This is a genomic window from Acuticoccus sp. MNP-M23 (assembly GCF_031195445.1).
GTDB lineage: Bacteria > Pseudomonadota > Alphaproteobacteria > Rhizobiales > Amorphaceae > Acuticoccus.
Genome location: NZ_CP133480.1, coordinates 2,162,501 through 2,220,171, shown reverse-complemented (window position 1 = coordinate 2,220,171; position 57,671 = coordinate 2,162,501). Strand labels below are relative to the sequence as shown.

Genomic DNA, 57,671 nt, shown 5'->3' with positions numbered 1-57,671 from the left:
CGGAAAACCGGTAGCGGGTGCGCGCCCGCATCGCCTCGGTCTTGGCAGACAGGGTCTGGATCTTGTCCAGAATGGCCTGATCGTGCCCGGTCCCCTCCGTCAGCGCGGTGGTGATCTCGGCAAGCTCGCCCTCCAGCATCGACAGTTCGGCCGAAATCCGGCGCGCCATCGGCAGGCCGATCAGCGCCATCGTGCGGTAGGTTTCGGCCTCCAGCACGCGCTGCACCCGCCGGCCGAGCTGCGCCCTGCCCACATCGCCCACGGCAAACTGGACGTCGATGTAACCGTCGCCATTGGGGCGGAAGCTGGACGACACCTCAATTTCGCCGCGCAGGCAGCCGCCAATGTCCAGCGGGGAATAGGGCGGCGCCGGCTTTTCGACCACAAAGGCGCGCAGCGCGACCAGAAGGGTAAGCCCCTCGGGCCGCATGGCCCGGAGCCGCCGCAACGGCGCCTCGCCCGCATCGGCCCCCTCGCCGGAAAGCACGGTGAGCGCCACAAACTCGGTATGGCGTTCGAACTTGATGGTGAGCGGACCGACGACGCGCATCACATGGCGCGCAAACCCGTCCTGTGCCTCGCCGAACGCGGCAACGTGGATTGCATCGACGGCGGTTTCGTCTGCCGTGCCGAATGCCAGCGAATAGACCACCGACGGCGTGTCGATGGGCATGGACGGGCGGGCGTGGGCTTCGCTGATGGCGGCCGCCCGGTCCGGATGGGGGCGAAAGGCGGACAGCACGGGCGGCGAGGCGCTGTTGATCTCTTCGGCGGGCCAGTCGGCATCACCGGCAGGGGCGTGGACCATTCTCGCGCTCCTGTGCCAGCCGGCCGTTGGGTTCTGGCGCGGCGGCGGCTTTCATCGGGCAGGCTGCGGTCTCTTATAGCGCGTCTGGCGAAAACCGACACCCGGTCTTGTGCAAATGCGCCAGCGTCAGAGCCGAAGGAGGAGAAGGCTTTCGCGCGCCCCGGCTTCGATGGGCTGGCGGCCCGCCCAGCTTGCGCCGAACGCCCCCGCCATGGCGTTCACCACATAGGCGCTTGCAAACACCAGCGCGGCTCCGGTGAGAAGCGGCGCCACCGCATTTTGCTCGTTGTATGCGGTGAAGGGCCAGGCCGCGGGGTAGGGCGACGGCAGGAAGATGTCGTGAAAGCCGACGATCACCCCCGCCGGCAGCGCCGGGATCACCTGGTTGAGGATGATGTCGACGTCGGTTCCGGGCATCAGAACGTGGCTGGAATCCACAAACAGAAGGTCGCCCGCGTCCAGTGCCGCAAACGGCTCCAGCCCCGTGTCCTGAAGGGTGGCGCGGTGAAGGGTCAGCGGCAGATCGCCAATATCGGCCCGTGGTTGGGGGTCGATTGCGGTGATTTCGGTCTCGAGGCCACCGTCGCGCACCGCGCGCAGGAGAAAGCGCGTGGAGTGGCCGGACCCCACCTCGATGATCCGCCGCGGCGCCAGCGTCCGCACGGCGGTATAAAGCGCGGCAGCATCGAGCCGGGGAAACCAGGTCTGGTTGAAGCGAGGCTCCGGCGGGGGACCCTTGATGGCGGCAAGATCGTCCGCAAACCCGTCGATCGCGTCGAGATGCGCCAGGAAGGCGGGTTCCGCCGCACGAAATTTCGCGGCAAGCGCCGTGAATGGACGGTCCGCCCACCCCGCTGCGGACGCGGCGCCGCGCATGGGGATGAAAAAACCCTTCTGGCGCAAACCCAGAACCGTTTGAAGGCCGAACGAAACCGTCCTGCGCTGCGCACGCGAAAACATCGCCACTCCTTTTGGGGCTTCAGGCCGAACAAGCCGCATCATCTTAGGCAAGGTCGGGCCTGAATGAAACGCCGTGTCCAAACGAACACGCCGCCCGATGGGCGGCGTGTGATCGTTCATGCGGCGCTGCTGGCGATCAGGCCGGTGCGGCGAGCGCCTCGGCCGGCCGCTCCAGATCGCGCGATGCCTTGACCACCGCCTTTTGCACCTTCTCGAAGGCGCGCACCTCAATCTGGCGCACGCGCTCGCGGCTGACGCTGAATTCTTCCGACAGCGCTTCCAGCGTCATCGGATCTTCGGCGAGGCGGCGCATCTCGAAGATGCGCTTTTCGCGGTCGTTCAGGACGTCCATCGCCTCGCGCAGCAGCAGGCGGCGGTTGTCCAGCTCCTCGTTTTCGGCAAGGACCTCTTCCTGGTTGGTGCTCTCGTCCACCAGCCAGTCCTGCCATTCACCCGAATCGGCCTCCTGGCGGATCGGCGAGTTGAGCGACGAATCGCCCGACAGCCGCCGGTTCATGGAGATCACGTCCGATTCCGGAACGCTGAGCTTCTGCGCGATGGTTGCGACCTGATCGGGCCGCAGATCGCCCTCTTCCAGCGCCTGGATCGAGCTTTTCACCTTGCGCAGGTTGAAGAACAGCCGCTTCTGGTTGGCCGTGGTGCCAAGCTTCACGAGGCTCCAGGAGCGCAGGATATACTCCTGGATCGCCGCCTTGATCCACCACATGGCGTAGGTGGCAAGGCGGAAACCCTTTTCCGGGTCGAACCGCTTCACCGCCTGCATCAGGCCGACATTGCCTTCCGAGATCACCTCGGCAATGGGCAGCCCGTAGCCGCGATAGCCCATGGCAATCTTCGCGACGAGGCGCAGGTGGCTGGTGACAAGCCGATGGGCCGAACTGGAATCGTCATGCTCAAGGTACGCCTTGGCGAGCATGTACTCTTCCTGCGGCTGCAGCATGGGAAACTTGCGAATTTCATCGAGATAGCGGGACAGCCCCGCTTCACCCGATGCAATTGCCGGCAAGGATTGGGCCATTGAACCCTCCTTTCATCAAACGCGCCCCTCACAACGAGGCGGCACGAAACGCGGTCCGAAGCACCGCTGACCGCTCAATGTGGTGATCGCTTTACGGATCGCAACCTAAAGCGCCGCGGCTGACCGGCAAATGAACGCCGCGCCTATCAGACATGACAAACGGGTAAGGCGACGCGCGACCATAGGGAACAGGAGATCCCGCAAGGCTCTATTGCGCGCGAAGGGCTGCGACCAGTGCGGCAAGGTCGGCCGGGAGGGGCGCGTCGAACTTCATCACCTCGCCGGTGACGGGGTGCGCAAAGCCCAGGTGGCTGGCGTGGAGCGCCTGCCTTGCCAGCGCCACCACCGCGGCGCGGGCCGCCTCCGGCAAGCGGTTGGCCTTGGTGGCAAAGCCCATCGCGTAGAGTTGGTCGGCCACCAGCGGCGCGCCGATGGCCGCCATGTGCACGCGGATCTGGTGCGTGCGCCCGGTCTCCAGGTTGCACTCCACCAGACTGGCCTCGGGCAAAGCCTCGCGGGTGCGGTAGTGGGTGATGGCCTCCTTGCCGTCCGGGCGCACGGCAAAGCGCTGACGGTCCGACGGGTGGCGCCCCAGCGGTTTGTTGACGGTCCCGTCCAGCGGGTGGGGCGCGCCCCACACCACCGCGGTGTACCGGCGGGTGAGCGGCCCGGTCCGGCCATGGTCGGCAAACTGGGCCGACAAGCCCTTGTGGGCCGCATCGCTCTTCGCAACCACCAGAACGCCGGACGTGTCCTTGTCGAGCCGGTGGACAATGCCGGGCCGCATGACCCCGCCAATGCCGGACAGGGTGTCGCCGCAGTGAAAGAGGAGCGCGTTGACGAGGGTGCCATCGTGGTGGCCCGCCGCCGGATGCACCACCAGCCCCGCCGGCTTGTTGAGCACGATCAGCGCGTCATCCTCGAACAGGATATCGAGGGGAATGTCCTGCGGGGTGGGCTCGGCGGGCTCGGGCGGCGGCTCCACAACGTCGAACCGATCGCCGATCGCGACCTTTTGGGAGGGATCCGTGAGCGGTGCGCCGTTGAGTTCCACGGCGCCAGCCCGTATCAGCGCCTGAATGCGCGTGCGCGACAGCGCTTCCACCTGACTGGCAAGCGCGGCGTCCGCGCGCCCTGATTTTTCGGCGATAACCTGCATGGAGCCACTGTGAGCGAGAACGAGGACGAAGGCGAGCTGGATCCGGCCATGGAGCGCGTGCGCCGCAAGCTCGTGCGGCTGCTCATCGTCTCCTCCAGCATCATGATCCTGGGTTTCGCCGCTGTGGTGGCGGGGATCTTCTACCGCGTGTCGGAGATGGACAGCGGACCGGCTGCGGCGGTTGCGCTCGAATTCGGCACGGCGGACCTCATCGCGGTCAGCGCAGGGGACGACCAGATCGTCCTCACCATCGGCGGCGCCAACCCGCGGATCGAAGTCCGCAGCGTGCCCGAGGGCACGGTGCTGGGGCTGTTCACCCTCCGCCCCGACGCGGCCGGCCGCGCGGGGCAGTAGGGCAAGGCGGGTCGGTTAGACCGTCACGCCGTTCTGGCTGACGACAACGCGCGCCCGGCTCGGCACGCGCTCGTAAAGGTCGATCACGTCGGTGTTGAGCATGCGGATGCAGCCGGACGACATGGCCTGTCCGATGGACGCCGGGTTGTTGGTGCCATGCAGGCGGTACAGCGTATCGCGGCCACCGCGGTAAAGGTAGAGTGCGCGCGCGCCGAGCGGATTGGACGGGCCGCCTTCCATGCCGCCGGCCCACTCGCGCAGCTCGGGCTCGCGCCGGATCATGCTGGCCGGGGGGGTCCAGGTCGGCCATCTTGCCTTGCGGCCGATATAGGCCTCGCCGCCCCAGGCAAAGCCCGCGCGCCCCACACCGATGCCGTAGCGGATCGCAACGTCATCGTCCTGAATGAGGTAGAGGTGCTTGTTGGCAACGTCCACCACCAGGGTGCCGGGCTTGTAGCGGCCGGTGTGGTTGACGTACTGGCGGTGCAGATTTGTCGGGATCTTCTTCATGTTGACGCGCGGAACCTGGAAAGGCTCCTTCTCCGGCGTCCCCAGCTGCGGTACAGGCTTGTAGCCGAGCGTAGCCTGCTGAAACGAGCCCTCGGGCGCGCAACCCGCGACGGCGGCAGCGGCCGCTCCGGCACCGAGGACGCAGAACGCCCGCCGGCTCATACGATGGTCAAATCGCGACATTGTGTTGTTGATCCCTCGAAACGCGGCACGCACGGCGACCGCGTGCCGGATGCACTGTGAATATTTTCGACATAACACCCGAATCGGACAACAGTGGCAGCCGGATCAAGGGTTCGTGAACGGTCCCATGCATTGTCATCTGCCCCGTGTGCCCTGAATATCACGGCAACCTGCCCCGGACTGCGTTCCCGCGCCGTATTGCTTCAATGCTGAGCGATGAAGTCGACATTTTGCGCATGCGCGTGCGAGCGCCACCCGCCAGCGCAGGGACCGACTAGAGCAGGGTCCCCTGCGCGTCGTCCACCTTGCGCGAGCGGCGCACCGGCTTGGGCGCGGACTTGGCCAGCTGCGGCCGGCCGCCTGCCTCGACCACGTTGACCCGGCCGTCGGCAAATTCCAGCTCCAGCGCCTCGCCGGTGGCCACATCGGCCGCCGCCCGCACCGGCGCATTGTCGCCGCGGCGCACCAGCGCAAAGCCGCGTTTCAGCACCGCTGCGTAGGAGACCGCTGACAGAAGCTTCTGCGCGGCGTTCCAGCGCCCTCTGGCGGCGGCGACGCCGGTTTCCATCGCCCGGTCCCGCCGGACCAGAAGACGCGAAAGAGCGGCCTGCTCGTCCCGCACGCGACGCGCCACAAGAGCCGGCGCATGGCGGCCGGCAAGGCGCACCGCATCCCCCCGCGCGGCCGTGAGCTGCGCACCAACGGCGCGGGACAGCCGCCCGCTGGTGGCGGCAAGTCGCTCGCCCGCACGCGCAACGGGGTAGCGCGCCGTCTGCGGCGAAAGACGTGCGGCAGTGGCCGTGTAACGCTGCCGGGCGATGGCGGCGGAGCGCACGAGGGCGCCTGCCAGCCGGTCGGACACCATGTCGAGGCGCTGGCGGGGGGCCTCCAGCACCGCGCCGCCGGCCGGCAGCGCCCGTGCCATCAGCCTCAGCGCACTGCGGCGGCGCTCCACCAGGCCAGCCAGCGCAATGTCGAGCCGCCGCGCCCGGTCGCCAAGGGTGGCCAGGCACTCGGCGCGCACCGGCACGGCGCGCTCGGCAGCGCCCGTGGGGGTCGGCGCCCGGTGGTCGGCCACATGGTCGATCAGTGTCCAGTCAGTCTCGTGGCCCACCGCGGAAATCACGGGTATTGGCGAGGCGGCCACGGCGCGCACCAGCACCTCGTCGTTGAAGCCCCAGAGATCCTCGATGCTGCCGCCGCCGCGCGCGACGATGATCACGTCCGGCCGCGGCCCGCCATAGGTGGCAAAGCCTTCGACGGCAGCCGCAACCTCGGCACCGGAGGTCTCGCCCTGCACACGGACGGGCCAGACGACCACGCGGCTGGGGAAACGATCCGCCACCCGGTGCAGAATATCGCGGATCACGGCGCCGGTGGGTGAGGTGACGACGCCGATCACGGGGGGCAGCGAGGGCAGCGGGCGCTTGCGTGCTTCGTCGAACAGGCCTTCGGCGGCCAGCTTCTGGCGCCGCTCCTCCAGGAGCTTCATCAGCGCGCCGAGGCCTGCGGGCTCCAGCTGCTCCACGACGATCTGGTAGTTGGATTTTTTCGGGAATGTGGTCATCCGCCCCGAAGCGATGACCTCCATGCCCTCTTCCGGCTTCACGCCGAGCTTGGACCACGCGCCGCGCCAGACCACCGCGTCGATGCTGGCGTCGGCATCCTTCAGCGAAAAATACGCATGGCCGGACGAGTGTCGGCCGCGAAAGCTGCCGATCTCGCCGCGCACCCGCACATAGCCGAAATTGTCCTCCACCGTGCGGCGAACCGAACGGGCGAGTTCCGACACGGAAAATTCGGGCGCGTTGCTGCCCCGCGCCGAGGCGCCGTCGTCGTTGTCCAGAAGCGGGGTGTCAGGCTGGCTCATGCTGCATCATGATAGGGCGTCCCGCCGCGAACCGAAACCGCCCTCGTGCGGCCCCGCCCCTTTGGCCACGGCTTTCGCAATGCCTTGCGTATCACTTGCGGCCATCACGCAGAACGTGCCGGTAGAGCCTCGTCAGCGCACGCGAGGTGGTCGCGCCGGGGTATCCCCGCGCCCTCGGTCCTCTCCGGCGCGTTTGCCCTCTTTACGTTGCCTGCATGCTGGACCATCTCGCCTCAGCTGCTATGTGTCCAATCCCCGCCAACGAATGAACCGCGCCGACCATGCGTGAGCCCACTGAAATTCGACTGTTCGTCGACGCCGAGTTGCCCGGCCGTATCGGGCTGACCGGCAAGCAGGTCAATTATCTGCGCAATGTGCTCAGGCTGGGCGTTGGCGCGCGCTTTTCCGTGTTCAACGGCAGGCAGGGCGCTTGGCTCGCCGAAATCATCGAAATGACCAAGAATGGCGGCGTCGCGGGCACCACCGCGCTGGTTCGGGCACAGACCCCCGCGCCGCAGCTGGTCTACGCGTTCGCACCGCTCAAGCAGGCGCGGCTCGACTATATGGTGGAAAAGGCGGCGGAGGCTGGCGCCGGGCACCTCCAGCCGGTGCTGACGCAGCACTGCCAGGTCCGCAAGATCAACCGCGAGCGGTTGCGCGCCAACATTATAGAGGCGTGCGAGCAGTGCGGCATCCTCACGGTGCCGACCATTGCCGATCCCGTGCCACTCACAAGCTTTCTGGGCAATGTGGGCGACCATACGCTGGTGGTGGCCGATGAGGCGCTGGCGGGCGAGCCCATCGACCCCGTTGCGGCAATTCGCGCCGCCGCGCCGCCGCTTGCCGTGCTGATCGGCCCCGAGGGCGGGTTCTCCGAGCAGGAGCGGGCGCTGCTGGCGCCGCGTGCGGTTCGTGTCTCGCTCGGGCCCCGCGTTCTGCGCGCCGATACCGCCGCCGTGGCGCTTCTGGCGCTGGTGGAAGCGGCTCACCCATCCGTGTCATGACACATATCGTTGCATGCCATTAAAGTCCCGCATAAGGTCCGCCACCGCGAAAGCAGGATAGGTTTATGGCGCGCGATACCCTTGACGATACGCCGATCGAAGATCGCGCACAGCTGACCGATTATCTGGCCGCTGGCAGCAAGCCGGCGGACGCATTTCGCATCGGCACCGAGCACGAGAAGATCCCGTTCCACCTCGCGGACCACTCCCCCGTGGCCTACGAGGGCGAGAATGGCATCGGGGCCGTCCTGTCCGATCTCAAGGCCCTGTCGGGTTGGGAGGCGATCGAGGAGCGCGGCAAGATCATCGGTCTTGCGGGGCAGGAGGGCGGCGCCATCAGCGTCGAGCCCGGTGGCCAGTTCGAGCTGTCCGGCGCCCCGGTGCTGACGCTGCACGAGACCTGCGTGGAGGCCAATGGCCACCTGGCGCAGATGCGCGAGATTGCGGACCGGCGCGGGCTCGGCTTTCTCGGCCTCGGCATGGCGCCGACGTGGTCGCGCGAAGCCGTCAGCATGATGCCAAAGCAGCGCTACGGCATCATGACCCGCCACATGCCCAAGGTCGGCACCCGCGGGCTGGACATGATGTACCGGACCGCAACCATCCAGGTGAACCTCGACTTTGCGGACGAGGCGGACATGGTGAAGAAGATGCGCGTCGGCCTTGCGCTGCAACCCATCGCCACGGCCCTTTTCGCCAACTCCCCGTTCATCGACGGCGCGCCCAATGGCCTGCGCTCCAACCGCGCTGCCGTGTGGCACGATGTGGACCTTGCACGCTCCGGGCCGATCCCCTTCGCCTTCGATGAAGGCTTCGGCTTCGAGGCCTATGCTGAGTGGGCGCTGGACGTGCCGATGTATTTCATCAAGCGCGGCGACAAATATCTGGAGGCGACCAGCGCCACCTTCCGCGATTTTCTGGACGGCCGCTTCAAGCCCGAAAACGGTGCGGTGCCCACCATGGGCGACTGGGTGAACCACCTGTCCACCGTGTTCCCCGAGGTTCGCCTCAAGCGCTTCCTCGAAATGCGCGGGGCGGACGGCGGGCCGTGGCGCCGGATCTGCGCCCTGCCCGCGCTGTGGGTCGGCCTGATGTACGACGATGGCGTGCTGGATCAGGCGATGGCGCTGGCTGGCGAACTCTCCGCCGAAGACCGCGCGGATCTGTGGCGCAATGTCCCGCGCGACGGGCTGACCGGGACGGTGAACGGCCGGTCCGTGGCGGCCATCGCCCGCGACGTGGTGGCACTTTCGGCAGAAGGATTGCGGCGCCGGGCCCATGCGCACGGCGAGGCTGCGGACGAGCGGCATTTCCTGGCACCCTTGGAAGACGCCGCGCACAGCGCCCGCAGCCCGGCCGACGAGCTGCTGGACGCCTACAATGGCCCGTGGAACGGCAACATCGACAAGGTGTTCGCGGCCAACGCGTTCTGAAGGAGCGCCCCGCCACGAAGGCGGGGCAGAAGCCTACTTTCCGGCAGAGCCCGGCTTCTTCAACTCGGCGATCCGCAGCGGACGGCGCGTCCTGGCGTCCCGCGCCGCCTTGAAGGCCCGGATCTTCTCCGCAAGCGACATTTCTTCCGGCTCCACATCGAGGATGCCTTCGGCGTTGCGCACGAAGCGGTCGGCCAGATTGCGGATGGTGGATTTCAGCGCGGCGATCTCGTCGGGATCGATGGTGCTGACAGGGGGCGCCGCGCGAAGCCGCGAAACCTCGGCCTTCAGCTCGTCGATCTCCACCTTTGCGCCGGCCAGCGCCTTTTGCGCGCGTGGATCGCCCTGCGCGCCGACCTGCTCACGCAGCACTTCCATCTCATGCACCAGCGCCTTGCGGGCCGTCTGCGCATCGGCCAGCTCGGCGGCCAGCGCCTCCGCCCGGCGCTCGGCGGCGGTGTCGACAATCACCGCCGGAGCGTCGCCGTCCATGGCGCCACCGGACGCGACAATTTCCTCTGCGGCTTCCGCGCGGCGCATGGCGGCGTGGATCTGGCCGTGCTGATCGCGCAGGCGGCGCTCCAGCTCGTTGATCTTCTGGAGGCGCAATTCCATCAGCGCTTCGCGCTTTTCCACCTCGGCGCGGGCCTCGCGCTCCTGCCGTTCGGCGGCCGTGAGGCGGTTCTGCAAACCGTCTCGATCGTAGGCGAGACGGGACAGGGCTTCGTTGGCGCTCTGCTCGCGCTCCTGCGCGATGCGCAGCGCAGAGGCCTGCTCCTGGCTTGCAGCTCCAGTCGAAGTGCCCGCTTCGAGCCGGGAGACCGCATTGCGCAGCTCGTGGATCGTTTCTTCCCGCGCGCGGACGGTGCGTGACAGGCTTTCAGCGCGGGTGCGCAGCGCCTCCAGCTCGCTGGACAGCGACTGGACGTTGGCGTGCGCGCCGTTCTCTTCCTGCAAGCGCGTGCCAAGGGTCTTCACGTCGCGCCGAAGATCCTGGTTGATTTCCACCTGGCGCTGGAGATCCTGAATGCCTTCCTCGCGCTCCCGCGTCAGCCGGTTGACGAGGTCGCCGGTGTTTTCGCGTTCCGCGGTGGCCTTGGAGAGCTTGTTAACCGTTTCCTGCAACTCGGCCCGCAGCTCGCTGATCGTGTCGGACTGACGCCGCACCTCCTCGCGCGCCTGATCGCGTTCATGCACCACCTTCGGCACCTGCCCGGCCTCTCCGCGCTGGGTTTCGAGGTCTTCGCCAATGGCTTGCAAGCGTTCGCGGGCGGCGGCGAGGTCGCGGTTGAGGCTCTCCCGTTCTGCGGCCAGAACGCCGTTGGCGCGCTCGGCCTCCTTCAGCTTCAGCGCGGCTCCCAATTCGCCCTGGGCGCGCTTCTGCGCCTCGTCGAGCCGGGCTTCCAGCGTGGCGATGTCGACCGCATGGTTGGCGCGCAGCACATCGCGCTCGGCCTGAACGGCGGCAATCAGCTGGGCGGACTGGCGCGGATTGCTGCGCGACCGGCCGCTGCCGAGCAACCAGAGCAGAAGGATGATTCCGATCCCACCGAGGAGGATCAGGGCCGGCAGGTTCACGTCGTCAGGCAAGGTCATGGGCGGCGCTGACTCTCAAGGCTGTGGCGGACGCCGACACCGGCGCCTCTCGTGGTCCGTCTTAGCCAACCACGGCGCGGTCTGTCACCGGGGGATGATGGCCAAAGGCTCAGAATGGGTTCCAGGTGGGTTCTGACGTGAATTTGAGATAGCCGAGGCTGACCCCGAGGCGAGCGCCCACGCCGGTGCGCACCGGCACCACGAATGCGTCGTCTGCCGCCATCACCGTCATCGAGACGCCGCCCACCAGATAGGCCGAACCGTCGACTCCGGTATAACGCTGCATCAGCTCGCGGGCGGACCGCATGTTGTAGACAAGCATCATCACCCGGCTTGCCGATCCGCCAAAATCCCATCCGAACGATGGGCCCTGCCAGAACACCGGCGCAGGCGCCTGCCCGTAGAGCTGGAGCGCCCCCTCCCCGTAGCGCAGGCCGCCAACAATGGCGCCGGAGCCCTCCTCACCCAGAATGTAGCCATCGGGCGGGCCGAACCGGGCCAGCATGTGCGACAGTCCCACCGCCAGCCCCGAGGTGGCCTCGCCGAAGAAGTCGTGCCCGGCGTCGAGGAGGTCCTCGGAACTGAAGCCGCCCTCCGCGCCCGGCTGGGGCGTGCCGTCGAAGGCGCGCACCGGCACGAGCGACGCGGTGAACAGGAAAGAAACTGTGAGTAGCGCAACCAATGCGGAACGCATGATAGGCAAGCTCCCGTTGTCGCCTTTTAAAGAAGTGGGGCGCATGTCAGGCTCCGCGGCGACAGCAAGACGGAAAACCGATGCAAAGCGATCTTGAACTGGCGAGCCTTCTGGCCTCGCGTCTTTGTCACGATGTGGTCGGCCCGGTTGGTGCGATCCAGAACGGGCTCGAATTGATCGCCGAAGATGAGTCGATGACCGAGATGGCCATGGACCTCATCAAAAAGAGTGCCGCCCAGGCGACGGCGAAGCTGCAATATGCCCGGATGGCCTACGGCGCGGCCGGCGGAGCGGAAATGCTCGACCCGGCGGAAGCCGGCCGGCTGACCGCGGCGATGTTCGAAGGCGAGCGGGCCAACATCGACTGGCGTTGGTCTGGCGCTGCGCAGCCGCGCCTTCAGGTGAAGCTGGCGATGCTGCTGGCCACCTTCGCGCTGGGCGCCGTTCCGCGGGGCGGGACGGTAACGCTGGTGCATTCCGATGAAACCGGGCTTGCCATCACCGCAGAGGGTGCGGCCATTCGCACGCCGCCCTTCGTCGAGCTGGTCACCGATGGCGGTGACACGCAGGACCCGCGCGCGGTGCAGGCGCTGCTGATCGAGCGGTTTGCGGCGGAAATCGGCTGGACGGTGAAGGCCGACGCCGGCGAAACCGCCATGCGCTTCACCACCGTGCCGCGCGGCTGACGCGGCGGCATCGGGCGCAGCCCCCCTCAAACGCATTGCGCGGCCCGCAGGCCGCGCAAGGTCAGGCGAGTTCGCGGCGCTGTTCGGGTTCGGGCTCACGCAACACATAGCCTCGGCCCCAGACCGTTTCGATGTAGGTTCGCCCGCCGGTTGCCGAGGACAATTTCTTGCGCAGCTTGCAGATGAAGACGTCGATGATCTTCAGCTCAGGCTCGTCCATCCCGCCATAAAGGTGGTTGAGGAACATTTCCTTGGTGAGCGTCGTGCCTTTGCGCAGCGAGAGGAGTTCCAGCATCTGGTACTCCTTGCCGGTCAGGTGAACGCGCTGCCCGTCGACATCGACAGTCTTGGTATCGAGGTTGACCGAAAGCTCGCCGGTGCGAATGACGCTTTCCGCGTGCCCCTTGGACCGGCGGACAATGGCGTTGATGCGTGCGACCAGCTCGTCCTTGTGGAACGGCTTGGTCAGATAGTCGTCGGCGCCGAAGCCGAGACCGCGCACCTTGTCCTCGATATTGCCGAGACCGGAAAGGATTAAGATCGGCGTGTCGATCTTTGCCACGCGCAGCGCGCGGAGCACCTCGTAGCCCGACATGTCGGGGAGGTTTATGTCGAGAAGGATGATGTCGTAATCATACAACTTGCCAAGGTCGATGCCTTCTTCGCCGAGGTTCGTCGTATAAACATTGAACCGCTCCGAGTTCAGCATGAGCTCGATGCTCTGCGCTGTGGCGCTGTCATCCTCGATCAATAGAACGCGCATGCGGTTCCTCTCATGCGTTCCGCCGATTAAGCGGTTCGAGTCCAAATGAAACTCGGGCGGGGGCCCGATGACCTGCGAATCAGCACAAATACATTGTTACCAAATCGACAGGCGCCCCAACCCGCACCGAGAGGATTGTCCTCACGTTTGTGGCTTTTGGCGCATCGAAACGATGAGCGAGCCCGGTAAACGTTCCCTTAACGGACGAAGAGTTCTCTTCATATCATTGGAAAGGGTTGGGGAAGCCGGGCCTTTCGATGTGTTAACAGGCCCGCGAATTTTCGCTGGACGGGGCCAACGAAATTGCAACGCCTCATCCTTATGCTCGTGAATGTCGTTAATCGGGAGAGTGTGTGATGAAGCCGCGTGAGAGCACCATTCAAGCGAAAGAGTTCCAGGCTGCTGCCTTGCGCCGTCAGCTCGCCCAGTTCGAGCGCATGATCGGCGACCTCGAAGTGATCCGGATCGAGCTTGGCAAACAGATCGATATGGAAGAGCGGCGGACCGGCGTCGCCGACACCGCCAATTATGCCTACTCGACGGTGGCCCGTGCTGCCCGCGAGCGCCGAGCCAACCTCACCAACACCATCGACGATCTGGCCGCCCGCAAGGATGCCGCCCTTGCGTCGCTCGATGACATCGACGGTTTCTTCACAGCGCTTGCCAATGCCAGCGAAGTGAGCCCCGCCCTGCTGGGCGGCCACCGCAAGCTCCAGTCCGCCGCCGCCTGATGGCGGCGCGGTCCGCACGCGGGCCGCAACCGATTGACGCACGGCGCGACCAACGCTGCGCCTGCGCCTCAGCCTGACCTTTCGCGCCCGTGCGCACCGCCTTGCGGCGGCAGCCCGTCAGCGCACCCGCCAGCGCCGCACATCCTGGAGCGCAGGGTCCATCCCGCTCACACCGCGGCCGCGCGCGCCATTCGGTCCGCGGCCTGTTGCGCCGCAGGCTGCCAGCACGGCATCCGCGAAGGCGGGCGGCAACTCGGCATCAATATCGAGAATGACGGCGCGGGTGGTGAGCTTGCGACCAACAGGACCGCCAGCGCGAAGCCGCACGGCATCCTTGGCCGTGGTGGCAAGGGTCAGACCGCGTGCGATCGCTTCCCCGATCAGGCGGCTGGCCAGATCTTCATCATAAAGGGCGTGGTCGGCGAATGCGTAGCGCACCCGCACATCCGCGCCGAGCCCTTCCAGACTGCGAAAGAATTTTTCCGGCCGCCCGATCCCGGCAAAGGCGAGGACGTCCACCCCCGCAAGATTGCGCGGGGCTTTGGGGCGCAGCACCACCGTATGACACGGCACGTTGAGCGCAGGGAGGGTGCAGCGGGTCGCGTCATCGCCTGCAACATGGGTCAGAAGCACAGCGTCGGCGTGCGGGATCTGCGCATCGAACGGTGCGCGCATGGGGCCGGCCGGCGTGACGCAACCGTTCCCGAGACCCACCGCGGCGTCGATGACGAGAACGCTGAAATTCTTCGCAAGACCGGGGTTCTGGAACCCGTCGTCCATCACCACCACATTGCCGAGCGTTGCCGCCAGCGCGCCGCCGGCGGCCCGGTCCTGCGCAACGACGGTCGGAAAATACCGGGCCAGCAACAGCGGCTCGTCCCCCACATCGCTGGCGCAGTGGGTGCTCTTCACTTCCACCGGCCCAGCGAGACGGCCCCGGTAGCCCCGCGTCAGAAACACCGGGCGCTGGCCGTTGCGTGCCAGAAGATGGGCGACGGCAATGGCGACGGGGGTTTTGCCCGCACCACCTACGGTGGGGTTGCCGATGCACACCACCGGAATATTCAACCGCCGGCGTGCCGGCGCACCGATCCGGCGCCCGGCAATCGCGCCGACCACCGCGCCCACAGGCGTCATCAGCACGGAACCCGGCGACGCGCCCTGTCGCCACCAGAAGCGGGGCGCCCTCATGTCAGCGCCCTTGCCGCGGCGAGCGTGCCGGAGAGTTCGGCCATCACGCGGTCTGTCGCGCCGCGCTCCCGGCCAAGCACTGCGCGGGCCTTTGCCCCCTGTGCTGCCATGGCGGCGGGGTCGCCGAGGCCGGCGGCAACCTTATCGGCCAGCGCTGCGGCATCGCCCGCAACATCGGCCGCCCCTGCATCCAGAAAAGGCTCGAACATCGAGCCATGGGCGGGCCCGGTGAGGAGTGCCGCGCCGAATGACGCCGGCTCCGCCGGGTTGTGCCCGCCCAGCGGCACCAGCGATCCCCCCAGAAACACAAGCGGCACCACGGAGAAAAACACGCCGAGCTCGCCCAGCGTGTCCACGAGATAAAGACCGGGTTCGGGCGGATCCCCCGCACTGCGGCTGCCCGCAATCGGGACATTTGCAGCGGCGGCGGCACGGCGCACCAAGGCTGCGGTTTCCATGTGCCGGGGCGCCACGAACGTGGTCAGCCCGTGAATGTTTGCGGCAAGCTGCTGGTGGGCCGCCACGACGGCCGCCTCTTCGCCGGGATGGATGCTGGCGGCAAGCCAGCTCGGCCGTCCGCCAAGCCCTGCCTTCAGCGTCGCGACCGCCTCCGCCGCCGGTTCCGGCACGACAGCATCGAACTTGAGATTGCCGGTGGTGGCGGTGTGCGGCACGCCGAGCGCTGCAAAGCGGGCGGCATCCGCTTCGCTTTGCGCCAGCGCCAGCGGAATGGAGCCGAACAACGGCCGCGACAGTGCCGGAAGCTGCGCCCAGCGGCGGTGAGAGCGTTCCGAAAGGTGAGCGTTCACATGGGCACGGGGCACCTTGCGACGGGCAAGCGCGGCAAGGGTGGTCGGCCAGATTTCGGATTCGACGAAGAGCGCGGCAGCAGGGCGCCAGTGGTCGAGGAAGCGCGCCACGAAAGGCGGCGCATCCAGCGGCGCATACTGGTGCGTCACCGAGGCCCCGGCGGCGCGTGCCGCAGCGGTCGGCGTGCCGGTGGTAAGCAAGATGTCGAAGCCCTCGTTGCGGATGCGCTCGGCCAGGGTGAGCGCCGCCACAGTCTCGCCAAGGCTGACGGCATGCAGCCAGACCGGGCGCGTTTCAAGCGCGGCAGAGGCAATGCCACGCTTTTCCGCGCTGCGGGCCGCATCCTCCTTGCCCCGCCCCGCGCGGCGGGCAAGGTGCGCGGCCGCGAGCGGTGAGGCCAGCGTGCCGGCAGCACCGTAAGCGGCCCAGACCGCCGTCCCGAAACTCACTGGGTTGTGTTCGTTTCCGGGTCGAGCAGGCGGTGCAGGTGGACGATGAAATAGCGCATGTGCGCGTTGTCCACGGTCTGCTGTGCCTTGGATTGCCAGGCGCCGTGCGCAGCCTGATAGTTGGGGTAGACACCCACAACGTCGACCTTGTCGAGATCGCGGAAGGTGACGCCATCGAGATCGGCGAGCTCTCCGCCGATGACCAGATGAAGAAGTTGCTTTTCAGCCATAGGGTTGGGCTCCCGGTGGTGGCTCAAACGGACGTGGTGGCGTGCGCCGCGGCAACCCGCGCGCGCAAGACATCCACAAAATCCCGCGGTGCGGCGACCACGGGCGGGTGGCTGGTTGTCGCGCTGTCATAGCGCGGGACGCCGCCGGACAGGTTGAGGATCCGGCCGCCCGCCTCCTGCACGATGAGGTCGGCTGCGGCAAGGTCCCAGTGGTGCGGCCCGGTCTTGGTCACGCACCCATCAAACCGGCCTTCGGCGACGCGCACCAGACGCAGCGCGAGCGACGGCAAGACTGGTGCACGCTTCGCGCCAGCCTGCGCAAAGTCTCCATCGCGAAACATGGGGGCGGGCATCGCCACCTCGGCATCGTTAAAGCCGCCGCAGTCGGACACAAAAATGGGCTTGCCGTTGCGCAGCGCACCGCGCCCGCGCACCGCTGTATATAGAGTGCCGCGCACCGGCTCGGCGATGGCAGCGGCCACCGGCAGCCCGTTCTCGATGATCGCGACCACGACCGACCACACTTTCTCGCCGCGCAGGAAACCGCGTGTGCCGTCGATGGGGTCCACCACAAAGGTGCGCGCAATGCCGTTGGCGGCGGCCGCCTTCTCCCGCTCCTCGGAGACCATGCCGTAGCCGGGGCGGGCCGCGCACAGGCGCGCGTTGATGAACGCATCCACCGCAAGGTCGGCGTCGGACACCGGCGAGCCGTCGTCCTTGGTCCACTGCCGCACATCACCGCGGAAATGCTGCAACGCCAGTGCGCCGGCCGCGGTCGCACAGTCGGCAATGAGTGCCGCGTCCTCTTCCAGTGTCGCTGCGTCAACGACCACCAATGGTCATTCCCTCAAGAAGAACGGTGGGTGCATCGACGCTGTAGAGGCCCGGCGCATCGTCGCCGAACACAGCGCGGCGGAACATGGCGCCAAGCTCTCCGGCAATGGTGATCTCGGTGACCGGCTTCACGATCTCTCCGTTCTCGAACCAGAAGCCCGCCGCACCACGGCTGTAGTTGCCGTTGATGATGTTGGCGCCCATGCCGATGAGGTCGGTCACCAGAAGCCCGGTGCCGGCGCTTTCCATCAGCGCGGCGAGATCGCCTGCGCCGCCGTGGACCGAAATGTTGGTGGGCGACGGCGACGGAGACCCCGTGCCGCGCGCTGCGCGCCCGTTGCCGGCAAGGCCCAGCTTGCGGGCGGCCTGAAGGTCCAGAATGTAGTCGGTCAGGATGCCGTCCTGCACGAAATCGATGGGGGCGGTCGCCAGCCCCTCACCGTCGAACGGGCGGGAGGACATTCCGCGGCGGACCGTTGGATCGTCGCGCACGGTGATCCCGGCGGGGTAGACCAGCTCCCCCGTCCTGCCAGCAAGGAAGGACGCGCGCCGGGCCACCGCAGAGCCCGAAATGGCGCTGAGGAGATGGCGCACGAATCCTGACGCCGTGCGCGGCTCGAAGATGATTGTGGCGGTGCGGGTGGAGAGCGGCTCGGCGCCCAGCCGGCGCACGGTGCGCTCGGCAGCAAGGCGGCCAACGTCCTCCACTGGCAAAAGGTCCGCAAGGTGGCGACGGACGGAGGACCAGTGGTCACGCTCCATCTTGGTGCCGTCACCGGCAATTGCGGTGGCAGAATGGCCGTGGGTGCTGGTGCTGTAGGCGCCGGCAAATCCGTTGGTGGTCGCCATGGCGCGGCCGGCATGGGACGAAGAGGCCGACACGCCGCCCGAATTGGTGACCCCCGCCACGTCCAGCATGGCCGCTTCCAGCGCATTCGAGCGCGCAATCAGCTCTTCCATGGTGGGGGCGGTGGGATCGTTAATGTCGAGGTCGGCAGGCGCGTCGCGCAGCAGAAGGTCGGCCGGGGCGATGGCCTGGCTGTCATCCTCCGGTGCCGCGCGGGCCATGGCGACGGCACGGTCCGCAGCCTCGGCCAGATTTGCCGCGGGACCGACGGAGACCGAGGCCGAGCGAGCGCCCACGAACACCCGCAGACCGACGTCGGTTCCCTCGGACTGCTCGGCTTCTTCAATGGCGCCGTTGCGCACGGTGGCCGAAAGGCTGCGGCCGGACAGGACCACCGCATCGGCGGAATCCGCGCCAGCCTTCACCGCAGCGTCGAGCGCGCGGGTGGCCAGTGTTGAGAGACGGGTAAGATCCAGAGGATCGGAATCGGATGTGGTCATGCGGTTATGCTTTAGGAACCCTTAACGCCCGAGGCAAGGCAATCACCCGATCGCCAGCAGTTCCGCGGGGTCCGGTCAGTTTCGGTAAAAAATAGGTTAATACGCCCGCTCCGATTGGCTTGCCCGATTTAGCGGGGGCGCAAACGGGGCGGGGTAATGTCTGGTCATGAACCGAGACGCCCTTCGCCGGAGCCCATCCATGAACGCAGTTTCCAATGCCGCCATCGCCATGCCCCACAATGCTACGCATCCGGTGATGACCTCTCCGGCTGCACTGTTCCTTCCGGCCAATGACGCCATCCCCCGCCGGCAGACGGCGGCCCCCGTGGCCGCGCCCCGCCGCCGCGAGATCGATGTGGATGTGCCCGCCACGCAAGAGCCTGTCACCATTGCCTCGCCTGACGCTGCCGCCGCAACCATGCCGCTCGACACCTACCGCGGCATTGCAGTCACGGTGGAGCGGTGCGACGGCGAGCCGATGTTCCAGCTCACGCTCCAGCACAGCGACGATGCGCACTCGGTTCCGCTGGCGTGCGGGATGGACGTGGCGGTGATCGCCCGCGAATGGCAGGCCTGGGCGAAGGCGCTGTCGCTGCCGCTGATCGCCATAGATGCGGACGGCAGCGTTCATGCCGAGCTCAACGCGCTGGGCGTGCTTCTTGCCGAAAACCCCTCGCCGCGCCGCCGCGGTTCGCCGCTGGTGGGCCGCCGGTCGCGCTTCGGGCGTGCCCGCCGCGCAGCGCCCCTGCCCTTCGCCATGGCCAACGCACCGCGCATTGAAGAGCATCGCGAGATCATCGCCCGCACCTGATAGCGCGCCTCAGATGAACGCAGCCGCAACGAGCCCGGCAAACAGCAGCCAGCCCGCCCAGCGGTTGGACTTGAATGCGGCAAGGCACGAGGCGGGATCCTCCGTCGACACTCTGGCGATCTGCCAGGCAAGATGCGCGCCGAACGCGGCAAGCCCGATATAGGCGGCAAGCCCTGCATCCGCAGCGTACAGTGCCGCGGCAAATAGCGCGATGGTGAGCGCGTAACACCCCCCCACCGCGCGCTTGGTGTGTTCACCGAAGAGCCGCGCCGTGGATCGCACACCGATGATTGCATCGTCCCGCTTGTCCTGATGCGCGTAGATGGTGTCATAGCCGACAGTCCACAGGATGTTGCCGGCGTAGAGCAGGAACGGCGCGACGGCGAGCGCCCCTGTCACCGACGTCCACCCCACCAGCGCGCCCCACGAAAACGCCAGCCCCAGCACCACCTGCGGATAGTCCGTCACCCGCTTGGCCAGCGGATAGAGCGCGACGATGCCGAGCGAGCAGAACGCCACGATGATGGTGGTGGTGTTGAACGTCAGCAGGATCGCCAGCGCCGTGAACGCCTGCGCCAGCATGAACAGCATGGCCGCCTCTACGCTCACCTGCCCGCTGGGGAGCGGACGCGAGCGGGTCCGCTCCACATGCGCGTCGATCTTGCGGTCGAGAATGTCGTTGTAGGTGCACCCCGCCCCGCGCATCAGCACCGCGCCTGCAAAGAACAGCGCCAGCGAGACGATGCTGGGCGGAGCGCCTGCCGCCGCGGAGGCGAGGGCTGCCGACCACCAGCACGGCCACATCAGGAGCCAGAAACCGATGGGCCTGTCCCACCTTGCCAGCCGCGCGAACGGACGCAGACGCGCCGGCAGCCAGGTATCGACCCAGTTTCCGGCGGGGGCATCGGCGACGCGGGCGTCAAGCGTTTCGGTCTTCATCGGACAATCCTGGTGAACTTTTTGCAGCGCGGGGCGTGCAGGAGGCGGTTCATGCTGTAGAGACCTAGCCGATTATGACCGCCACTGCGAAGGGACCACGATGTCGCCAACCGGAAATGCCGCCGTCCTGATCGTGGGCTCTGGCGGTCGCGAGCATGCGCTGTGCGCAGCGCTCGCCCGCTCGCCCAAGGTGGCCCGCGTGGTATTTGCCGGCGGCGAGAATGCCGGAATGGCGGCCATCGCCGAGCGGATGGAGCCAGACGCGGTGCTGGCGCGGGCGAGCGAGTTCGACCTTGTGGTGGTCGGCCCAGAGGCGCCGCTGGTGGACGGCCTGGCCGACGAACTGCGCGCACTCGGCGTGCCCGTATTCGGCCCCGGCAAGGCGGGCGCGGCGCTTGAAGCCTCCAAGGCGTTCACGAAGGCGATTGCCGCCGAAGCGAACATTCCCACTGCCGCTGCCCGCGTCGCCGACACCCGCGACGATGCGCACGCCGCACTTGCCGCCATGGGCGCGCCGGTGGTGGTGAAGGCGGACGGGCTTGCCGCCGGCAAGGGCGTCGTGATGGCCACCACCATGGCCGAGGCTGAGGCCGCGGTGGACGCCTGCTTCGAGGGCGCTTTCGGCGCTGCCGGCGCCCGCGTGGTGATCGAGGAGATGATGACGGGCCCGGAAGTCAGCCTGTTCGCCCTTTCCGACGGCACGACGGTGCGCCCTTTCACCACCGCACGCGATTTCAAGCGCGCCTACGATGGCGACCTTGGCCCCAACACCGGCGGCATGGGCGCTGTCTCCCCGGCCCCCGGCGTGCCGGACGCTGTGATCGACGAGGCGATGGCGCGGATCGTGAAGCCCACCGTCGACGCGCTGGCCGCCCGCGGCATCCCCTACGTGGGGATCCTCTACGCCGGGCTGATGCTGACCAGCGAGGGACCGAAGCTGATCGAGTTCAACGTCCGCTTCGGCGACCCGGAATGCCAGGCGATGCTGCCGCGTCTCACCAGCGATTTCTACGCGCTGCTCCTCGCCACCGCGACCGGCACGCTTGCCGATGCGCCGATAGAATTTTCGCGCGAGAGCGCCGTTGCCGTGGTGGTGGCGGCCGCTGGCTACCCGGGGCCGCTCGAAAAGGGCGAGGTGATCGGCGGGCTGGATGCGGTCGCAGCCGGCGGCGCCGAGGTCTACCACGCCGGCACGCGGGACGCGGACGGCAAGGTGCTCTCTAACGGCGGCCGCGTGCTGGCCGCGGTCGCGCTGGGCGCCGACCCGGAGGCGGCCCGCGCCAGGGTTTACGGCGCGCTCGAAACACTGGACTGGCCGGGCGGGCGGATGCGGACCGACATCGCCGCCGCCTGAGTTCAGGTGCCGGGCGGTCGCGCTTCCACCGCGCGGCGGAGAGCGGCGACCTCGTCCCGCAGCTCGCGCAGGCCGACCGAGAGGGCGGCGCCCTCCTCGGCCAGTTGCTGGCGGCTGTCGGCGGCTTCGGTCTCGACCGTTTCCTGCATGGCCGAGACCACCACACCGATGAAGAGGTTGAGGACCACGAACGCCGTCATCAGGATGAACGGAACGAAGAACGCCCAGGCGTAGGGGTAGGCCTCCATCACCGGCCGGGCGATGCCCATGGACCAGCTCTCGAGCGTCATGATCTGGAACAGGGTGTAGGCGGAAAGGCCGATGGTGCCGAACCATTCGGGGAAGGCCGCGCCGAACAGCTCCGTCGCCATCACCGAGCCGACGTAGAACACGATCGACAAGAGCGCCACGATGGACGCCATGCCCGGCAGCGCGTTGACGAGCCCGTTCACCACCCGCCGCAGCGACGGCACCACCGAGATGAGCCGCAGAACCCGCAGGATACGCAGCGAGCGCAGGACCGAGAACGGCCCGCTCGCCGGCATCAGCGCGATGCCGACAATGACGAAATCGAACAGCCCCCAGGGGTCGCTGAAGAAGCGGAGGCGATGGACGTAAAGCCGGGCCGCAATTTCGGCGACGAAGATGCCAAGCACCACCTTGTCGATGGCATGAAGGACCGGGCCGTAGGCGGCCATCAGCCGCTCGCTGGTTTCAAGACCCAGCGTGACGGCGTTGAACAGGATGATGGCGGTGATCGCCATCTCCCACTGCCGCGACGTCACGATGGCGCGCAAACGCTCCCGCATAAAAGCTCCGACTGGGCCAAACCGGTGCCCGCCGGAACGGCGCAGCACCGCGCGTCACCTATGTGACGGCGCAGCGCAGCGAAAGGGGGCTGCCTAAACTTCCACCACCACGCGGCCCCGAACCTTGCCTTTCAGAATGTCCTCCGCCAGCTCTGGCACATCGTCCAGCGTCGCCGGGACGATCATGGCTTCCAGCTTTTCCATGGGCAGGTCGCGGGCAACGCGCGTCCACGCCTCCAGCCGGTTTTCGCGCGGCTGCATCACCGAGTCGATGCCGAGAAGGTTTATGCCGCGCAGGAGAAACGGCACCACGGTGGCGCCGTCCATCTTCGCACCGCCCGCAAGACCCACCGCCGCTGCGCTGCCGCCATATTCCAGCAATGTGAGGGCGTGGGAGAGCATCGCGCCGCCCACCGCGTCGATGCAGCCGGCATACGTCTCGCGGCCGAGGGGACGCGATGGCGCCTCCGCGAGATCGGCGCGCGGCACGATGGACGTGGCGCCAAGGTCGCTCAGGTAGTCGGCCTGTTCCGGCCGGCCGGTGACTGCGGCAACGTCGTGGCCGAGGCGGGAGAGGATCGCCACCGCAACCGAACCGACACCGCCGGACGCGCCAGTGACCAGCACGGGCCGTCCGCCGGTCTTGAGGCCGTGGCGTTCCAGCGCCATCACCGCCAGCATTGCGGTAAAGCCCGCAGTGCCCACGGCCATGGCCTGCCGCGCCGTGAGGCCGTCCGGCAACGGCACAAGCCAGTCGCCCTTCACGCGGGCCTTCTCCGCGTAGCCGCCCCACCACGCCTCGCCCACGCGCCAGCCGGTCAGCACCACTGCATCGCCCGGCTTGTAGCGGGGGTCGTCCGAGGTCTCCACGGTGCCGGCAAAGTCGATCCCCGGCACATGCGGAAAGTTGCGCACCAGCCCGCCGGTGCCGGTGACGCACAGCCCGTCCTTGTAGTTGACCGTGGTGTGGGAAATTTTGACCGTGACCATCTGGTCGCCGGGTTCGCCGGCCGGCAGGCGGCTCTCGTCAATGGTCTGGATTGTTGCGGAAACAGCGTCGTCCTGTTTCTCGACGATCAGTGCTCTCATGGCGTTTCTCCCCACATGCAGCGTCAGCGGATCGAACGGCTTGGGCGCAATGTCAATGAGTGGGGGCCATCAGAGCGTGCCGCGGCCCGAAGGCCGCGGCGTGAGGCGGCTACTTGTAGCCGACTTCGTTGTAGATCTCCTGCGCACGGGCGACGTTGTTGGCGACCGCTGCCAGTGCCACCTGGTCCCGCTTGAAGTCGCCGAGTTTCTGAACCCCTTCCGACGGCTCGATACCCGCCACCACAGGGAATTCGTCGTTACCGTCGGCCAGCAGCTTCTGCGCATCCGGCGTCAGCAGATATTCGATGAAGGTGCGTGCGTTGTCCGCGTTGGGCGAGTATTTCGCGATCCCCACGCCGGAGATGTTGATGTGCGCGCCGGTGGTTTCCTGGTTGGGGAACACCCAGCCGATCTGCTCGATCCCGTCGGTCAGCCCCTCCACTTCCTGGCGGAAGGCACGGGCGTAATAATAGTGGTTGGACAGGACGATGTCGCATTCGCCCGAGATCAACCCGCGCAGCTGGTCGGTGTCGCCGCCCACCGGATCGCGTGCGAAATTGTTCTTCACGCCTTCCGCCCATGCCTTGGCCGCTTCTTCGCCATCATGCTCGATGATCGAGGCGAGCAGCGACAGCATGTAGACGTTGGAGGACGAGCGCGTGCAGATCATCCCCTTGTATCGGGGGTCGGCCAGCGCCTCGTAAGTCTGCGGCGGCTCCGTCACGTCGTTCTTGTCGTAGAAGATCAGGCGGGCGCGGGTGGTGACGCCGACCCACAGGTCCGCATCGTCGTGGAGTTCGGCGGGGACCTTTGCATCGGCTGCTTCGGACTGAAGCTTCTGCAGGACGCCGGCGTCTTCCGCGCGAATGATGCGCCCGACGTCAACGGTGACCAGAATGTCCGCCGGGCTCAGCTCCCCTTCGGACTTCAGCCGCTCGATCAGGACATCCGCATCGTCTTCGATCCGGTTCACGGCAATGCCGGTTGCGGCGGTAAAGTTCTCGTACAGCGCGTCGTCGGTGTCGTAATGGCGTGAGGAATAGATGTTCACCTCGTTCGCCATGGCAGGGGTGGCAATGGCAAGTGCGACCAAAGCGCAAGCGAGCTTCCGCATTGTTGATTCCTCCTGAAGTCAGATATTCCCGGAGGGTGTATCTGCCTAAAAACGAGGTCGTCAACCGATGCCGACAAATAACGCGTAGATTTTACCTATTCTAAACCAGCTCAATACTGAAATAAGAACTGTTAGAATGTAGTACAACAACCCCAGGCTGCTTGATGCAGCCAAGGGTGATTACCCATCAATACTCACGTTCGAAGTAGATGCCGAGGGTGCTTTCGTCCGTCATCGCTTCGCCGCGGAACTTGAGGTTCTTGGTGATATCGATGTTGACCGTGATGCCCGAGCTCTCGCCGGCCCGCACGCCGAGGTAGATGTTGTCGGCAATGTAGCGGCCCGCCTGGGCGGCGGTGTTGCCCTGCTCGTCGGTCACGATCTCGAGGTTGTCGAGGCCGGAGAAGACGCGGAGCTGCTCCAGGATGCCGGGGCCGCCGCCGGAGCCTGCAAGCTCGGCCACGGCCGCCGCAAGCTGCGCGATCTGGAATGCCGACAGATCGCCGATGCTGCGACCGAAGAGGAGCTGTGCGAGCACCTCGTCCTGCGGCAGCTCGGGCGTGCTTTCGAAGCTGACGTCCGGGCTGCTTGCATCACCGGACACGATCACGCGCACGGTCACGCCATTGCCTTGCGTTTCGGCGACCAGACGGATCGACGGATTGAGATCGCCGACCAGCGAGACCGAACCTTCGGTGAACGTGATGCGCTGGCCCAGAATGTTGAGCCGGCCGCGGATCAGGTCGAACTGGCCCACCGGAACCACGTCGGAGATGGGACCCGTTACACGCAGATTGCCGCCGAGCTCGGCGTCGATGCCGCGGCCGCGGATGAAGATGCGGCGGGGTGCGTTGACCGTTACGTCGAGGTTGAGGCCGGTGGCATCCGTCCCGCCTTCGTTGGTTGAGGCGTAGGGCCCGAACTGCGCGCGCCGCAGCGTCTCCAGCACGGCGCGGGATGGATCCACGTGGCGCACGTCGATCAGCGTGCCCGAACCGCCGAGCTGCTCCGGCACCGTGATTTCCGCGCGGTCCACATCGATCACGCCGGCAACGGTCGGCGCGCCGGTGAGGTTGCCGGTCACCGTGAGGTCTCCGCCGAGGGTGACTGCGAACAGCTTGCCATCTGCGTAGCGGGCATTGCGCAGGGCGATGGCAAGGTCGGCGGGGAAGCCGTTGTTGAGGCCGACGCTGCCCGTGACCGTGACGGTGCCGTCACCAAGCCCGGCGCGCAACGTGCGGATATTGACCCGGTCGCCAGACATGCCGGCATCCAGCGTGATGTCGTTGACGACGAGGTTGGACAGCGGGTCACGGAACGTGGCGCCGGAGGTGCGCACGTCGCCATTGATCTGCGGGTCCGACAGGGAGCCCCCGACGCGCACGTTGGCAACCACGGTGCCGGTGGCGCGGGCACCGCGGCTTGCCAGCGCGGCGTCTGCCAGCGATAGCGGCGCCTCGGCATTGACGGTCAGGTTGAGCCCGCCGCCGGAGAGCGGCACGGTGCCGCTTGCCGAAACATCGAGGCCGCTGCCCGTGGCACGCGCCTGGGTCAGGCGCACCGTGTTGTTGGCGAACTGGCCGCTGGCCCGCACGTCCACGCCCGAAACGCCGGCGCTTGCAAGCGGCGCTGCGGAAAGGCCGCTGACGTTGAGGTCGAAGTTTGCGGCGGGTCTCGTCAGCGAGCCGTTGGCCGACACCGTGCCGGCAAGCCGGCCGCCAATGTCGAGACCGGGCTGGACGCCGTTGGCCAGCGACAGCGGCAGGGAGGTGATGGTCGCCCGCACGTCGAGCCGGTCACCGACCCGGCCGGACGCGCGCACTTCGCCCCCGCCGATGCGCACCAGCGCCCGGTCGATTGCGGCGGTGCCGTTGGCGTATGTGCCGGCCGCTGAAATTTCGCCCGCCGGCAGGCCCGCCTGGCGGGTGGCCGCGGTGCTGAGACGCGGGCTCGACATATTGAAGGTGACGCGCGGGTTGGCGGCGCGCCCCGTGATGGTGGCGCGGCCCGAGAGGGCGCCATCGACGCCGACGTCCGGCGCTGCAAAGTTGGCGAGCGCCAGCGGCAGGGAATCGACGTTGACGGTAAGGTCGAGGGACTGGCCCACGGTGCCGGTGGCGTTGATCTGCCCGCGGCCCACCGTCACGTTGGCCCGAGACAAGGTGACGGTCTCGTCATTGAGCCTGCCGGCAATGGTGCCCTGGAGCGGGCCGGTTGCGGCAGCGCGCAGCGGCGCGGCCAGAACGTCCCGCACCGACACGGTGAAGTCTGCCATCGGCGATGCGGCGGTGCCGGTCACCGTGGCGTCGCCCGAAAGAGTGCCCGAGACGTTCATGTCGGGCACATAGGCGTTGGCAATTGCCAGCGGCAGGTCGGCGAGCCGAACCTTGAGATCGAGATTCTCGCCCACGTCGCCGGTTGCGCTGATCCGCCCGTTTCCGAGGCGCACCACGGCGTTGGTGAGGCTGACCGTCTCTCCCATCAGGCTGCCGGCAACATCGGCAGTCACCGGGCCGGTGCGCGCATCGCGAAGCGGCTTGGCGAGCGCGTCGCGCAGCTGCACCGCGAACGTCGCCTGCGGCTCATCCATCGTGCCTTCGACCTTGGCCGTGCCGGACAATGTGCCGGCCAGCGCAAGATCGGGCACGAAGGCATTGGCGAGCGCCAGCGGCAGCGCGGTGACGGAGGCATCGAGGTCGAACCGCTCGCCGGCGGTGCCGCTCGCTTCGATGGTGCCGCCGGCCACATCCGCCTCGAGCTTGCGGATTGTGGCCGTGCCGTCCTGATAGCTGGCGTCCGCCGTCAGCGTGATCGGATCGATGCCGCGCTCGCGGAGCATGGCAGCGGTGACACGGTCGGCATCCAGCATGGCGGTGAACACGGGCTCCGCCTTGGTGCCCGTCAGGTCCAGCGTGCCGGAGATTTCGCCATCGACGCCGAGGTCCGGCTTGATGAGGTTGGCGATGGACAGCGGCAGCGAACGAATGGTCGCCTCGAAGTCCAGAGTGTCGCCCAGCGCGCCGCCGACGTTGATCTCGCCGCCGCCCACGTCGAGGGCCGCCGGCTCGATGGTGATCGCATTGGCGTTGGTCACCGTCACGCGGGTCGGTGCCTTGAGGACGGCAGTCACGCTGTCGCTGGCAAGGCGGAATTCGCTGAGGGCGGCGGCAAACCCCTCCTCCAGCCGGGAAAGGGCGCCCGCGGCCTCCAGCGTGCCGCGGCCAAGGTCGGCCGAAAGGGAAAGGTTGGTGGTCTCGCCATCGCGCCGTGCCGTGAGGCCCGCCGTGCGAACGGTGTAGCCGGCAGCCTGAAGCGCTCGAATGTCTGCGGTGCCGTCGGCGGCGGGAATGCCGGTCACGTCATCCAGCGTGAGATCGATGGCGGCAAAGCCGAGGCTGACGCCGGCCACGCGAATTTCGCGGGCGGTGCCCTTTACGGCGGCGTCCTGGGTTTCGCCGCTGTTGCTGAGCGTCACGTCGGCATTGAGACTGCCGGAGGCGTCGGTCAGGGCCAGCGGGGCAAGGCGGGACAGTTCGGGAACGTTGAGCTGGAGCCTGCCGGCCACCAGGCCGTCCTTCAAGGTGATGTTGCCGTTTGCCGTCGCGTCCACCACCTGCGCTGCGAGATCACGCAGGGAACGCGCGCCATCGTCCGACGACAGGGTTGCCGAAAGGCGCACCGGCTCGCCGGAAAGGCTGGCGGCCAGCGCGAGCCTGCCATCCAGATCGAACGGAGTTTCGCTTTCGCGGGTGAGCGTGCCGTCGAAGGTGAGGTCGAGGCCGGTGAGGGTCTGGTCGCGCAGGTCGATCCGGTCGCTGGTGGCGCTCAGCGCAATGACCGGGCTGGCGGGTGCGCCGGTGACACCGAGCCGCGCCGAGATTGCGCCCTGAAGCTCAGGCGCAACCGCATTGAGGTTCGCAAGGTCGAGGGTTGCCAGGAGGTTTGCCTCCGCCGGCGACACCGTGCCGTTGGCGTTGAGCGAAAGCTGCGAGTTGCGGACCGCGAAATTGTCGAACGCGATGCTGTCTTCGGTGCGCGAGGCGCTTCCGGTCAGCCGCGTGGTGCCGCTCAGAAGGCCATCGGCGGCATCGACGCCGACCACGAGGTCCTGCGTTGTGCCATCGACGGTGATGTCGAACGTGCCATCGAAGCCGACCTTGCCGCTGGCATTGAGGTCGACGCTGCCCCCCAGCGGACGCCCGGCAATCTCGGACAGGACGGAGAGCTGGTCCGCCTTCAGCGTGTAGCGGCCGTCGACGGCGTCGAGCACGGTGCCGGCAAAGCCCACGTCCACCGCGTCGGCGTCGAGGGTTGCGGCGCTGATGGTCAGCGGCTGGCCGCCGCGCCAGGAGCCGGCCACGTCGAGCGCCAGGCTGTCGCCGAGGGCTTCGGAGACGCCGGGACGGTCAGAAGCCAGCTCGTCGGCACGCCCGGTCACGGTGAAATCCACCGCACGGGCAGCCGGATCGGCCATGTTCGTTGCCGTGCCGGACGCCCGGATTGACGCGGTCGGCGCCGACAGGACGGGCGAGTCCAGTTCCGTCAGGATGATTGCGGCCGTGAACGCGCCGTCTGCCTCCTGTCCGAGGCTGACGTCGATGGTCGCCTCGCGGATGGTCGAATCGCCGCCACCGCCGGGCAGCGCGATCGGCGCGCCATCGTCGCGCTTCAGGTCGCCATCCACATCGAGCCGGACCGGAATGCCGTCGGCGGAGAAGGCGCCCTTGAAGGAGAGCGCGGCAACGCCGGTTTTCAGCGTGCCGGCATCGACCGTGATGCGCCCGTCATCGTTGCGCGTCGCGTCGATCTGGATCGCCGAACCGCCCTCCACCAGCGGGGCGTAGAGGCTGGCCACCAGCGGAGTGAGGTTGCCGTTGATGTCGGCGGTAAAGCGCATGCCGCCGGACACGCCGGCAATTCCGAGCGTGCCGCCAAGCAGTTCATCGCCATCGGCCTTGAGGCTGACGGCGGCGGAATAGTCCGTCAGCGGCCCGTCGCCCTTGACGGAGAAGACGATGGGCGGGCGCCCCTCGATCTGCAGCGTGTTGGCCAGAACGCCGTCTTCCGGCTCCGACAACGTGAGGTCCACCGAGAGGTTGCGCGAGGAATCAAACACCGCCGCAAGGTCGAGCGTGCCCGGCCGGTCGAGGCGATCAACGTCGAGGTTGACGTCCAGCTCGCCATCGGCAAGGCGGGCGCGCCCGTTGAGCTTGATGGCAGCGGCGGGGCCGACCACACCTTCGGCAAGTTCCACCCGCGCCACGGCGAGTTCCTTGACGTTGACCGACACCGGCAGGCTCGGCAGCTCGAACTCGGCGTCCGGGTCGATGGGCTCGTCGGTTTCGGCCGGCAGCGGCGTGCGGGTCACGGTGATCGCGTCGGCCTTCAGGCTGTCGATCGCCAGCCGACCGCGCAGCAGCGCGAGGCGCGACCAGACAAGCTCCGCCCCGTCGATGGTGAGCCAGACGCCATCACGGTCGGCGATGGTGATGGAGCTGATCTTGACGTTCGACGACAGCGCGCCGTTGATCTGGCCTAGGCGGATCTGCCGGTCCGGCGTGGAGATCTGCCGTTCCACGAAGCGTACGAAGCGGGAGCGTTCGTCGTCCTGCGCCACGGCAATGCCGCCGGCAATGCCGGCTGCGGCGCCAACGATGAGAACAAGTGCGATGATGATACGCTTCATGCCACTCACTCTCAAAATGCCTGTCCGAGGCCGATGTAGAAGGCCACGTTCGGGTCGCCGTCCAGCGGGTCCAGCGGTACGGCCACGTCAAAACGCAGCGGCCCGAGGCCGGTGTTGTAGCGCAGGCCAAGACCCGCCGCGTAACGCAGCGGCTGGTTGAAACTCGGATATTCGGCGCGGAACGCGTTGCCCATGTCCAGGAAGGGAACGACGCCGACGCTCTCGGTCACCTGCACCCGCGCTTCCAGCGAGGCCACGAAATAGCTGCGTCCGCCGACCACTTCGCCGTTCTTGTTGATGGGGCCGACGCCGCGATAGGGGTAGCCGCGGATGGATCCGCCGCCACCGGCAAAGAACAGGCGGTTGGCGGGGATCTGATCCTGCGGCGCGCCGACGATGGAGCCCACCGCGGCCCGCGCCGCCAGGATCAGCCGGTCGTTGCCGAGCCCGTAATACACCGACGCTTCGGTCTCGCTGATGAGGCCGATATTGTTGTAGCTGGCCTCATAGAACGGTTCGGCCCGCACGCCGATACGGAACCCTCTTGAGGGATTAAACTCGTTGTTGCTGCCGTCGTAGTTGATTGCGCCGGGGAGGCTTGCCATCAGGAAATCGCCGTTGCCGACGGTCGTCTGGTCGATGGTGGACGCCTCGACCTGCGCAAACAGCTCGCCGCTGAGCCTGCGGTTGAAACGGTGCTTGAGACCGGTGCGCGCGCCCAACGTCCGCGCGCGGAACGTGTCCGGCGCAAGCTGCTCGCCGTAAACGGTGCTCACCCAGTCCGTGTAGGGGGTGAACAGGCCGGGCTTGATGAAGGTTGCGGCGACACGGTAGTTGTATTCGTTCGGATCATCAGCGTCGATACCGCCAACACGCGCTTCGAGCTGGAGCTTTTCGGCCCGGCCGAACAGGTTGCGGTGGCGCCAGTAGGCTTCGGCACCAAACCCGTCGATGGTGGAATATTTGAGGCCACCGCCGTAAACACGGCGCTTGCGGTCGGACACCTGGAGCGTGATCGGCAACGTGCCGTCATCGCGGATCTCGTCGGCCTCCAGCACGCGCACAGCGCTGAAGGTCTCAAGACGGCGCAGCTGGTCGCGCGCCCGCTGCAGATCGTCGGGATCGAACGGCTCTCCGGGGGTGATGCCGGCATAGTAGGCGACGAAGCCGGGGTCCATCTCCTCGGTGCCCTCGACCGTGGTCTCGCCAAACACCGCGGGACGGCCGGGATCGACATTCACGTAAACGTCCAGCGCGTCGGACTCGTGCCGGGCGGTAGCGGTGCGTTCGGCAATCCGCGCCTTGGCATAGGAATGCTCCCGCCATGACGCGACCAGCGACGCTTCGGAGGCGAGGATCACCGTGGCGCGCGCGGGGGCGCCCGTCACCAGGCCAAGCTCTGCCGGTGTCTCGGGAATGGTGCCGTCGTCCGTCACCGGCGCAGGCGGGTTGACCACATCGATGTTGCCGAAACCGAACTGGGGGCCGGGATCGACGACGATGTCGACCTTGGCGCCATCGGGGATGGCAGCGTCGATGGCCATGTCGGACGCTTCCTGCCCGTCGACCGTTATGGAAATGACAGGGCCGTAGCGGCCTTCGCCGTACATCACGCCGAGAAGGCGCTGATAATCACTTCTGGCGCGGGACAGGAGCGCGCCGGGGCTGGGGCTCGGCTCTTTCGATTCGGAAACGAGGCGCGATGCGTTGCGCAAGGCGCTCTTCAGCCCGCCCACGTCTTCGCCGGTCACCGTCACTTCGGTGGTGTAGCTGATTGCGTCGGGCGGAAGATCCACCACCTTGCGTTCGCCGAACAGGTGAACGCCGAACAGCTCGAATGCCGCTGCCTGACCCGGTGCCGCGGCACATGCCAGCGACACGAGAAGGATGGGCACGATTTGACGCAACAGGTCTACTCCACAGCAATAGCTCACTCCCAATTGAAGGAACTATGTCGCTTGTGGAAAGAGCCGGATGGTCGCAATCGGTTGGTTGCCACCATCATGCGCTAAATGCGCAACACAGAAACTTATCGTTTACGAGCCGATCAAAGCGCTTTTGCACCGATTTAGAAAGGTTAACCGAAAAGTTGAGTAAAAACATGCAATTGATGCGAGCCTGATTGCCGTCGGTTGCGGCCTCCGGTCTGCGCGGGGGCCTTGCGACGCCGACCTCACGCCTCGCCGACCACTGTCGGCAGGCGCATCGCCGGCGGCGTGTTGCGGCTGCGACGCGAGCAGATGGCCCCGTCGATCACCGTCATCCCGACGCCGGGGAGATTGCCGAGCGCGATGGACTCCAGAAGCGTGCGGCCCGGCGCATGCTGCGCCTGATCCATCAGCACGAAATCGGCCGGGCGGCCCTCCTCCACAATACCCGCGTCGAGCGAACGCACTCGCGCCGTGTTGCCGGTGGCAAAACACAGCGCGATCTCCGCCGGAATGTTGCCGAGGGCAGACAGCATGGCCACCATCCGCAAAATGCCGAGCGGCTGCACACCGGACCCCGCCGGCCCGTCGGTGCCGAGGATGATCTGGTCGAGCTTGTTCAGCTCACGGGCGGTGTTGAGGGTGAGGAGCGCGGCCCGCTCGTTGCCGTTATGGACGATTTCCAGCCCCTGCCCGCATTGCTCGCAAAGGCAGACGATCTGGTCGTCCGGCAGGGCGGAGTGGCCGCCGTTGATATGGCCCACAACGTCCGTTCCCGCCTCCAGCACCACATCGGCGCCAATGAGACCGGAGCCGGGGATCGACGGGCCGCCGGTGTGAATGGTCGACTGCATGCCGTATTTGCGCGCCCAGTCGATCATGGTCTTTGCGGTGGAACCGTCCTTCACCGTGCCAAGGCCCACTTCGCCGATAAGCTTCACCCCCGCGTCGGCCATCTCCTTGAAATCGTGCTCCTCCATCCCGTGCTGAAGAAGCGGCGCGCCGGCGTGGACCTTCACGCCGGAGGGGCGGAGGTTTTCATACCAGCGCTGCGATGCGATCGCGAGCGCCTTGGTGCCCACCACGTCGTTCGGCCGACCCGGCATGTGCACCTCACCTGCCGAAATCATGGTGGTAACGCCGCCGTGGAGGGTCGAGTCGATCCACCCGAGCTGCTGCTGACGGGGCGTGTAGTCGCCGATCACGGGGTGAACGTGGCTGTCGATCAGGCCCGGGGACAGGGTCACACCCTGTGCGTCGATGGTGGTGTCGGCGCCTGAAAGGTCGAGGTCGGCCTCCTTGCCGATGGCTGCGATGATGCCGTCCCTGGCAATGATGCAGTCCGCGTCAAGGATCGGCGCTTCCATCTTTCCGGTCAGGAAGAGGCCGATATTGCGAATAACAAGCGTTCCGGTCGCCATCAGAAATCCCTCGACGTTGCAGCCCCTTGGCAAACCCAGTCTCAGCGGACGCGGCGCCACGGCGCAAGATATTTGACAGACGAAGGATGCCCCCCATAACGTTCGCGTACAAACGAAATCTGAGCATGTCATGACCGCCACAGACGTTGCGTCCAGCCCTGTCGAAGTGCCCAAGAACCTGACGGCCGAAACCGTCACGGCAGTCGAGCACTATACGGATGCGCTGTTCCGTTTTCGCATGACGCGGCCTCCGGGCTTCCGCTTCCGGTCCGGCGAGTTCGTGATGATCGGCCTTCCCGGCACGCCGCGCCGCGCCTACTCCATCGCAAGCCCGTCTTGGGACGAAGAGCTGGAGTTCTTTTCCATCAAGGTGCCCGGCGGCCCCCTGACCGAGCATCTGCAGAAGATCGTGCCCGGCGACACCGTGTTCCTGGGCAAGAAACCCACCGGCACGCTGGTGAGCGACGCGCTTCTGCCGGGCAAGCGGCTGTTCCTGTTTGCCACCGGCACGGGGGCCGCCCCCTTCGCCTCCGTGGTGCGGGATCCGGAAACCTACGACAAGTTCGAGCGCGTCATCTTCACCGAAACCTGCCGCACGGTTCCCGAATTGCGCTATGCGCAGGACGTGCTTGCCGACACCGAGGCCAACGCGCTGATGCACGAGTTCGTGGATGGCCGCCTCACCCTGTTCGACAGCGCCACCCGCGAGCCCTACCCCCGCACCGGCCGCATCACCGACCTGATCCGCACCGGCACACTGTTCGAGACGCTGGATATTGCCCCGCTGGACCCGGCGACCGACCGCGCGATGATCTGCGGCTCCATGGCCATGCTGCGCGAAACGCAGGCGCTGCTGGAAGAACGCGGCTTTACCGAAGGCGCCAACAACAAGCCCGGCAGCTACGTTGTGGAACGCGCGTTCGTCGACTGACCGGCCGCCCCGCGCTCAGCGGTCCTGCCGGAGGTAGGCGCGGCCGAGAAAGCCCGGCTCGGCGGACCGGCGGCCGCCCGCCAGCGCCACAACCACCAGAAGCACGATCGTGAGCACATACGGCGTCATCGACAGGATGTAGACCGGCACGTCGACGCCGGTGGCCTGAAGGCGCGGGATCAACGCGTCCGCCGCACCGAAGATGAGCGCACCGAGAATGGCCCGCAGCGGCGACCACTGGGCAAACACCACAAGGCCGATGGCGATCCATCCGCGCCCCGCCACCATGCCATCGACCCACACGCGGCTGCCCGCAACCGACAGGTAGGCGCCGGCAAGGCCGATCAGCAGGCAGCCCGCCGTGAGCGCTCCAATCTGGTAAAGCTGCACGTCCACGCCGGCGGCGTCTGCCGTGGCCGGGTCTTCGCCCACCGCGCGCAGGCGAAGGCCGTGCAGCCCCCGCGCCAGAAAGAGCGCCGCCACAATGGCAATCAGCACCGAAACATAGGTGAGCGCGTTTTGCGAAAACAGCATGCCGCCGACATAGGGGATGCCGGTCAGCGCGTCCGGCAGGGTGAGGTTGCGAATGCCGGAGAATGGCGTGTGCGCAATGTCCCGCCCCAGCGTCGCCGCAACGCCAAGCCCGATGGCGACGAGGGCAAGGCCGGCCAGGATCTGCTCGGCCCGGAACACCACCACCGCAATGAGGAAGGGGATGGATACGGCAAGCCCCGCCAGCGCACCGAACACCAGCGCCGCGAAGGGCGATGCACCGGAGACGACCGAAAACGCCCCCGTCATCGCACCGATGGCCATGATGCCTTCGGCGCCGAGGTTCAGCACCCCTGCCCGCTCGCACAAGATGAGGCCGACGGAAGCCAGCAGCAGCGGCGTCATGAAGGCCGGGGCGCTGGCGAGCCAGGTGGTGAGGAAGTCGGTCATCAGGCGGCTTTCGTGCGGCTGATCTTGAAGGCGGCGCCGAATTGTCCGGTCACCAGCACCAGAAGGACGATACCCTGGATGAGCAGCACCACCCCTTCGGAAACCCCGTAAAATACCTTGAGCGACTGGCTGGCCACGTTGAGCCCCGCAATGAAGATGGCGGCCGGCACGATCCACAGCGGCCGGTAGCGCGCGATGGCAGCAATGACGATCCCGGAAAACGTGGCGTTGAGGCCGACGAACTGGGTGAGCCGGTGCTCCGTGCCGCTGACGATGATGCCGCCGGCAAGGCCCGCCATCGCCCCGCCCACAAGCACGGAGCCGATCAGCACCGCCTGCACCGGAAAGCCCATGGTGCGCGCCGCCAGCGGATTGTCGGCCACGAACGCGGCGTAGAACCCCGGACGCGAGCGCGCGACGAAGATGGCCGCCAGCACAATTGCAATCAGCGCGATGACGAGGCCGAAATGCATGTCCCCCAGGCCGAGGCGCGGCAGCTTTTCCAGATCATCGAACACTGGCGAGGTGGGGAACTGGCGCGCCGGATCGCCGAACGCGCCGAACAGAAGATGCTGGAGCAGGAGAAACGCCACATTGGACAGGAGCAGCGACACCACCACCTCGCTCACGCCGAGCGCCATCCGCAGCACCAGCGGAATGGCAATCCACAACGCGCCGCCGAGCGCCGCGGCAACCAGCATCACCGGAAGGCGCAACGGGCCGCCGATGTCGCCCAGCGCCACCGCCGTTGCGGCAATGGCGCCGATAAGAAGCTGCCCCTCGATGCCGATGTTCCAGAAGCGCAGGCGCAGGGTGAGCGCTGCCGCCAGCCCCACCAGCATCAGCGGCGTTGCGATGGTGATGGTTTTCGCAAGGCCGTTTTCGGACAGGAAGACCTGCACCACCAGCTCGTCGAGCAGCGCATCGGTGGGAACGCCGACGGCCACCAGCACACCAAGCGCCAGCGCACCTGCCACCGCGAGCGACAGCACATAGACGGCAACATGGGTGAGGGGCGCGACGGCGACGCGGCGCTCCAGGGTCAGGGCATCAAGCATGGCCGAGCATCAGTTCGCCGATTTCCTGCCGCGTGGGCGTTGCGCCGGGGGTGGTTGTGAGCGCGCCGCGGCTCATGACGTGGATCTCGTCGGCGGTGCTCAGAACCTCCTCCAGATCCTCGGTGATGAGAAGGACGGCCGCGCCCCGGTTGGCCGCCTGCCGCAGGCGGTTGCGCACGTAGCGGCAGGCCGAAACGTCGAGCCCGCGCGTCGGCGAATGGGCGACGATGACGCGCGCGTCGTCGCCAAGCTCGCGCGCCAGCACCGCCTTTTGCGCATTGCCGCCCGAAAGAAGGCGCACCGGCGCACTGCCCTTGCCGCCCGCAATGTCGAACGCCTCCACCAGCGCGGCGGCACTGCGGCGCAGCGCACCGAACGCAACCAGCCAGCGGCCGAAGGTGCCCGCCCGCACCGCAGGCGCTGCAAGATTGTCATCCAGTGACAGGTTGGGGGCGAGCGCGAAAGCCGCCCGGTCCGACGGGATGAACCGCAGCCCCAGTTCGCGCCGGTGCCAGATGGAGGCGGCCCCGGCATCCGCCTCGCCAAGACAGAGCGTGCCGGCGGACAGCGCCCGCAGGCCGACAATGGCCTCCGCCAGCTCCTGCTGGCCGTTGCCGCCGACACCCGCAATGCCGACAATCCGCCCCGACCGCGCGACGAGACTGACGTCCGTCACCGCAGCGCCGGTCTCACCGGCCACCGATGCACCGCAGAGCGACAGAAGCGGCACCCCCGCCTCGACACTGGGGAGAAGCGGCTCTTCCAGCTCCCGCTCGCCGACCATGGCGCGTGACAGCGCGGGGGCCGCGGCACTGTCCACCGGCGCGCCGGTCAGCACCATCTTGCCACGCCGCAGCACGGAAACCCGGTCCGCCGCCTGCGCCACTTCGCGCAGCTTGTGGGTGATCAGCACCACCGCAATGCCGCGATCGGCCAGCGTGCGCACCAGCTTGAGGAGGCGCTCGGCCTCCGCGTCGGTCAGAACGGCGGTAGGTTCGTCCAGAATGAGAATGCGGGCGCCCAGCACCAGCGCCTTCAGAATTTCGATCCGCTGGCGTTCGGCCACCGAAAGGGCCGCAACCGGCCGGTCCAGCGGCACGGAAAGGCCGGTTTGCGCCATCACCTCGGCAAGGCGCGCCTCGAAGGCAGCGCCGGTGCGCAGGCCGTCCACCGCACCGGCGGCGAGACGGATGTTCTGGCGGCCGGAGAAGGGTCTGGCGAGGCGGAAATGCTGGTGGACCATGCCAAGGCCGGCGGCGAGCGCGTTGGCCGGTGCGTGGATGGCGGCCGGCGTGCCGCCAATACGGATGGTGCCGGCATCGGCGCTGTAGATGCCGTTGAGGACGTTCATCAGCGTGGACTTGCCCGCGCCGTTTTCGCCCAGCAGCGCATGGACCTCGCCAGCCGCCACCGCAAAGTCCACAGCGTCCAGCACGGTGACGCCACCGAACCTCTTGGTCACGCCCTCCATGGCGAGGAGCGGCGTGACGACGGCGCCGGTGGCCGGATTCTGGCGCACCGGCACCGTCTCCTTCATGTCAGACCGGACTGCGGATCAGTTCAACGTGCCGGTGGTGCCTTCGACGAGAAAGTCCATCGACCAGAGGCCGCCATCGTCGAGGGTTTCGCCTTCGGCCACCTTCACGGTGCCGTCCTGCGCGGTGATCGGACCGTCGAAGGGCGAAAACTCGCCAGCTTCCATCTTTGCTGCGACGTCTTCGATCTTTGCCTTGATGTCTGCGGGTACCGCATCCGACAGCGGCGCGATGGCGACGACGCCCTCGTCCATGCCGGGGAAGGCGCCGTATTCGTTCGGGGTCCAGGTGCCGTCCTTCATCGCCTGAAGGGTCGGCTCGAGATATTTCTCCCAGTTGAAGACAACCGAGGTCAGCATTCCCTCAGGCGCATGCTTGGACATGTCGAGCTGGAAGCCGATGGACTTTGCGCCCGCCTCTTCCGCCGCAACGAAGGGGGAGGACGAGGAGAGGTTGTTGGCAATCACATCGGCGCCCTGGTCGAGCATGGCCTTGGTGACTTCGCCTTCCTTCACCGGGTCCCACCATGAGTTGGTGTAGACCACGATCACCTCGATCTCGGGGTCGATGGCGCGGGCGCCCAGCGTGAAGGCGTTCATGTCCCAGTTGACGGGCCCCACCGGGAACCCGCCCAGAATGCCGACCTTGCCGGTTTCGGACACGCCGGCTGCCGCCATCCCGGCCAGATACCAGCCCTGATAGGTGCGCGCGTAAAAACCTTCGAGGTTGGCTGAATTGGTGGCACCGGATGCGTTGATGAACGCAATATCCGGGTACTTGTTGGCCGCTTCCAGAATACCGTCGGAATAGCCGTAGGTGGTGCCGACGATGACGTTGAAGCCGCGGCCGGCAAACAGGTCGATGGCGTTCTTGAGCGCGGTCGCCTCTTCGGGAATGCTCTCGACGGTGGCGATCTTCATGCCGAGATCGGCTTCCACCTTCTGCTTGGCGTTGTCGAGCGCCTCGTTCCAGCCACCGTCACGGGCGGTTGCGCCATAGATGAAGGCAACCTTGGGCTCGTCCTTCAGCTCGAAGGCGCTGGCAGCACCGGCCACGGTCGCAGCGGCGGCAAGAGTGAGGGTGGCGGCCGCAATGCGGCGGGCGAGACGGTGCATCCGGGTGTCCTTCTGGCGCATGGCGGGCTTGGCAGGGGAGAGGCTCACGCCTCGTCCTCGCGGCGGTGGGCGTAGGTGTCGTCGAAACGGGAGCGGATATAGTCGCCGGCGGTGATCGGCGCGTATTTTGCCGGCCGCTCGGCGGACTGGCAGCTGGGCAGCACCTCGATCACGTCCTGGCTGTTGGGGCCGAAGAAGAACGGGATGGAATAGCGCTCGCGGCCGGACCGGTTGATCGCCCGGTGAATGGTCGACTGGAAATAATCGTTGGTCCAACGCGCCATCAGGTCGCCGACATTGACGATGAACGCACCCTTCATGGGCGGCGCCGCGACCCACTCGCCCGCCGCGTTCAGCACCTGCAGCGCGCCCACGTCATCGGTGGCGAGCATGGTGAAGCACTCATAGTCGGAGTGGGCGCCGATCCCGATCTGGGATTCGTCGATCGGGCCGTCCTGCGGCGGGTAGTGAAGGACGCGCATGTGCGCCATCGGCTTGGTGATCTTGGCGGCGAAAAAGTCTTCCGGCAGCTCCAGCGCCAGCGCGAAGGCTGCGAAGATGCGCGCCCCGACGGTCCGGGCGGCATCGTGGTATGTGGTCAGCGCCTCGCGAAATGCGGGTTCGCCGTCCGGCCACTGGTTGGCGGCATAGCCGAACACGCCCGCGGCAACGTCCGGGTCGGTCTCGGGCAGGTCGAGCGCGAGGTCGAAGCCCTCCAGCATGTCGCCCTTGTTCTCGACGTTGGTGTTTTCTTCCAGCAGCGCCGTATAGCCGCGCATCGCCTCCGACCGGGTGATCGAGACGCGCTTCTTCTCCTCGAGCGGCTTGTCGAAGAAATTGTGGGCAGCGCCGAAGGTGGCGTCGATCACGTCCTGCGGCATCCCGTGGTTGACGGCGTAGAAGAAGCCGACCTTGGTGCACGCATCGCGCACGGCAGCGCCAACGGCCGCCTTTGCGGCGGCGTCATCGCCCTGCATTGCGGCAAAATCGATCACCGGAATTTCGGAGAACGCCGTGGGCTTCGCTTCCAGCCCGGAAGCGAAGAATGCGCGCGGGCCGTTGCCCGTCATGTACGTCGTAGCGCTCATGCACCAACCTTTGTCAAAGCCTGCCGCCGTTATTACCTCTGTTCAATTATTGGTCAACCGGATCGCATGCACTCGCTTTGCGCATAGCGGGGATCAATGCCCCGGCCCGGCCGGAAACACGCCAGGCATCACCGAAAAGCCAGGAAGGCGGCGGACCCTTTCGCACCACAGGCGGATGGCGGGCGTTTCGCCAAGGTCGATCCCGCCCTCTCCGGCCAGCGCGATATCGGGAAAACATGCGATTTCAGCGAATGTCGGCTGCGGCCCCGGAAGAAGCCACGGATTGCCGGTGCGGGCGCCGAACCACAGCGTCTCGTCAATGCCCCGCAGCACGGTTCGCGCACCGGACCTTGCGGCTGCGAGATCGCCGGAAACGCCGAAGTTCACGATTTTCCGGGCAATGCCGCAGCTATCCGCCAAGGCCGCGGACAGCGCGAAGGCGGCACCCTGACCAGCCGGCTCGGGGGACCAGACCGGGGCGCTGGCGGCAAGATGGCGCAGGATCGGGAGAGCGCCGGCAACAGTGTGCGGCCCATCGTTCAGGATTGGCGGTTCGTCCCCCTCAAACGGCACAGCGGACGCGGCGTCGGCAGGCACGATTTCGTGCGCGAGGCCGAGGAAGCCGAGGGCGAGGCGGACCTTGTAGCAATCCGCCGAGAGCACCTGATCGGTGAGCACCAGCGTCACAGGTCGAGCACCAGGCGCGCGGAGCTCGCGCGGGACACGCAGGTTGCGATGTGATCCTCCCGCTCGGCGGCACTGAGGCAGACATCCTGATGGAGCGGCATCCCCTCCAGCACCCGCACCACGCAGGTGCCGCACGCCCCCTGCTCGCAGGAGCTTTCCACCGGAACGCCGGCGCCGCGCAGGGCCGCCAGAATGGTTTCGCCCTCGCGCACCGGCACCGTCAGCGCCGAGCGGGCAAGCGCCACGGTGAACGCGCCGGCGCGCGTCGCGGGCATTTCGTTGGCGAAATATTCAAAATGGACGCGCGCCTCCGGCCAGCCATTCGCCGCGGCAATGCGCCGGGCGGCGTCCAGCATGGCGGGCGGGCCGCACAGATAAAGGTTCTGCGGCGTTTCCGGCGCAGCAAGCACGGTGTTGAGCGCCGCCTCTGCCGCCGCGGGCGCGTGGCCGACATGCGGCGTGTAGGGCCCGAGCGCCGCCAGCGTCTTTCGAAAGGCGAGCTCCCCCTCCGTGCGCACGAAGTGGTGGAATGCGAACGGCGCGCCGGCCCGCGCCAGCGCCCGCGCCATGGCGACCAGCGGCGTCAGCCCGATGCCGCCGGCCACGAAGCGCGTTGCCACCGCATCGCGGCGCAGCGGAAACGAATTGTGCGGGCGAGAGGCGGCCAGCACATCGCCCACCCGCACGCGGTCGTGCAGGGCGGCCGATCCGCCGCGGGATGCCGGGTCGCGCTTGACCGCGATGGCGTAGTGCGCGGTTTCGCCGGGGCCGTTCAGCAACGAGTATTGGCGTGTGATCCCGCCCGGGAGCGCAAGGTCGATGTGAGCACCGGGCTGGGCCGTGGGCAGTTGGCCGGAGACCGGCGTGAGGCGGAACTGGACGATGCCGTCCGCGACCGTCGTCCTCTCCGCCACTCTCAGCCGCAAGGGGGTGGCACGCCCGGCCTCTCCGGGCGCGCCAGGGTCGTAGCCCGGAGGGGCTGGCGCGAGCGCGGGGGCGGTGGATATCGCGACCGGCGGCGCGGTGGCCTCGATAGCGTCGCGCAAGCCGGAAAGCGCCGCGTTGTGTCTGGCAAGCTGGGCGAGCGCGGCGCCTTCGGGCACCGCAAGGCCGCGGATGATCGACCGCCCCGCTCCCGCTGCCTGGATGAAATATTCCGCCGTGCCGTCCGCCGCGGCCAGATGCAGGCCGGCCGGGGCCGCGCCAATTTCGGCGCCAAGCGCTGCGGCGACATCAGCCGGGGCCGCTGCCACCGGCATTGGCCGAAGGACGAGCGTTGCGGCGGGATCAAAGCGGGACGGCTCGCCCGCTGGCGCCTCTGCGGCGGACCAGACAAGGCCGAACGCCTCGCGCACCGGAAAGATGCGGTTGTGGATGGTCTGCGCCGGGGCGTCCGCCGGATGGGCCGGAATGTAGGTACAACCGGCCGTGCCGCTGGCATAGCGCCAGCCGTGATAGCGGCAGATCAGCTCCGCCCCGTCGTTGGTGCCAAGCGTCAGCCGCACACCGCGGTGGAGGCAACGGTCCTCCCACACGTTCAGTGTCCCGTCGTCGGCCCGCCACACGGCCAGCGGCCGGTCCAGCAGCGTTGCCTGGAAGACATGGCGCGGCACCACCTCGTCGCTGGCCGCCACGGGCCACCATTGCCGTTCCGACGCCATGTCAGCCACCCGCCGGAATGACGCCGTAGCGCCAGCCCAGCGCCGCCAGCCAGCGGCGGTACACGATGGAGCTCTTGTCGGCGCGGATCGGCGTTTCGGCGCGCGGGTCGAGCGGCAGCCGCCGCGGCCACTGGCTTTCCAGAATGGGCTTGTCCTGCGCAAAGATGGTCTGCTGGAAGCGGCGGATGGCGGCATCGTCGTTGTTGTCGTCCAGCAGCGACAGAAGCATGTGCGCAATCACACTTTCCTCGCCGGTGGGCTGGACGAAGAGCGCGATGACGTCGTTGCGCGACGGATCGAGGCCGCTCGATTTGTAGAGCACGGCGCAGAACGGGTGCGGCACGCGGTAGATGTAGTCCACGTCGGCGCCGCCGCTGGAGGTGGCCGCTGCCATGGGCTGAAAGAAGCGGCAGCGGGTGGCGAGGATTTCTCCCGCCGCCTCGTCCAGCGCCACGTCATAATCCTTCACCTCGGTGAACGGTTCGGCACCCAGGATGCCGTCGTGAACGAACGGAAAATGCCCCATGTCGAGGAAGTTCTCGATGGCGCGGGGGGCGGAGGTGGCAACGCCGATGGAGGCGGCGTGGAGGGTCCGCCGGTCGGGCTCGGCAAGCTCGGCAATATCGAACAGCGCGAGCGGCGTGCCGAACGAGGCCCAGACATAGCCGTGCGCGTTGCACGCTGCGAGGGCCGCGCCACCGCCGGCAACGCGCACGCTGCCGTCCGCGCAAACTTCGATGGGCTCGCCGAGAAGCGTGGTGGCGCACGCGGTGCCGGCCGGCGCAACCACGTGCCACCGGTCGGTCACGGCAGGATCATGGGCTGGGGGCGGTCTGTCCATGGGGTCTCCGGCGGGGGCGCGCCGAGTGTTGCGCGCCCCCGCCGTGATGCAAACCCCGTTCCGGCCGGGTCAGCCGATGAATTTGGGCATGATCCAGCGCGGCAGCGCCAGGATGGCATCCGGAAACAGGATGATGAACAGGAGCACCGCCAGCATTGCGCCAAGGATCACGCAGACATCCTTCAATGCATCCACCATGCGGATGCCGCCGATGGCGCTGGAGATGAGCAGGCAGATGCCATAGGGCGGTGTCACCAGCCCGAATGCCAGCGAGACCACGCCGATGATTGCAAAGTGGATCGGGTGCATCCCCACGTCCTGCGCCACCGGGTAAAGCACGGTGCCAAGGATGATGATTGCCGGGATCGCGTCGATGAACATGCCGAAAATCAGGAATGCCAGCGCGATGAGAAGCCCTGTTTCGGTCAGCCCCGCCCCCCAGCTCGCCATTTCGTTGACCAGCGCCTGCGGGATCTTGAAGTAGGCGAGGATCCAGCCGAACGCCGATGCGGTGCCGATGCAGAACAGCGAGATGGCGGCAAAGCGCGCGCTTTCGTACAACACCTTGGGCAGCCGCGCGGGGGTGATGGTGCGGTAGATCACCATGCCCAGCACCAGCGAGTAGAGCACCGCCACCACGGAGGCCTCGGTGGGCGTGAAGAAGCCGCCCACAATGCCGCCGATAATGATGGCCGGCGTTGCGAGTGGCAGGATCGCCCCCGCCAGCGCCGCGCCGAACTGGCGCAAGGTGGCGCGCGGGTAGACCGGGTAGCCCCGCCGGACGGCGTAGACATAGACAACGCCCATCATAGACGCGGCAATCAGCAGCCCCGGCAGGACGCCGGCCAGAAAGAGTCCGCCGATGGAGACCGACATCAGCCCGCCCCACACCACCATCAGTATGGACGGCGGAATGACGACGCCCATCACCGAGGAGCAGGCGGTGACGGCGACCGCAAAGCGCGTGTCGTAGCCCTCTTTCTTCATCTGCGGGATGAGCAGCGAGCCGATGCCCGCGGCGTCCGCCGTGGAGGAGCCGGAGATGCCGGCAAACAGCATGGAGACGACGACGTTGACGTGCCCCAGCCCGCCAGGCAGATGGCCGACGCTGACGCGCGACAGGTTGATCAGCCGCTGGGTGATGCCGGCCGAGTTCATCAGGTTGGCGGCCAGAAGGAAGAACGGGACGGCGAGCAGGATGAACGAGTTGTACGACTTGAACATCTGGTCGAACAGGAGGCTCGGTGTCAGCCTGTCGGAGATGAAGAACACCGGCACGCAGGCAAGGCCGAGCGCGAACGCCACCGGCACGCGCATGATGATGAGCACGCCAAACGTGCCGAAGAGAATGAGGGCGACCTCACCTGGGGACATCGATGTGCTCCACAGCGTCGAGGTCACCCGAGCGCAGCAAGGGGTCGTAGGGAGGCAGCTTCTTGCGGCCCATGGATATGTAGCGAATGTCGGTTGCGAGCTTTTCGGCCAGGAAGATCGCCCACACCAGGCCGGCCAGCGGCCATGCGGCGTAGATCGTCACCATCGGCAGCTCAGCAATTTCGGACGTCTGCATCAGCCCCTGGTTCACGAAGGGGCGCCCGTACCACATGAAGGCGATGGCAAGGAGCATCATCGCAAGGTGGCGGACGAGCTTGGAAAAGCCGAGGCCCATGGCGGTTTCGGGCAGCGGCAGCAGGTCAACATCGAAGTGGGTGTCGTCCCGTACGGCAATCATGGAGCCGACCATGATGACCCAGATGAAGCAGAACCGGGCAAGCTCCTCGGTCCAGATGTAGCGGGGCACGATCCCTGTGTAGCGGGACAGGACCTGCATGGTGACGGGGACGATCAGCGCGACGATCAGAAGCGTGATCGCAACCTTGAGCGTGAACTGGATGGCGTCGAGGATTTTCGTCATGGCGGGACCGGGGCGGACGGGAACCCCCGTCCGCCCCGTGCTCTCGGAGACTACTGGATCGCGTTGATGCGATCGAGGGTGTCGGTGGCGCCCAGCTCTTCGGCGTAGGCGCGCTTCACCGGCTCGGCCAGCTCAAGCAGCTTGTCGCGCTCGGTGAAGACGTGGGTCTTCAGGTATCCGGCGCTTTCCATGGCAGCCAGCTTCTCGGAGTCCTGCGAGGATTCCAGATCGCGGCCATACTTGCCGGCTTCCATGCCAGCCTGGCGGATGCAAGCCTGGAGGTCTTCGGGCAGGCGCTTCATGGTCTTCCCGGAAAACGCGATCGGGCGGACGGTGATGGCGTGCTGGGTCAGCGAAATGTCGGGGCCGACCTCGTAGAACTTCATCTGCTCGATGCCGGCAGCCTCGTTCTCCGCCGCGTCGATCACGCCGGTCTGGATGGCGTTATAGACTTCGTCGTAGGCGATGACGGACGGGGCGGCGTTCACCGCTTCGAAGATCCGCGTCTGGATCGGGGCGCCCATGACGCGCATCGGCAGGTCCGCCAGCTCGGCCATGTTGGTCACCGGCTTGTTGACGATGAGGTTGCGCGTACCGCCGCCGGCATAGCCGATCAGCTCGACGTCAGCCCGGTCGGACACGTCCTGCGCGATGGGGTCGAGGCCGCCCTGGTCGAGCACCTTGTTCCAATGGTCGAGGTCGCGAAACAAGAAGGGCATGTCCATCAAGGGCGCCTTCTTGGAATAGGTGGACATGTGGCTCGGCGACACGATGGCATAGTCCACCGAAACGCCCTGCGACATGAAGTTGAAGTAGTCTTTCTCCAGCCCCAGCTCGGAGTTCTTGTGCAGGACGAAAGTGACTTTACCGTCAGAGCATTCGCCCACCGCATCCTGGAACTTCACGAGTGCCTTGGTGAAGGCGTGATCGTCGCCGAACTGCGATGCACCGTGCAGCTCGACAGTGTCCTGCGCCATTGCGGGCGCACCGAACGGCAATGCAAACGCAGCGGCCAGCGCCGCGATTTTCGCGGTGTGTTTCATAGTTCCTCCCTCGGCCCCGTGATTTTTCGGTGGGGCTCATGCTGTGGCGTCGTTGCGCCTGCGATGAGTATGCATGCTAGTCAGGAGCGGCGAAAGCGCTCGCGACCAAGAAAACTGATTATTGGCGACAATTCGGGCAACAATCGACAGGGCTGACCGGCAATTCAGAAACTGACGCGGCCGATATCTCGCGCCGACACTGGAATGTCGGCACCCCAATACCTTGTCAGTTCGCGTCAGCATCCATTGCGGCGGCAAAATGGACCGCCGCTTCGACAGCGGTCCTGAACCGCGATGCAGCGTCGAAGCCGAGAGGTTGCGGGTGGACGAGGCGGCCGTTTCCGGGCACGGCGCATCGGACGCTGACAGCCTCTGCGGCAAGGCGAGCGGTGCCGATGGCGGTAACGTCGGGAATGTCGGCGATGCGGAGCGTGCGGCCGGTGCAATCGGCCAGAAACCGGGTGAAGTAGGGATTGACGGAGAGGCCGCCGTCCAGCGGAAGGGTGTCCGCCAGCGTCTGCTCGGCGTCGATTGCAGCGGCCACCTCGGCAAGGCGCAGCGCAATCCCCTCCAGCACCGCCTGCATCATGTCGCGCGGCGTGGTGTCCAGCGAAAGGCCTAGGAAGGCGCCCCGCGCACTTCGGTCCCACCGCGGGCAGGCAAGGCCGGACAGCGCGGGCACGAAGGCGAGGCCGCGGCCGATGGCAGGCGGCGCGTCGAACCGCTCAATCTCGTCGAATGATTTGAAAAGGCCGAGACCCTGCGCCCAGTTGACCGCTGCCGCGGCGGAATAGACCGCACCGTCGAGGCCGTAGCGCGGCGCTTGCCCCGCCCGCTGCCACAGCACCGTGGGCAGGGCGCCCTTGCTGCCCGCCGGCGGCTCACTGCCGGTGACGCACAGCATGAAAGCGCCGGTGCCGCATGTGATCTTGGCGTCGCCGGGGTTGGTGCAGCCATGCCCGTAAAGGGCGGCCTGCTGGTCCACCAGGCTGGCGGCAAGCGGCTTGTCCCGGCTGCCGACCCGCACCGTGCCGAGAGGTCCTGCGCTGGGGCCGATGGGCGGGAGCGCGTCCGCCGGCACGCCGTAGAGCGCGCAAAGCTCCGCGTCCCAGGTGAGGCTGGCAAGGTTCATGAGGCCGGTGCGCGACGCGGTGGTGACATCGGTTTCGCAGCGGCCCGTAAGGTGCTGGCGGAAGAAGGCGTCGGTGGTGCCAAGGGAGAGCGCGCCGCTTCCGGCAAGGCGCGCCGCTTCCGGAATTTCGCGCAGGATCCAGCCAAGCTTGGAGGCGGAAAAGTACGGGTCCAGCGGCAGCCCGGTGCGTTCGCGGGCCTGCGGTTCGTGGCCCTCTTGCCGCAGGCGCTTGATATCACCCCGCGTACGGTCGTCCTGCCACACGATGACGGGGGTGATCGGTTCACCGGTGTGCCGGTTCCACGCCAGACAGCTCTCGCCCTGGTTGGCGAGGCCGACAGCGTCGAGATCCGGCACCGATGCCGCCGCATCCAGACCCGCGCGGACGTTGGTCAGAAGCACGCGGGGGTCGTGCTCCACGTGGCCCGGGCCGGGATAATGCTGCTTGTGGGTAGCTGCGTGGAGCGTGCGCGCCGTCCCGTCGGCGGCCACCAGAATGGCGCGCGTGCTGGTGGTGCCCTGGTCGATGGCAAGGATGCTCACGCGGCCTCCTCCACTGTCAGCGTCGCGGTGCCGGTCGCGCCCTGCGGAATTGCCGACAGCGGCACGCTGAGGCGCCGCTCCGGCCGCGTGTCGATGCGCTGGGATGCCACCGCCTTGCCGGCAAGGCTGAGCACCAGACGGCCGCGCAGCGGACGGTCGACGCGCACCTGCAATGCCCCGCCGCGGGCACCGGGGGCGATACGCTGCGGCACGGCAAGCTTGATGCCCTCCCCTGCCGCAATGGTGAGGAACGGCGCGGCTGCCGGCAAGTCGCCCGCAAGGTCTGCGGCCACAGCCCTCCCCGCCGCTGCCCCTTCGCGGAAGCTCCAGCCGGCTGTCTCCACAGGCCGCAGCACGTTGCCGGCGGCAAAATAATCTGGGTCCGAGCACCGGCCGTACTGGTCCACCACAGGGCCGCCGCTCCCTGCATCGAGGGCAAGGTGGGACGGTTTCATCAGCGCCGTTTCGGGGCGGAAGCGACCTGTGAGAACCACGCCATCCGCTGGAATTGTGCGTTCTCCGCCCGGCCCGCGCACACGCACGCCGGTGACCCGCTGCTCGCCTTCGATGGCGACAATGTCGGTGCCGAGGTGCAGCGGAATGCGCAGGAGGCGCGGCAGCATGGCCGAGGGCCAGCGGGCTGTGGGGGTGCTGGCCGGTTCAAGCATGGCCACCGGCCGGACCCCGGCATGCCGCAGCGTGAGAATGGCGGAGAAGGACACAAGCTCAGTGCCCAGAATGACCGGGCGCTGAAACGGCACCAGCCCATCCAGCGTCACCAGCCCCTGCAATGCGCCGGTGTTGAGAATGCCGCCGGGTTTGGTGCCGCCCAGAAGGCGCCCCGCGCGGCTCGTTTCACGCACCCCGGTTGCCAGCAGGACCCGCCGCGCGGTGATGTCCCGCGCCCCGCAATTATCGGTGACGGTGAGGCGCGGACCGGAATGCAGCGCCAGAACCGTGACGCCGGTGCGAATGTCAGCACCCGCGGCGGCGGCCTCGGCCACCAGCCGCCGTGCATAGGTGGGGCCTTTCATCAGCCGGCCGAACTCCCTCACCCCGTAGGGCGGATGGTTGCAGTGGCGCGGAATCCCGCCTGCCGTCGGCTCCCGCTCCAGCACGGCAACCGAGAGGCCCGCCTTGCGGGCCTCGATGGCGGCCGCAAGCCCCGCAGGCCCGCCGCCAACGATGACGAGATCGGCATGGTCCGGCAGCTTACCCATGGGGCGGCACCATCGGCTCGGAAAGGCGGCCTTCGGTGATCCGCGCCAGTTCGGCTGAACAGTAGAAGCCCTGGCAGCGGCCCATCAGAACGCGGGTGCGCCGCTTGAGCCCCGCCACGCTCTGCGCCGCCAGCGGACCGGACAGCGCCGCCTCCACCTCCCGCCGGGTGACAAGCTCGCAGTGGCACACAATGCCGCAATTGCCGGGCGCCTCGTAGTCCCGCGGCGCGCTTTCGGAAATGTTGGGCACGGTCGGCCAGACGGGGTCCGCCAAGGGGACCATTTGCGGGGCGAACGGGCGGACGAGCTCGGCCACATGCTGCGCAAGCCCGAGCGCCGCGCTCAGCCCCGTGGAGCGTATCCCGCCGACCGACACATAGGCCCGGTCCGCCACACGATTGATGCGGTAGTTCTTTTCCTCCGTCGCGGGGCGGAGGCCGGCATAGACGGCATTGACCTCGTGCCCGGCGAGCGCCGGCAGGATGGTCTCGGCCTTCTGCCGCAGACCGTGGAGCACGGCGCCATCCAGTGGCGCGTTGGCGCGGTCGTCCTGCTCTTCGGCAGTGGGACCGACGAGGAGGTTGCCCCACGCTGTCTGGCAGACGACCACGCCCTTGGTGGTCTCCGTCGGCACCGGGAGGAGGATATGCGCCGCAAGGCTCGCGGCCGGCTTGTCGTAGACCACGAACTGGCCCTTGCGCGGGCGGATCTGAAACGAAGCCTCGCCCAGAAGCTGCCGGTCGACAAGGTCGCCATAAAGCCCTGCTGCATTGATGACGACGCTCGCCCTCAGATCGCCGCGCCGGGTCGCCAGGGTCCAGCCGCCGTCTTCGTAAGTTCCGCCGGTCACTTCTGTGGCGCGGCACAAGGTGGCGCCGTTGAGGAAGGCTTGCAGAAGGTAGGCGTGGGGCGCGGACCATGGGTCGATGATCGATTCAGCGGCGACGCGGAAACTCGCCCTCACCCCCGGCCCCAGCGCCGGCTCAAGCGCGTAGGTTTCAGCCGCCGTCAGCGGTGCGACCGGCACGCCGTTTTGCCGTGCCGCCTCCATCAACGCCGGTAGCCGCGCTTCTTCGGCTTCGGTCCACGCGATGACGAGCGCCCCGGTTTCAATCAGCGGAAGGCCGAGGCGGGCGTGGATCTCACGATATTCGGCGTGGCCGGCGGCAATGCAGTCGGCCTCCAGGGTGCCCACCGGGGCATCGAACCCGGTGTGGAGGATGGCGCTGTTGGCCTTCGACGCGCCGTCCAGCACGTCGGCCGCCTTTTCGAGGATCACGACCCGCGCCCCGTCCAGCGTGAACCGCCGGGCGAGCGCACAGCCGACAACGCCGGCGCCGATGATCGCGACGTCAAACGCGCGGCCTGATGCTTCGACACAAATGGTCGGCGCCATGTTGCCCTCCTTCAATCCCACACGAATGTGGATTTAGATGCCCGCTCGGTCAACCTAGTGCCCATTTGACCATGGTATGCAAATTTTTCGGGCAATATTTCGTTGACTTGGTAATTGCTCAATCCCTAGTCTGCCAGAAGTTGGAGGATCAGAGCGTGGCTCCCGAACAGCGGCGTCATTCAATCGCGACCCTTGTGCATGATGAGGGACGGCAGTCCGTCGAAGCCCTTGCGGTGCGCTTCGACGTGTCGGCTGAAACCATCCGGCGTGACCTGTCACGCCTTGCCGCCGACGGGCTGGTGCGCAAGATCCACGGCGGCGCCCTCAAGGCCCAGCTTCACGCCGAGCCGAGCCTCCGCCAGCGCATGGGCGAGGACGAGAGCGCCAAGGCCACCATCGCCGCCCTGCTGACCGGGGTGATCCGCCCCGGCGATACGCTGTTCATCGACAGCGGCTCCACCACCACGGCCGCCGCCCGCGCCCTACTGGCCGTGCCGGACCTGACGGTGATCACCAATTCCCATGCGATTGCCGCCGTTTTCGGCCGGAGCGCCGACCACCGGCTCTATTTGCTGGGCGGGCAGTACCGGGCGGAAAACGAGCAGACCATCGGCCCCATGGTGCTGGATCAGATCGCCCTCTTCCGCGCCGACCATGCGGTCATTACCGTTGCCGCCATCGACGCGCCGGCCGGCGCCATGGATGCCGATTTCGACGAGGCGCAGATTGCCCGCGCGATGATCGCCAGCGCACGCCACACGGTGGTCCTCAGCGCGTCGTCCAAGTTCGGCCGCCATGCCGGCTTCCGCGTGTGCGCGCCGACCGCCATCGACATTCTGATCTCCGAAACACCGCCAGAGGGCGAGTTGGCCGCGCTCCTGCATGATGCGGGCGTCTCGACTTTGAGCGCTCGTTCGGGTGCGGACCAAAACGATCGACACCAGGGCAAGGCCGCCGCCTGAACGGAAGGACGAGGATGCAAGGACTGGCAAATACCTATGTGCGGGTTGTGGACCGCCTGTCCGGCTATGTCGGCATCGCCTCCATGTACCTCATCTTCCTGATGGTCGGCATTTTGTTGCTCGACGCCATCACCCGCAACGTGATCGAGATCCCGCTGCACTGGTGCATCGAGGCGGCCCAGTTCACCCTCACCGCCTACTATTTCACCGGCGGCGCCATGACGATCCGCGACAACGACCACGCGCGGATGGACCTCCTCTACGAAAAGCTGTCAGACCGCGGGAAGGCCAGGCTCGACCTCGTCACCGCGCTGTGTCTGCTCTTCTACCTCGGCGTCCTGATGTTCGGCGCGGTCTCCAGCACCACCTACGCCATCCAGACCGGCGAGACGCGGTTCTCCATGTGGAACCCCTCGATGATCCCGATCAAGGTGCTGATGTGCGCCTGCATCGTCCTGATGATCCTGCAGACCATCTCGGAGATCCTCAAGGACATTGCCACCCTGCGAGGCATTTCCCGTGCTTGATGTCAGCAACGAGTTCGTCGCGATCTTCATGTTCGCGTCCATGCTGGTGCTCGTCCTGACGGGTCAGCGCGTGTTCGCGGCCATCGGCTTCGTCGCCTCCGGCGCGGTGCTGCTGCTCTACGGCACCGGCGGCGTGGAAATCCCGTTCACGGCAGCGTTCAAGCTGTTCAACTGGTTCCCGATGCTGACGCTGCCGCTCTTCATCTACATGGGGTACATCCTGTCGGAGTCGGGCATTGCCGAAGACCTCTACAAGATGCTCCACGTCTGGTTCGGCAAGGTGTCGGGCGGGCTTGCCATCGGCACCATCATGCTCACCGTCATCATCTCGGCCATCAACGGCCTGTCGGTGGCGGGCATGGCCATCGGCGCCACCATCGCCCTCCCCGAAATGCTGCGCCGCGGCTACGACAAGGTGCTGATCACCGGCGTGGTGCAAGGCGGCTCGTCGCTGGGCATCCTCGTCCCGCCCTCGGTGGTGATGGTGCTTTACGGGATGATCGCGCGCCAGCCGGTCAGCCAGCTCTGGCTCGCGGGCATCTTTCCGGGCCTCCTGATGGCGGCGATGTTCGTCATCTACATCTGGGTGCGCGCCAAGAAGAACCCCAAGCTTGCGCCCCGCCTGTCGGACGAGGAACTGGCGATCCCGCTGAAGGAAAAGCTGAAGCTTTTGCGCGCGGGCATCATCCCGTTCCTGATCTTCTTCCTGATGACCGGGCTCTTCATCATGGGCTACATCAGCCTCGTGGAAAGCTCCGCCGTGGGTGCCACCGCGGCAACGCTCGCCGCCGCGTGGAAGCGCCGCCTTTCGTTCAACATGATCCACACCACGGCGCGCAAGACGCTGGCCGTCTCGGCGCTGTTCCTGTGGCTGATCCTCGCCGCCCTCGCCTTCGGCGCGGTGTTCGACGGCCTCGGCGCAGTCCGGGCCATCGAGTCCCTGTTCATCACGCGGTGGGACCTGTCGCCCTGGCAGGTGATCATCATGATGCAGATCTCGTTCATCATCATGGGGATGTTCCTCGACGACACGGCAATGCTGGTCATTGTCGCGCCGCTCTACATCCCGCTGGTGAAAATTCTGGAGTTCGACCTGATCTGGTTCGGCGTCCTCTACACGATGACGTGCCAGATCGCCTACATCACGCCCCCGTTCGGCTACAATTTGTTCCTGATGCGCGCGCTTGCGCCAAAGGAGATCACGCTGCCGGACATCTACCGCTCGATCTGGCCGTTCGTGATCATGATCGGCCTCACCATCGCTCTGGTCATGGCCTTTCCGCAGATTGCGCTGTGGCTCCCCCAAACCGTCCGAGGCTACTAGGCCCGGCGCATAACGGCCAAATGGGCCGCCCCCTCAAGAGGAGAAGCGCGAATGACTGACAAGATCATCAAGAGCCCGTCGGAAAAGATCCTGGCGAGCCGCCGCGATTTCATGAAGAAGGCCGGCCTCGGCGGCGCGGCCGTCGCCGCCGGTTCGCTGGCTGCCCCCGCCATCGTGCGCGCCCAGGCCCCGATCAAGTGGCGCCTGCAGACCTACTCCGGCGCGCCGCTGGGCGCCCACGTGATCAAGCCGCAGATCGACGCGTTCAACGCCGCCGCCAACGGCGAGATGGAAATCGAGCTCTACTACGCCGACCAGCTGGTGCCGACGTCCGAACTCTTCCGCGCCATGCAGAACGGCACCATCGACGCCGTCCAGTCCGATGACGCGACCATGGCCTCCCCGGTCGATATCTCGGTGTTCGGCGGCTACTTCCCGTTCGCCACGCGCTACTCGCTCGATGTGGCGTCAATGTTCATGTACTATGGGCTCGACGAGATCTGGAAAGAGGCCTACGGCGAGGTCGACAACGTCACGTGGCTGTCCACCGGCGCGTGGGATCCGCTCCACATCTTCACCGTCAACGAGCCCATCAAGTCGCTGGCGGACATGCGCGGCAAGCGCGTGTTCGGCGTGCCGACGGCCGGCCGCTTCCTCGCCCGCTACGGCCTCATCCCCGTCACCGTTCCGTGGGACGACGTGGAAGTGGCACTCCAGACCGGCGAGCTTGACGGCGTGGCATGGTGCGGCTTCACCGAGGCTTACGAGGTGGGCTGGGCCGACATCTGCAACTACGCGCTCACCAACTCCATCACCGGCGCATGGTTCGGCTCCTACTTCGCCAACACGGAAAGCTGGAACAAGGTCCCGCCGCATCTCCAGCAGCTCTACCGCTCCACAATCGACCAGTCGCATTACTACCGGAATGTCTGGTACTGGGGCGGCGAGGCAAAGCTGCGGGTGGAAGGCGAGAAGATGGAGCTGACCCAGCTTCCGGCCGAAGAGTGGGCGCAGGTCAACAGCGACGCGCAGGGCTTTTGGGACGAGATTGCAGCCAGCTCCGACCGCGCGGGTCGGGTGGTGCAGATCTTCAAGGACTATGCCGCCGTGCAGGAAAAGGCCGGCTACCCCTACCGCTAGAGCGCCGGCAACCGGTGCCGCACGAAGGGCCGGGGCAATGCCCCGGCTTTTTTTTGTAAAGCCGCAAACTGGCGCTGGATGCGGGGAGCCACTCAGTCCCCGCTCATTTTTTCAGAACGCAAAAAGCCCTCCGGTTTTCACCGGAGGGCTTTTTTGTATTGCGATTGTGGAGAGTATTGAACGTGCTCGGCTGGCCTGGCAGCGACCTACTCTCCCGTGGCTTAAGCCAGAGTACCATTGGCGCGGAGGGGGTTAACGGCCGAGTTCGGAATGGGATCGGGTGGGGACCCCTCGCAAAGGCCACCAGGCCGGCGGAGGACGTTCTTTCCTGCTGACCGCAAGCGGTGGCCCTATGCCTGTCGGGCTGTTCGAGGCGAGGCCCCGATCAGACCGGCAAGCGCGAGACTGCGCTGCGATCAGAAGGTTCGTGAAACTGGCGGGCAGGGCCCGTCCGGCATTAGCCGGTCTTTCTTCATCGACCATCCGCCGTGCTTTCGGATGGGCATGGGTTAATGAGAGTGATCAAGCCGATCGAGCTATTAGTACTGGTAAGCTACGCATATCGCTACGCTTCCACATCCAGCCTATCAACGTTGTCGTCTACAACGGCTCTCAAGGGAGAACTCGTTTCAAGGTGGGTTTCCCGCTTAGATGCTTTCAGCGGTTATCCCGTCCGTACGTAGCTACCCTGCAATGCGGCTGGCGCCACAACAGGTCCACAAGAGGTACGTCCACCCCGGTCCTCTCGTACTAGGGGCAGATCCTTTCAATTCTCCGACACCCACGGCAGATAGGGACCAAACTGTCTCACGACGTTCTGAACCCAGCTCACGTACCGCTTTAATTGGCGAACAGCCAAACCCTTGGGACCTGCTCCAGCCCCAGGATGCGATGAGCCGACATCGAGGTGCCAAACAACACCGTCGCTATGGACGCTTGGGTGTCATCAGCCTGTTATCCCCGGCGTACCTTTTATCCGTTGAGCGATGGCCCTTCCACGCGGGACCACCGGATCACTATGGCCGACTTTCGTCTCTGCTCGACGTGTCAGTCTCGCAGTCAGGCGGGCTTATGCCATTGCACTCGACGACCGATTTCCGACCGGTCTGAGCCCACCTTCGCACGCCTCCGTTACTCTTTGGGAGGCGACCGCCCCAGTCAAACTACCCACCATACACTGTCCCGGGCGTAAGCCGCGGTTAGACATCCATGGAAGCAAGGGTGGTATTTCAAGGATGGCTCCACGCAAGCTGGCGCTCACGCTTCAAAGCCTACCACCTATCCTACACATGCTGCCACGAATGCCAGTGTAAAGCTATAGTAAAGGTGCACGGGGTCTTTCCGTCTAACCGCAGGAACCTCGCATCTTCACGAGGAATTCAATTTCACTGAGTCGATGCTGGAGACAGCGGGGAAGTCGTTACGCCATTCGTGCAGGTCGGAACTTACCCGACAAGGAATTTCGCTACCTTAGGACCGTTATAGTTACGGCCGCCGTTTACCGGGGCTTCGATTCAAGGCTCTCACCTCTCCTCTTAACCTTCCGGCACCGGGCAGGCGTCAGACCCTATACGTCGTCTTGCGACTTCGCAGAGCCCTGTGTTTTTGATAAACAGTCGCTACCCCCTGGTCTGTGCCCCTCGAACCTGGTTGCCCAAGTCCGAGGCCTCCTTCTCCCGAAGTTACGGAGGTAATTTGCCGAGTTCCTTCAGCATCGTTCTCTCAAGCGCCTTGGTATACTCTACCTGTCCACCTGTGTCGGTTTAGGGTACGGTTTGTACGGTGGAGCTATTTCCTGGAACAGCTTCGCTGCCCGACCAATCCAATAAGGTCAGACAACACACGCCATTCGTCACTACCACCAAGTTGCGGAATATTAACCGCATTCCCATCGACTTCCCCTTTCGGGTACGCCTTAGGGGCCGACTAACCCTTCGCAGATTAGCTTAACGAAGGAACCCTTGGACTTTCGGCGAGGGAGTCTCTCACTCCCTTTATCGTTACTCATGTCAGCATTCGCACTTCCGATACCTCCAGGACCCCTCACGGGTATCCCTTCACAGGCCTACGGAACGCTCCGCTACCGCTCACCCCGAAGGATGAACTCACAGCTTCGGCATATGGCTTGAGCCCCGTTACATTTTCGGCGCGAGAACCCTTGTTTAGACCAGTGAGCTGTTACGCTTTCTTTAAATGATGGCTGCTTCTAAGCCAACATCCTGGTTGTTTTGGGGTTCTTACATCCTTTCACACTTAGCCATAATTTGGGGGCCTTAGCTGGTGATTAGGGTTGTTTCCCTTTCCACGACAGACGTTAGCACCTGCCGTGTGTCTGCTGGATAGTACTCTCGGGTATTCGGAGTTTGGTTAGGATCAGTAAGGCGGTAAGCCCCCATAGCCCATCCAGTGCTCTACCCCCCGAGGTATTCATCCAACGCACTACCTAAATAGTTTTCGCGGAGAACCAGCTATCACCAAGTTTGATTGGCCTTTCACCCCTAGCCACAAGTCATCCGAGAATTTTGCAACATTCAACGGTTCGGTCCTCCAGTTGGTGTTACCCAACCTTCAACCTGCTCATGGCTAGATCACTTGGTTTCGGGTCTAATCCGACGAACTGAACGCCCTGTTCAGACTCGCTTTCGCTACGCCTACGCCTATCGGCTTAAGCTTGCTCGTCAGACTAAGTCGCTGACCCATTATACAAAAGGTACGCGGTCACCCTTGCGGGCTCCCACTGTTTGTAAGCATCCGGTTTCAGGATCTATTTCACTCCCCTTGTCGGGGTGCTTTTCACCTTTCCCTCACG

General features: G+C 66.4%; 47 protein-coding genes and 2 rRNA genes (2 of these 49 running past the window's edge). 12 read left to right on the top strand and 37 right to left on the bottom strand.

All coding sequences use genetic code 11. The features are described 5' to 3' along the window. From RDV64_RS10370 to RDV64_RS10355, 4 genes are all read right to left on the bottom strand, one after another. On the bottom strand, positions 1-808 hold the 5' portion of the coding sequence (locus RDV64_RS10370) for a DUF3422 domain-containing protein (protein ID WP_309199176.1). Its footprint begins 485 nt before the window's first position; only the first 808 of its 1,293 coding nucleotides appear in the window; the start codon lies at positions 806-808; its stop codon lies beyond the left edge, outside the window. A gap of 126 nt (positions 809-934) precedes the next feature. Then, positions 935-1,768 carry a class I SAM-dependent methyltransferase gene (locus RDV64_RS10365; RefSeq protein ID WP_309199175.1) on the bottom strand — a complete coding sequence of 278 codons (834 nt, stop codon included), beginning with the start codon at positions 1,766-1,768 and terminating at the stop codon, positions 935-937. A 136-nt stretch (positions 1,769-1,904) separates the two neighbouring features. Next, positions 1,905-2,807 carry an RNA polymerase sigma factor RpoH gene (gene rpoH, locus RDV64_RS10360; RefSeq protein ID WP_309199174.1) on the bottom strand — a complete coding sequence of 301 codons (903 nt, stop codon included), beginning with the start codon at positions 2,805-2,807 and terminating at the stop codon, positions 1,905-1,907. 208 nt (positions 2,808-3,015) lie between these two features. Next, positions 3,016-3,966, bottom strand: a complete 951-nt coding sequence (locus RDV64_RS10355; protein ID WP_309199173.1) for an RluA family pseudouridine synthase — start codon at positions 3,964-3,966, stop codon at positions 3,016-3,018. Positions 3,967-3,975: 9 nt separating this feature from the next. Between RDV64_RS10355 and RDV64_RS10350 the strand changes: the two genes are divergently transcribed. Then, on the top strand, positions 3,976-4,320 hold the full coding sequence (locus RDV64_RS10350) for a hypothetical protein (protein WP_309199172.1): 345 nt from the start codon (positions 3,976-3,978) through the stop codon (positions 4,318-4,320). A 15-nt stretch (positions 4,321-4,335) separates the two neighbouring features. Here the strand turns inward: RDV64_RS10350 and RDV64_RS10345 are convergent, their stop codons facing one another. Together RDV64_RS10345 and xseA are read right to left on the bottom strand one after the other, a co-directional pair. Next, on the bottom strand, positions 4,336-4,992 hold the full coding sequence (locus tag RDV64_RS10345) for a L,D-transpeptidase (protein ID WP_309199171.1): 657 nt from the start codon (positions 4,990-4,992) through the stop codon (positions 4,336-4,338). 295 nt (positions 4,993-5,287) lie between these two features. Then, complete coding sequence (gene xseA, locus RDV64_RS10340) at positions 5,288-6,883, bottom strand: exodeoxyribonuclease VII large subunit (protein ID WP_309199170.1); 1,596 nt, start codon at positions 6,881-6,883, stop codon at positions 5,288-5,290. Between the two features lie 281 nt (positions 6,884-7,164). On the opposite strand from xseA, the gene RDV64_RS10335 reads away from it, so the two are divergent. Both RDV64_RS10335 and RDV64_RS10330 read left to right on the top strand, forming a co-directional pair. After that, positions 7,165-7,887: a 16S rRNA (uracil(1498)-N(3))-methyltransferase gene (locus RDV64_RS10335; RefSeq protein WP_309199169.1), complete on the top strand. Its 723-nt coding sequence runs from the start codon at positions 7,165-7,167 to the stop codon at positions 7,885-7,887. A gap of 65 nt (positions 7,888-7,952) precedes the next feature. Next, the gene (locus RDV64_RS10330; protein ID WP_309199168.1) at positions 7,953-9,320 is read left to right on the top strand and encodes a glutamate--cysteine ligase; all 1,368 of its coding nucleotides are present in this window, start codon (positions 7,953-7,955) and stop codon (positions 9,318-9,320) included. A gap of 33 nt (positions 9,321-9,353) precedes the next feature. Here RDV64_RS10330 and RDV64_RS10325 read toward each other — a convergent pair whose 3' ends face one another. Together RDV64_RS10325 and RDV64_RS10320 are read right to left on the bottom strand one after the other, a co-directional pair. Continuing rightward, positions 9,354-10,916: a hypothetical protein gene (locus RDV64_RS10325; protein WP_309199167.1), complete on the bottom strand. Its 1,563-nt coding sequence runs from the start codon at positions 10,914-10,916 to the stop codon at positions 9,354-9,356. A gap of 109 nt (positions 10,917-11,025) precedes the next feature. Continuing rightward, a complete protein-coding gene (locus RDV64_RS10320) occupies positions 11,026-11,610 on the bottom strand; it encodes an EipA family protein (RefSeq protein ID WP_309199166.1) in 585 nt (194 codons plus the stop codon). A gap of 80 nt (positions 11,611-11,690) precedes the next feature. Here RDV64_RS10320 and RDV64_RS10315 point away from each other — a divergent pair, with 80 nt between their 5' ends. Continuing rightward, positions 11,691-12,296, top strand: a complete 606-nt coding sequence (locus tag RDV64_RS10315; protein WP_309199165.1) for a histidine phosphotransferase family protein — start codon at positions 11,691-11,693, stop codon at positions 12,294-12,296. A gap of 61 nt (positions 12,297-12,357) precedes the next feature. On the opposite strand, the gene ctrA is transcribed toward RDV64_RS10315, so the two are convergent. After that, entirely contained in the window at positions 12,358-13,059 is a 702-nt protein-coding gene (gene ctrA / locus RDV64_RS10310) for a response regulator transcription factor CtrA (protein ID WP_309199164.1), read from the bottom strand. 356 nt (positions 13,060-13,415) lie between these two features. Between ctrA and RDV64_RS10305 the strand changes: the two genes are divergently transcribed. Then, positions 13,416-13,790, top strand: a complete 375-nt coding sequence (locus RDV64_RS10305; protein WP_309199163.1) for a hypothetical protein — start codon at positions 13,416-13,418, stop codon at positions 13,788-13,790. Positions 13,791-13,907: 117 nt separating this feature from the next. Here RDV64_RS10305 and lpxK read toward each other — a convergent pair whose 3' ends face one another. The 5 genes from lpxK to RDV64_RS10280 are packed head-to-tail and all read right to left on the bottom strand — an operon-like array spanning position 13,908 to position 18,651. Continuing rightward, positions 13,908-14,981, bottom strand: a complete 1,074-nt coding sequence (lpxK, locus tag RDV64_RS10300) for a tetraacyldisaccharide 4'-kinase (protein WP_309199162.1) — start codon at positions 14,979-14,981, stop codon at positions 13,908-13,910. Further along, the gene (locus tag RDV64_RS10295) at positions 14,978-16,240 is read right to left on the bottom strand and encodes a glycosyltransferase N-terminal domain-containing protein (protein ID WP_309199161.1); all 1,263 of its coding nucleotides are present in this window, start codon (positions 16,238-16,240) and stop codon (positions 14,978-14,980) included. The genes lpxK and RDV64_RS10295 overlap by 4 nt, the downstream gene beginning before the upstream one ends. After that, the gene (locus RDV64_RS10290) at positions 16,237-16,470 is read right to left on the bottom strand and encodes a DUF4170 domain-containing protein (protein WP_309199160.1); all 234 of its coding nucleotides are present in this window, start codon (positions 16,468-16,470) and stop codon (positions 16,237-16,239) included. The genes RDV64_RS10295 and RDV64_RS10290 overlap by 4 nt, the downstream gene beginning before the upstream one ends. Positions 16,471-16,493: 23 nt before the next feature. Beyond that, a complete protein-coding gene (locus RDV64_RS10285; RefSeq protein WP_309199474.1) occupies positions 16,494-17,303 on the bottom strand; it encodes a 3'(2'),5'-bisphosphate nucleotidase CysQ in 810 nt (269 codons plus the stop codon). Continuing rightward, complete coding sequence (locus RDV64_RS10280; protein WP_309199159.1) at positions 17,293-18,651, bottom strand: TldD/PmbA family protein; 1,359 nt, start codon at positions 18,649-18,651, stop codon at positions 17,293-17,295. Before RDV64_RS10280 ends, RDV64_RS10285 begins: the two co-directional genes overlap by 11 nt. 199 nt (positions 18,652-18,850) lie before the next feature. Here RDV64_RS10280 and RDV64_RS10275 point away from each other — a divergent pair, with 199 nt between their 5' ends. Next, on the top strand, positions 18,851-19,462 hold the full coding sequence (locus RDV64_RS10275) for a DUF6101 family protein (protein ID WP_309199158.1): 612 nt from the start codon (positions 18,851-18,853) through the stop codon (positions 19,460-19,462). Between the two features lie 9 nt (positions 19,463-19,471). Here RDV64_RS10275 and ubiA read toward each other — a convergent pair whose 3' ends face one another. Next, a complete protein-coding gene (gene ubiA, locus RDV64_RS10270) occupies positions 19,472-20,401 on the bottom strand; it encodes a 4-hydroxybenzoate octaprenyltransferase (protein WP_309199157.1) in 930 nt (309 codons plus the stop codon). Positions 20,402-20,501: 100 nt separating this feature from the next. On the opposite strand from ubiA, the gene purD reads away from it, so the two are divergent. Next, complete coding sequence (purD, locus tag RDV64_RS10265) at positions 20,502-21,755, top strand: phosphoribosylamine--glycine ligase (RefSeq protein WP_309199156.1); 1,254 nt, start codon at positions 20,502-20,504, stop codon at positions 21,753-21,755. Between the two features lie 2 nt (positions 21,756-21,757). On the opposite strand, the gene RDV64_RS10260 is transcribed toward purD, so the two are convergent. The 6 genes from RDV64_RS10260 to RDV64_RS10235 all read right to left on the bottom strand — a co-directional run bounded on the left by RDV64_RS10260 (position 21,758) and on the right by RDV64_RS10235 (position 33,802). Beyond that, entirely contained in the window at positions 21,758-22,564 is an 807-nt protein-coding gene (locus tag RDV64_RS10260; protein WP_309199155.1) for an ion transporter, read from the bottom strand. 93 nt (positions 22,565-22,657) lie between these two features. Continuing rightward, positions 22,658-23,653 (bottom strand): MDR family oxidoreductase, encoded by a 996-nt coding sequence (locus RDV64_RS10255; RefSeq protein WP_309199154.1) that lies wholly within the window; start codon positions 23,651-23,653, stop codon positions 22,658-22,660. A 109-nt stretch (positions 23,654-23,762) separates the two neighbouring features. Beyond that, a complete protein-coding gene (locus RDV64_RS10250) occupies positions 23,763-24,767 on the bottom strand; it encodes an extracellular solute-binding protein (protein WP_309199153.1) in 1,005 nt (334 codons plus the stop codon). Positions 24,768-24,954: 187 nt separating this feature from the next. Next, positions 24,955-30,453 carry a translocation/assembly module TamB domain-containing protein gene (locus tag RDV64_RS10245; RefSeq protein WP_309199152.1) on the bottom strand — a complete coding sequence of 1,833 codons (5,499 nt, stop codon included), beginning with the start codon at positions 30,451-30,453 and terminating at the stop codon, positions 24,955-24,957. An 11-nt stretch (positions 30,454-30,464) separates the two neighbouring features. Then, positions 30,465-32,360: an autotransporter assembly complex family protein gene (locus RDV64_RS10240; protein ID WP_309199151.1), complete on the bottom strand. Its 1,896-nt coding sequence runs from the start codon at positions 32,358-32,360 to the stop codon at positions 30,465-30,467. Positions 32,361-32,626: 266 nt separating this feature from the next. Further along, on the bottom strand, positions 32,627-33,802 hold the full coding sequence (locus tag RDV64_RS10235; protein ID WP_309199150.1) for an amidohydrolase family protein: 1,176 nt from the start codon (positions 33,800-33,802) through the stop codon (positions 32,627-32,629). 130 nt (positions 33,803-33,932) lie between these two features. On the opposite strand from RDV64_RS10235, the gene RDV64_RS10230 reads away from it, so the two are divergent. Next, entirely contained in the window at positions 33,933-34,733 is an 801-nt protein-coding gene (locus tag RDV64_RS10230; protein WP_309199149.1) for a ferredoxin--NADP reductase, read from the top strand. A 15-nt stretch (positions 34,734-34,748) separates the two neighbouring features. Here RDV64_RS10230 and RDV64_RS10225 read toward each other — a convergent pair whose 3' ends face one another. The 14 genes from RDV64_RS10225 to RDV64_RS10160 form a co-directional block, all read right to left on the bottom strand. Next, positions 34,749-35,675 (bottom strand): ABC transporter permease, encoded by a 927-nt coding sequence (locus tag RDV64_RS10225; RefSeq protein ID WP_309199148.1) that lies wholly within the window; start codon positions 35,673-35,675, stop codon positions 34,749-34,751. Then, positions 35,675-36,733, bottom strand: coding sequence for an ABC transporter permease (locus RDV64_RS10220; RefSeq protein ID WP_309199147.1), 1,059 nt, complete (start codon positions 36,731-36,733; stop codon positions 35,675-35,677). The genes RDV64_RS10225 and RDV64_RS10220 overlap by 1 nt, the downstream gene beginning before the upstream one ends. Continuing rightward, positions 36,726-38,270: an ABC transporter ATP-binding protein gene (locus tag RDV64_RS10215; protein ID WP_309199146.1), complete on the bottom strand. Its 1,545-nt coding sequence runs from the start codon at positions 38,268-38,270 to the stop codon at positions 36,726-36,728. Before RDV64_RS10215 ends, RDV64_RS10220 begins: the two co-directional genes overlap by 8 nt. Positions 38,271-38,288: 18 nt before the next feature. Next, positions 38,289-39,431: a BMP family ABC transporter substrate-binding protein gene (locus RDV64_RS10210; protein ID WP_309199145.1), complete on the bottom strand. Its 1,143-nt coding sequence runs from the start codon at positions 39,429-39,431 to the stop codon at positions 38,289-38,291. Next, positions 39,428-40,471: a 2-oxoglutarate and iron-dependent oxygenase domain-containing protein gene (locus RDV64_RS10205; protein ID WP_309199144.1), complete on the bottom strand. Its 1,044-nt coding sequence runs from the start codon at positions 40,469-40,471 to the stop codon at positions 39,428-39,430. The genes RDV64_RS10210 and RDV64_RS10205 overlap by 4 nt, the downstream gene beginning before the upstream one ends. A gap of 93 nt (positions 40,472-40,564) precedes the next feature. Continuing rightward, positions 40,565-41,158 (bottom strand): glutathione S-transferase, encoded by a 594-nt coding sequence (locus RDV64_RS10200; protein ID WP_309199143.1) that lies wholly within the window; start codon positions 41,156-41,158, stop codon positions 40,565-40,567. Continuing rightward, on the bottom strand, positions 41,155-42,819 hold the full coding sequence (locus tag RDV64_RS10195; RefSeq protein ID WP_309199142.1) for a Rieske 2Fe-2S domain-containing protein: 1,665 nt from the start codon (positions 42,817-42,819) through the stop codon (positions 41,155-41,157). Before RDV64_RS10195 ends, RDV64_RS10200 begins: the two co-directional genes overlap by 4 nt. A gap of 1 nt (position 42,820) precedes the next feature. Beyond that, positions 42,821-43,660 carry an aromatic ring-hydroxylating dioxygenase subunit alpha gene (locus tag RDV64_RS10190; protein ID WP_309199141.1) on the bottom strand — a complete coding sequence of 280 codons (840 nt, stop codon included), beginning with the start codon at positions 43,658-43,660 and terminating at the stop codon, positions 42,821-42,823. A gap of 69 nt (positions 43,661-43,729) precedes the next feature. Further along, entirely contained in the window at positions 43,730-45,034 is a 1,305-nt protein-coding gene (locus RDV64_RS10185) for a TRAP transporter large permease (RefSeq protein WP_309199140.1), read from the bottom strand. Further along, on the bottom strand, positions 45,021-45,575 hold the full coding sequence (locus RDV64_RS10180; protein WP_309199139.1) for a TRAP transporter small permease: 555 nt from the start codon (positions 45,573-45,575) through the stop codon (positions 45,021-45,023). The genes RDV64_RS10185 and RDV64_RS10180 overlap by 14 nt, the downstream gene beginning before the upstream one ends. A gap of 50 nt (positions 45,576-45,625) precedes the next feature. Beyond that, complete coding sequence (locus tag RDV64_RS10175; RefSeq protein ID WP_309199138.1) at positions 45,626-46,618, bottom strand: TRAP transporter substrate-binding protein; 993 nt, start codon at positions 46,616-46,618, stop codon at positions 45,626-45,628. A 226-nt stretch (positions 46,619-46,844) separates the two neighbouring features. Beyond that, positions 46,845-48,293, bottom strand: coding sequence for an FGGY family carbohydrate kinase (locus RDV64_RS10170; RefSeq protein ID WP_309199137.1), 1,449 nt, complete (start codon positions 48,291-48,293; stop codon positions 46,845-46,847). Beyond that, complete coding sequence (locus RDV64_RS10165) at positions 48,290-49,513, bottom strand: FAD/NAD(P)-binding oxidoreductase (RefSeq protein ID WP_309199136.1); 1,224 nt, start codon at positions 49,511-49,513, stop codon at positions 48,290-48,292. Before RDV64_RS10165 ends, RDV64_RS10170 begins: the two co-directional genes overlap by 4 nt. Continuing rightward, entirely contained in the window at positions 49,506-50,909 is a 1,404-nt protein-coding gene (locus RDV64_RS10160) for an NAD(P)/FAD-dependent oxidoreductase (RefSeq protein ID WP_309199135.1), read from the bottom strand. The genes RDV64_RS10165 and RDV64_RS10160 overlap by 8 nt, the downstream gene beginning before the upstream one ends. Positions 50,910-51,064: 155 nt before the next feature. On the opposite strand from RDV64_RS10160, the gene RDV64_RS10155 reads away from it, so the two are divergent. From RDV64_RS10155 to RDV64_RS10140, 4 genes are read left to right on the top strand one after another with little or no spacing between them, the layout of a single operon-like run. Continuing rightward, a complete protein-coding gene (locus tag RDV64_RS10155) occupies positions 51,065-51,871 on the top strand; it encodes a DeoR/GlpR family DNA-binding transcription regulator (protein ID WP_309199134.1) in 807 nt (268 codons plus the stop codon). Between the two features lie 14 nt (positions 51,872-51,885). After that, positions 51,886-52,398: a TRAP transporter small permease subunit gene (locus tag RDV64_RS10150; RefSeq protein ID WP_309199133.1), complete on the top strand. Its 513-nt coding sequence runs from the start codon at positions 51,886-51,888 to the stop codon at positions 52,396-52,398. 28 nt (positions 52,399-52,426) lie between these two features. Continuing rightward, positions 52,427-53,722, top strand: a complete 1,296-nt coding sequence (locus tag RDV64_RS10145; RefSeq protein ID WP_309199473.1) for a TRAP transporter large permease subunit — start codon at positions 52,427-52,429, stop codon at positions 53,720-53,722. 51 nt (positions 53,723-53,773) lie between these two features. Continuing rightward, positions 53,774-54,862, top strand: coding sequence for a twin-arginine translocation signal domain-containing protein (locus tag RDV64_RS10140; protein ID WP_309199132.1), 1,089 nt, complete (start codon positions 53,774-53,776; stop codon positions 54,860-54,862). 193 nt (positions 54,863-55,055) lie between these two features. Here RDV64_RS10140 and rrf read toward each other — a convergent pair. Further along, a 5S ribosomal RNA gene (gene rrf / locus RDV64_RS10135) occupies positions 55,056-55,170 on the bottom strand. Between the two features lie 210 nt (positions 55,171-55,380). After that, positions 55,381-57,671 (bottom strand): 23S ribosomal RNA (locus RDV64_RS10130); it runs 420 nt beyond the window's last position.

Coding starts and splice junctions, on each gene's coding strand:
- RDV64_RS10150 (WP_309199133.1), top strand. CDS start 51,886: ATGCAAGGACTGGCAAATACCTATGTGCGGGTTGTGGACCGCCTGTCC.
- RDV64_RS10205 (WP_309199144.1), bottom strand. CDS start 40,471: ATGAGCGCTACGACGTACATGACGGGCAACGGCCCGCGCGCATTCTTC.
- RDV64_RS10355 (WP_309199173.1), bottom strand. CDS start 3,966: ATGCAGGTTATCGCCGAAAAATCAGGGCGCGCGGACGCCGCGCTTGCC.
- RDV64_RS10325 (WP_309199167.1), bottom strand. CDS start 10,916: ATGACCTTGCCTGACGACGTGAACCTGCCGGCCCTGATCCTCCTCGGT.
- RDV64_RS10145 (WP_309199473.1), top strand. CDS start 52,427: ATGTTCGCGTCCATGCTGGTGCTCGTCCTGACGGGTCAGCGCGTGTTC.
- RDV64_RS10225 (WP_309199148.1), bottom strand. CDS start 35,675: ATGACCGACTTCCTCACCACCTGGCTCGCCAGCGCCCCGGCCTTCATG.
- ctrA (WP_309199164.1), bottom strand. CDS start 13,059: ATGCGCGTTCTATTGATCGAGGATGACAGCGCCACAGCGCAGAGCATC.
- xseA (WP_309199170.1), bottom strand. CDS start 6,883: ATGAGCCAGCCTGACACCCCGCTTCTGGACAACGACGACGGCGCCTCG.
- RDV64_RS10190 (WP_309199141.1), bottom strand. CDS start 43,660: ATGGACAGACCGCCCCCAGCCCATGATCCTGCCGTGACCGACCGGTGG.
- RDV64_RS10160 (WP_309199135.1), bottom strand. CDS start 50,909: ATGGCGCCGACCATTTGTGTCGAAGCATCAGGCCGCGCGTTTGACGTC.
- RDV64_RS10290 (WP_309199160.1), bottom strand. CDS start 16,470: ATGGCTGAAAAGCAACTTCTTCATCTGGTCATCGGCGGAGAGCTCGCC.
- RDV64_RS10180 (WP_309199139.1), bottom strand. CDS start 45,575: ATGACGAAAATCCTCGACGCCATCCAGTTCACGCTCAAGGTTGCGATC.
- rpoH (WP_309199174.1), bottom strand. CDS start 2,807: ATGGCCCAATCCTTGCCGGCAATTGCATCGGGTGAAGCGGGGCTGTCC.
- RDV64_RS10220 (WP_309199147.1), bottom strand. CDS start 36,733: ATGCTTGATGCCCTGACCCTGGAGCGCCGCGTCGCCGTCGCGCCCCTC.
- RDV64_RS10305 (WP_309199163.1), top strand. CDS start 13,416: ATGAAGCCGCGTGAGAGCACCATTCAAGCGAAAGAGTTCCAGGCTGCT.
- RDV64_RS10140 (WP_309199132.1), top strand. CDS start 53,774: ATGACTGACAAGATCATCAAGAGCCCGTCGGAAAAGATCCTGGCGAGC.
- RDV64_RS10315 (WP_309199165.1), top strand. CDS start 11,691: ATGCAAAGCGATCTTGAACTGGCGAGCCTTCTGGCCTCGCGTCTTTGT.
- RDV64_RS10165 (WP_309199136.1), bottom strand. CDS start 49,513: ATGGGTAAGCTGCCGGACCATGCCGATCTCGTCATCGTTGGCGGCGGG.
- RDV64_RS10175 (WP_309199138.1), bottom strand. CDS start 46,618: ATGAAACACACCGCGAAAATCGCGGCGCTGGCCGCTGCGTTTGCATTG.
- RDV64_RS10230 (WP_309199149.1), top strand. CDS start 33,933: ATGACCGCCACAGACGTTGCGTCCAGCCCTGTCGAAGTGCCCAAGAAC.
- RDV64_RS10320 (WP_309199166.1), bottom strand. CDS start 11,610: ATGCGTTCCGCATTGGTTGCGCTACTCACAGTTTCTTTCCTGTTCACC.
- RDV64_RS10260 (WP_309199155.1), bottom strand. CDS start 22,564: ATGCGGGAGCGTTTGCGCGCCATCGTGACGTCGCGGCAGTGGGAGATG.
- RDV64_RS10250 (WP_309199153.1), bottom strand. CDS start 24,767: ATGCGGAAGCTCGCTTGCGCTTTGGTCGCACTTGCCATTGCCACCCCT.
- RDV64_RS10330 (WP_309199168.1), top strand. CDS start 7,953: ATGGCGCGCGATACCCTTGACGATACGCCGATCGAAGATCGCGCACAG.
- RDV64_RS10235 (WP_309199150.1), bottom strand. CDS start 33,802: ATGGCGACCGGAACGCTTGTTATTCGCAATATCGGCCTCTTCCTGACC.
- RDV64_RS10280 (WP_309199159.1), bottom strand. CDS start 18,651: ATGACCACATCCGATTCCGATCCTCTGGATCTTACCCGTCTCTCAACA.
- ubiA (WP_309199157.1), bottom strand. CDS start 20,401: ATGAAGACCGAAACGCTTGACGCCCGCGTCGCCGATGCCCCCGCCGGA.
- RDV64_RS10215 (WP_309199146.1), bottom strand. CDS start 38,270: ATGAAGGAGACGGTGCCGGTGCGCCAGAATCCGGCCACCGGCGCCGTC.
- RDV64_RS10255 (WP_309199154.1), bottom strand. CDS start 23,653: ATGAGAGCACTGATCGTCGAGAAACAGGACGACGCTGTTTCCGCAACA.
- RDV64_RS10185 (WP_309199140.1), bottom strand. CDS start 45,034: ATGTCCCCAGGTGAGGTCGCCCTCATTCTCTTCGGCACGTTTGGCGTG.
- purD (WP_309199156.1), top strand. CDS start 20,502: ATGTCGCCAACCGGAAATGCCGCCGTCCTGATCGTGGGCTCTGGCGGT.
- RDV64_RS10195 (WP_309199142.1), bottom strand. CDS start 42,819: ATGGCGTCGGAACGGCAATGGTGGCCCGTGGCGGCCAGCGACGAGGTG.
- lpxK (WP_309199162.1), bottom strand. CDS start 14,981: ATGAGGGCGCCCCGCTTCTGGTGGCGACAGGGCGCGTCGCCGGGTTCC.
- RDV64_RS10345 (WP_309199171.1), bottom strand. CDS start 4,992: ATGAGCCGGCGGGCGTTCTGCGTCCTCGGTGCCGGAGCGGCCGCTGCC.
- RDV64_RS10365 (WP_309199175.1), bottom strand. CDS start 1,768: ATGTTTTCGCGTGCGCAGCGCAGGACGGTTTCGTTCGGCCTTCAAACG.
- RDV64_RS10335 (WP_309199169.1), top strand. CDS start 7,165: ATGCGTGAGCCCACTGAAATTCGACTGTTCGTCGACGCCGAGTTGCCC.
- RDV64_RS10245 (WP_309199152.1), bottom strand. CDS start 30,453: ATGAAGCGTATCATCATCGCACTTGTTCTCATCGTTGGCGCCGCAGCC.
- RDV64_RS10275 (WP_309199158.1), top strand. CDS start 18,851: ATGAACGCAGTTTCCAATGCCGCCATCGCCATGCCCCACAATGCTACG.